Source organism: Desulfosoma sp., assembly GCA_037481875.1.
In the GTDB taxonomy this organism is placed as follows: Bacteria; Desulfobacterota; Syntrophobacteria; order Syntrophobacterales; family DSM-9756; genus Desulfosoma.
Genome location: JBBFKY010000003.1, coordinates 342,799 through 400,469, shown reverse-complemented (window position 1 = coordinate 400,469; position 57,671 = coordinate 342,799). Strand labels below are relative to the sequence as shown.

The following is a 57,671-nucleotide window of genomic DNA, read 5'->3' as shown; positions in this document are numbered from 1 at the left end:
GGCATTACGGTCGTGGGAAACGAAGAGCAGCGTGGTGCCTAATTTCCGGAACTCGCGGATCCGGTCGAAACTTTTGTGCCGAAAATAGGCATCCCCCACAGACAGGGCCTCGTCCACGATGAGGATATCGGGTCGGACGGCCGTGGCCACGCTAAAGGCCAGCCGAACCTGCATGCCGCTCGAGTACACCCGGAACGGCTGATCCATGTAGTCGCCAATCTCGGCAAAGGCCTCGATCCGGGGCATCAGTTCCCGAATCTCCTCCACACGCAACCCCAGCAGTTGCCCGGCCATATAGACATTTTGTCTTCCTGTGAAATCGGGATGAAAACCCATGCCCAGTTCCAGCAGGGCCGACACGCGTCCATGGATCTGAACGCTCCCGCTGGTAGGCTGCACTGTGCCGGCGATTATCTTGAGAAGGGTGCTTTTTCCAGCGCCGTTGACACCGATAATCCCCACCGCCTCGCCGGAATGGACAACAAAGTTTATGTCCCTTAGCACCCAGATCCGTTCGTGATGCGTGCCAAGACCTAACCACTCAAGGAGGCGGCCTGATTTCTTGTGATAGCGCTTATAGGCCTTGCTGATGTTATTGACGCGAAGAACAGCCATATATCAGTTCAAAACCGTGTGCTTAACATCATAGACTTTCTCATAAACATCTATAATTCATCCACCATCTCCCCTGCATGCCTGAGGAACAGCCGGATCCCCAAACTACACATGACAAAGGCCAGCAAGGTGATAGGGATGAGCTTGTTCCATAGCGGCCACCGGCCTTCCACAAAGATGGTCTGAAACCCGGCTATGAGACCGGCCATGGGGTTCAGGTCCAACAACCGCCGGGCCCATTCCGGTAGAGCCGAGACAGGGTAGACGATAGGGGTAAGCCAGAACCAGAATTGCAGGATCACCCCATAGAACTGGCCTACATCTCGAAAGAACACATTGAGTATTCCAAGGGTCACACCGAGACCAATGGCGAAAGCCGCCTCGACGGCAACAAGGGGAAAAACCGCAAGGTAGGGTAAACCGGGAAAGTTTTTCGTCACAAGAAGAAACACCGTAAAAAGCCCGAAGATGATGATGAAATTCAGGATGGCGTTACCGAGGACAATGACGGGGAGGCACAGCCGGGGAAAACTCAGCTTTTTGATGAGATTGGCATGTTCGATAAACACAGTGAGCGATCGACTGGTTATCTCCGAAAACAAACCCCAGGTGAGGACTCCCGAACAAAGATAAATGCTGTAAGAAAAGGCGTTTTCCGAACCCGGAAGCCGGGTTCGCATAAGCTGCGAAAAAACGACCGTGTAAATCAGGATCATGGCGAGCGGGTTGAGCACCGTCCAGGCGGCTCCCAGAAGGGAATTCTGGTATCGAGCCTGAAATTGGCGCCTTACGCTGCCAAGGATGAATCCGCGATAGGCCCAGACGGCCTTCAGGTGCGCAAAGGGATTTACGGGAACGGAAAGAGAGCTCATGCCTCCGTCCCCACCTCCTTGCAGTTCTTCGCGTCCTCTTTGACCATGTCTTTTATCCTCAACCTCTCGAGTACCCACAAAGCAGCCGCTTCTCGTCTGCGCTTTCAATGTCCTCTGTTCGATGATCCCGAAAGGCCCGCACCCTCTCCCCAGTTGTTGACGTCATGCATCGGCCACAGAATGTTGAACTCCCGAGAACCGCCGGCACATATCCAGGGCGCTATCTATGACTATCAAGGAACTGGTGTCAACTCGTTTATGGAAAATACTCTCCATCCCGCAAGCCGCCCTTAGGCCTGATTCCAAAAGGCTGTGTTTTTACGCAGCTCGATTTTCGATGAAATTGCATCGTGACCCCTAGGAAGGCAAAGAACGTGCAACAGGAACATTCTCCAGAGAGCATCTCCAGAGGCCGGTTCCTGCGCCTGAATTCCTTGTTGGGGTTTTCGATCCTGTTGGAGGTGCCAAAGGAAATCAGCCGCCGCCTTTTCATCAAGGGGGAAGTTGCGACACAAGATGGCCCCAGGCTAGCGCATAGCCCGACATCTAAGGACCCGGGCTGAGTCCTGCGGAACCGGGATGAGGTAGTGCCGAGGGTTGGCGGCGGGAAAGGGAGCAGGGTACAAGCCCTGGGCGCGCGAGGGCGCAGAAGAAGCACCCGAGGCCAGGTTCCTTGTGGAAGAGACGGAAAATCTTTATGGCGCCATGCCCTTAACGTTGGAAAAGGCGACGGAGAGCTTCACGCTCTTCGGGAGACAATTGGTTCCATCGTTGAAGGTCCGATTCGACGCGACGCTTTTCTTCCGGAGACATCTGCTGCCATTGCCGCCAGCGTTGTCGATACAGTTCCTGCTCCGCTGGAGGCAGGCTGCGGTATTCATGCATGCGACGGCGCAGAACGTCTTTATCCTGAGCCGGCAGGGACTGCCATTCTTGGTATTGAGGCGCGGGCTTGGATCGGCCCTTGAAATCGAAAAAGGGATTGACGGACTTTTCTCCGTCATCCGGGCGCTTGACATAAAGTTTATCAGGCTGGGCTCCGTGCGGGCCGAAAACCAAAGTTTGGTCGAAGCGTGTCATGACATGGGAAGCCGTCACCGATGCCGGCTGGAAAAGAATGAGGAGATAGATGCACAAGAAAACTAAAGAAAGTCCTCTCAGACGAGGGAGGGTCCATCGTGTGGGATGGCCGGCTGAATGGGTTTTGGTGGGCGAATGGACGTTTTTACACATAAAATTCTTTTTTCAAATGCGATGAAACTTTCAGACCGATTGAGGCGGCGTCCAAAGACGGATTTTTACACATAGGATTCTTTTTTCAAGTGCGATGAAACAGGGGGCGATGAAGCCTCCGTTTCGTCCTCCGAAGAGCTTTCCTGGGCTTCTTTATCGACCACGGAGACCAGTTTTCGAATGGTGTCGAGCTCTTTCAAGAAATCCAAGTTTTCCACGACTTCTCGGTCTTCTGTGGAAATCGCGCTCGTGGTCACGGGTGTGTTCGTGGAGTCTGGGGCGTAAGGGATCATCTTCCAATAGAGTCCCCCGGTGAGCAGCGCGGCGGTGAAAACAAGCCCGAAAGCCCATGCGGGTTTCCACCCAAAGCTTCTCCAAAGTGAAGGTCTCTTTTCGGGGAACCCCCCGCTGGCCTCATTGTTCAAGGCACGGCGCACGTGAGCACGGAGGCGGTCGGCTTCCGATTCAGAAATGGGTTCCGGTATTCCCGCCGCCTTTACGCTCTTCACCATCTCGATAAGCCGTCGACGTTCCGCCGCGCAAAGGTCGCATTCTGCGGCGTGAAGACTCCAGCGGGAAAATTCGTCCGGATTCAATTCGCCGAACACGTCCAGCATAAGAGTTTCTTCGAAGTCCTTGCAGCCTCTCATGAAGTCGTCCCCTGTGGATTGTCGCCGTAACCCATGGCCGTCAGGCGGTCTCTTACGGTGCGTGTGGCACGAAACAGGTGGGTTTTCACGGTTCCTAAGGCCATGCCTGTCACTTCGGCGATTTCCGCAATGGTTAATTCCTCAAACACCTTGAGGAGAAAAACGGTCCGTTGCTTCTCGGAAAGACCTTCCATCGCTTTGCGCACATCCCGTTGCAGTTCCTTGGTGGAAAGGGCTTCCAATGGATCTTTGGGTCCCGTGCCGTCATTGTCGTCCGGCAGATCAAAGAGCCGTTCCTCATTTTCATCCTTGGCGAAAAGGCGCCAGGGCAGAATGAATTGAAGGCGCCGTTTTTTTCTTTTCAGAGCCAGAAGGCTTGTGTTGACGGCGATACGCCGGATCCAGGCGCCTAGAGACGATCGCCCTTCAAATTGGTCGATTTTTCGAAAAACCTGGATCAGTGTTTCCTGAGTGACATCCATGGCCTCATCGCGATCAAACCCGCTCAGAGCATAAGCCACGGAAAACACCATCTGTTGGTAGGCGGCGATGATGGCGTCCATGGCGGCGGCATCCCCCGCCTGCGCTCGAAGCACCAGACTGAACTCATCACCGCCTTTCGGGTCCGAACCGTTGCCCTTTTCGTGGCGCTCCTTTAACGGTTCCGGAACCTCCAAAGGGGTGTCCTCAGGCACCTGAAAGGAGTAAGTCACCGAGTAGCCTTCCGTACGGGGTCCGTCGCACGGGCCCTGGTCGCTAAGCCATGCGTCTTACCAGCGGCCGCCCGTTTCAAAAATCAAGGACCATCCCCCGTCTCCCACATAGCCACCCACATAGGGGCCTCGTGGAGCAGGGTAAGAGCCGCACCAAGGATAACACGGTTCGTAGTAATGGTACACATGAACACGACGGGGCGGTGGCGGTGGCGCGTATCGGTACGTAGGATACGGGTAGTAGTGGTGCACGACGATTTTCTGTGACGGGCATGGAGCCGGAACATAGTGGTAGTGTTTATGGTGTTTCGACTTACGAGCTTCGGCGTCCGCGGCCATACCCAAAACCCCAAGAGCAAGAATAAGGATGAGGATCATCAACGCCTTGTGGTTTTTCCTCATGTCCTCTCTCCTATGAAAGAATCCTGTTCCTCTCCTGATTGACACCCTCTTAGACAAGGCCTTTCGTCAAAGGGTTTACGGCAGTCCGAGAGTGCAGGGAAAAAAAGTTCGAGGCGTCCTTGTCCTGAGGATCGATCTTTGCCAGTATGTCTGGCGATCCATATCGACCGAGAGAGATGGATTAGGCCGTTCAGGTCATAGAACCGCGGAGAAAGGAGAGAACAAGCCGATGATGCATGTGCTTGTGGTAGGAGCCGGAGCCATGGGTTGTCTTTTCGGAGCGCGATTTGCCATGGCTGGAGCTGAGGTTCTTTTGTTGGATGTGGATGTGACCCATGTGGAAGCCATTCAAACTCATGGGCTGCGTCTTCAGGAAATGGATGGGGAGGAAAAGCTTGTGCGCCTGAACGCGTCCTTTGAACCGGTGCCTTTGGAACCGGGCGCAGATCTGGTTCTGGTCATGGTGAAAAGCTACGCCACAAGGGAAGCCTTGCGCTTGGTGCCTCCTCAATCTGTGACGCCTGAAACACTTTTTCTCACCCTTCAAAACGGTATGGGAAACGGAGAAACATTGGCCCATTTGGTAGGTCCGGAACGCGTCCTTGTGGGGGTAACGGCCCAGGGAGCCACCAAGCTGGCTCCGGGAGTGGTCCGCCATGGAGGGGTCGGCCCCACCTCTTTTGGAAGTTTCACCGGATCGAAGCCACCTGGAATCCAGAACATTTTGAACCTTTTTGCCGAATCCGGCCTGGAAGCCCATTACCGTGAGGATATTCGCCGGATTCTTTGGCAAAAACTATGCGTGAACGTGGGGATCAATGCCATTACGGCGCTCTGCGGCCTTACAAACGGCCAAATTCCTGGCATCGTGCTGGCACGGGAACTGTGTGCGGCGGCGGTTCGAGAAGCCATGGCCGTGGCACGAACTGAAGGGATCCACCTTCCCGAAGACACCGTGGAACATGTTTTGGCGGTAGCGCAGGCGACGGCGACCAATCGTTCGTCCATGCGTCAGGATGTGGAAGCCCGGCGACCTACGGAAATCAACGCCATCAACGGAGCCGTCGTGCAGTATGCGGAAGAGCGCGGTCTTTCGGCCCCTGTCAACTGGACCTTGACCCAACTGGTCAGAATAAAGGAGAGCTCCTATGACCACGAACCAAAGACCTGAAGCACCATCCATGACATCGCCGTCTCGAATCACCGTCCCAAACGTTATGGCGGCCAAGGGGCGGCGCAAGCTCACCATGCTTACCGCCTATGACTACTGCATGGCTCGATGGGTGGATCGAGCCGGTGTGGACATGATCCTTGTGGGAGATTCCTTGGCGATGGTCATGCTGGGCCACGAAGACACCCTTTCGGTGACCATGGAAGAGATGTTGCACCACACGCGAGCTGTCGCTCGGGGCGCTCAGAGGGCTTTGGTCATCGGGGATATGCCTTTTTTGTCCTATCAAGCCAGTGTGTCCCAAGCCGTGGAAAACGCCGGCCGCTTTCTTAAGGAAGGGCGGGCTCAGGCGGTTAAGCTGGAAGGGGGCGCTTCCGTGATCAGGCAGGTGGAAGCGATCGTGGAAGCCGGCATTCCGGTGCAGGGCCATCTGGGTCTGACTCCGCAAAGTATTGCCAAGCTGGGAGGGTTCAAGGTCCAGGGAAAAGATGAGGCGGCAGCCAAAAAACTGATAGACGATGCCATAGCTTTGTCCCAAGCGGGATGTTTCAGCTTGGTCCTGGAAGCGATTCCGGCGCCTCTCGCCGAACGCGTTACGGAAGCCGTGCCTATTCCTACCATCGGGATCGGCGCCGGACCGGCGTGTGACGGTCAGGTTTTGGTGATTCACGATCTTGTGGGTTTATTTGACCGATTTGTTCCAAGGTTCGTCAAGCAATACGATATGCTGGGTCAAAGGCTTATGGAGGCGGTCAGCCGATACCGTCAAGAGGTGGAAGGCGGCATTTTTCCAGGACCTGAGCACAGCTTTGGAACCGACAAAGGGCCTTCTTGACCTCGACAGGGACCGCTTCGAACGGTCTGATGCATAAAAACCGCCTGCTTATGCTTAAGCCTAGTTTTTCTTAGTTTCCGGGGGCGGGAGAAAAAAGTCTTTCACGAAGCGGTCGTGGGGCGGACATCTCGGTCCCCCCTTCAAGGTTTCAACGCTTGGCCGGCCCCGTCGGTTCAGGGCAAGATCTTTCCCAAGGCGGAAGATATTGAGCGCCTTTGGAGTGCCGACATCGGCCGGTGCCGCTATTTCCTTGCCACCTACCACGAAAAACGTGTTCTGGAAGTGAATTCCGGCTGCATGGCGCTCTCTTCACACACATTTCCCGATGTCCCACAGGAGCACAATCCCACGGGGAATTTCTCCATGCTTGACAGACAACAAGGTGCTTGCTAGGAGATCGGTGTCCAGGTGCTTTCCAGCTTAATAGGGAATCCCGTGAAAATCGGGAACGGGCCCGCCGCTGTAATCGGGAACGAAGGCTGCCTAAAGCCACTGCCTTTCATCTGAGGGTGGGAAGGCGCAGCCGGTAGGATGATCCGAGAGTCAGAAGACCTGCCTGGATAGAAACTACGGCCGCACCTTCGGGTGGATGAGGATGACGGCCGAGGAAACCACCGGATGAAAAAGGGAGATCCCGGGTTCTTCAGGAACCCGGGTTTTTTATTTGATGCCTAGCGGCGTAGCCCTTTTAACAAGAAGCATTGTCAGAGCCTGGAAGTTGATTTTAGAGACGGAGCACCACCGCTCCCCTATGGGAACTTCCGAGACCAGAGCCGCGCCAATCCAGACACGGGTTGTGAGGGCGGGGTGCCGCCTCGCCCTTACGGGGATTGCCGGCAAGGTGTGCACGTTGGGTTGTTCCTGCATGGAGTTCCTGCATGGATGTGGTGAGGGGTTTGCCATGGAACGAGGCTTCACGGGGCGTGGTCGGGAACACTTCCGAATCAAAAGAGGAGGAAAAGCCATGGGGCAAAGGTGGAAACACCCGGGTTTGGCAGCCATTGTCATGGTCGTGATTTCGGTGTGGGCGATACCAAGCCTTGGAACGGATCAGCCTGTGTGGAAAGCGGAGGATGTGGTGGTGACGGCGACGCGAACGGCTGTTCCGATGCAGTATCTAGGGGTTTCATCCACAGTGATCACGGAAGAGGAAATCAAGGCACGGCGGGCTTCCGACGTGGCGGAACTGCTTCAGGATGTGGCCGGGTTTCATCCCATTCGTTTTGGATCCCGCGGATCCCAAACCGTGGTTTTTCCTCGTGGCGGAGAAGCCAACTACACAATGGTACTCATCGACGGTGTGCACGTGAACCTGAGCGGCGGCGATTTTTATTGGGAAAATCTTAGCACGGACAATATCGAGCGTATTGAAATCGTCCGAGGTCCCCAGAGCTCTCTGTATGGATCCGATGCCATCGGTGGGGTCATACACATTTTCACCAAATCCGGATCCGGCCCCGGCTCGGTGGAAGTTTCCACAGCCCATGGAATACGTTCGGATCGAAATCGCTACATGGGAGAGCAAAAGGTGCGTGTTTCAGGCGGTAACGATCGCTTCGGGTATTCCGCCGCCTACGGCCGAATCGACGACGGAGGTATTCTCAAGATCAACAACGATTATTGGAACAATACCATGAGCACCCGGTTCGATTTCTTTCCTAAGGACACCTGGGAGGTAAGCTTGACGGGGCGATGGACAGACAGCCGCTACGAATACCCTACGGAAAGCACCGGGGATAAGTACGCCCCTTTGGATCCGCACCAAACCCAGAGGCAACAGGACACCGTGTTGGGTGTTTCCACCAGGGTTCAGAGCACTCCATGGTGGGAAAACGTGGTCAGTTTCGGCTATCATCAGAACCGACGTCGGAACCTGGATCCTTACGACGAAGTGACCGATTTCGCTGATTCTTACGGCCGCTACAATGAGGCGCGCGCCACTTTGGATTATCATGCGAACCTTTCTTGGTCTCTTTGGGAGAATGTCACGAGCGTCTTGACGGTCGGTTACGAACGGGATCAGCAAAATTACAAGCAGGAAACGGTCTATTTCGAGACCACGAAACTCAGTGCGGACCGCTCCAACGATGCCGTCTATGTGCAGGAACAGGTAAGGCTGTTTCAGCGTCTTCATCTGGTGGGTGGTTTTCGTGTGGAAGACAATAGTGCTTATGGCACCGAAGTGACACCTCGAGGAATGGCGGCTCTGGACATTCAGGAAACGGGAACCACGCTGCGGGTGGCGGCTGCTGAAGGCATCAAGGAACCCACTTTCTATGAAAATTTCGCCAACGACTCCTGGACCCTGGGAAACCCCGATCTGGATCCGGAAAAAGCCACATCCTGGGAAGTGGGAGTGTCCCAGCGTCTTGGTCGGCGGCTTCAGGCTTCAGCGAGCTACTTTGAAAGCCGCTCCAAAGAGCTTATTGCCTACGTGCCGACCCCTTTCCCAGCCCCGCCCGAAAGGACGCCGAATTTTTTCAACATTCAAGCCGCCAAAAGCCGTGGTGTGGAACTGGGCCTGGAAGCTCACCTGATGGAAAACATGACGGCGGGAGCCAGCATGACCTTTTTGGATACGAAAGTGACCGATGATGGTGGGCTGGATTCCGTGGCTTTTCAGGAAGGAAAGAAACTTCTACGTCGGCCGAAGTATAGCGCTTCAGGCTGGCTGCATTCCCGCTGGAAAAACCTTCATTGCCGACTTGTCGGGCATTACGTGGGAAGCCGAGATGATGCGGACTATCGCGATTGGATGGCACCAGGACGAGTCCGCCTAGATGATTATTTCGTCCTGGATGCCGTGGTCTCTTATGACATGCCGGTTCCCATGCCCATGAAAAATTTGGAAATTTTCCTTAAAGGAACGAACATTCTGGATGCCGACTACGAACAGGTTTTCGGATATTCTGCGCCTGGTGCGGCTTTCATGCTGGGAGCATCGATGAAATTCTAAAAGGCTTATGGGGATGGCCTGTGAACCGTGGACTTGGTCTCGAATCATGGATCAGCTCGGCACGATGTGTTTGGGTCTGCGTTTTTGGACTCGTACTCCTGTCGGCCTCGTGGTCCTACGCTCGTGATGTGGTGGATCCGGTGGGAAGACAAGTCCGTGTTCCGGAAAGGCCCCAAAGGATCATCACCATGGCGCCAAGCCTCACGGAAATGGTTTTTGCTCTGGGGGCGGGGTATCGAGTGGTGGGAGTGAGTCGCTACAGCAATTATCCGGCGTTCCCGAAGGATCTTCCTCGAGTAGGCTCTTACGTGCACCCGGACGTGGAAAAAATCGTGGCCCTGAAGCCGGATTTGTGTCTCGCCATCAAGGACGGGAATCCTCGAGAAGCTGTGGAAAAACTGGAAAGTGTCGGTATTCCTGTGTACGCCGTGAACCCCAGGACTTTGGGCCAAGTCATGGAAACCCTTCTGGCTCTGGGGGATGTGCTTCAAGTGCAAAATGAGGCGCAGGCTCTGGTGGCCGACATGCGCCGACGTGTTCAAGACGTGGAAAAACGACTCGGCACCGTCCTTGACAGACCGAGAGTGTTTTTTCAAATCGGGGTTTCCCCCATCGTTTCCGTGGGAACGGAAACCTTTGCGCATGAGATCATTGTGCGGGCCGGAGGGAGAAACGTGGCGGAAGGCCCGGAACCCTACCCCAGGTTCACTCTGGAGCAGGTCATGAGATTACGGCCGGATTTCATTATTGTCTCGTCCATGGAACGGGAGCAGGTCTTCGAACAGGTGCGTGAACAGTGGCTGCAATGGCGAGGCATACCGGCGGCGGCCATGAACCGTGTGTCTCTGGTGCCGTCTGATCTTTTTGATCGGCCTGGTCCTAGGTTGGTAGAAGGGTTGGAACTGCTGGCGAAAATTCTTCATCCGGAACTTTTCCATGACCTCCCATCAGCAAGATAGGCCCACTCCTGTGGTCACACCGACCCGTATGCTGATTGTGACGGTCCTTTGCGCCTTGGTTTTGGCTGGAGCTATGATCTTTGGCTTAGCCGTTGGATCCTCAGGGATCGATTTTGCGGCCGTTTTTCGATCCTTTCAAGGCAAAGACGCTGTGGATGCCACCATGTGGACCATTCTCTGGCAACTGCGTTGGCCCAGGGTTTGGATGGCCTTGGAAACAGGAGCGGCTTTGGCCCTTGGTGGTCTCGTGTTTCAAGCCCTTCTGCGGAATCCTCTGGCGGAACCCTATATTCTTGGCACATCCGGAGGTGCGGCCGTTGGGGCCATTGCGGGGATCCTCATGGGGCTTTCCCTTTTCCCGGGTGTAAGTGCCATGGCTTTTGTTTCCAGTGCTTTGTCCCTGACCTTCGTGTTGCTTCTTGCTTCCGGGCGCGGCGGTTTACGCCGGGATACCTTGCTGCTCTCCGGTGTCATGATCAACGCCTTCTGTGGGGCGCTCATTTTGTTTTTCGTTTCCACCACGCAGGATGCTCGCTTGCACAGCATCCTTTTCTGGCTCATGGGAGATTTATCCCGCGCCGAAATGTCCGCCGTGTATGGCTTGGGTGTGGTGCTGGTGATCTGTTCCATGATCCTTTTTGCCATGGCTCGTCCCATGAACGTGATGCTCATGGGTCGAGAAACCGCGGAAGCCCTTGGGGTTCCCGTCAAAAGGACACGCCTGTTCCTGCTGGCGGTGTGCACGATCATGGTCAGCGCCGCGGTCTGTGCCACGGGACTCCTAGGATTTGTGGGCTTGGCGGTGCCGCACGCGCTGCGGCTGCTTTTCGGACCGGATCATCGAGTGCTGGTACCCGCCTGCTTTTTCGGGGGAGGGGCGTACTTGATCCTGTGCGATACCCTGGCCCGCTGGATTCCTAAACATGGAGAAATGCCCGCCGGGGTGATCACGGCCCTGATCGGAGCGCCCTTATTCATTCTGTTGTTACGCCGAGCCATGCGATGAAGACCATGGTGTCTCTTGAGAATGTGACTTTTTCCTACGGGGCTGTCAAAGCCCTGGATCATGTTTCGATGTCCGTGAGGGAGGGAGAGTTTTTTATTGTGGCCGGTCCCAACGGGTCGGGAAAAAGCACTCTTCTCAAGCTCCTGGCAGGATTGGAACAGCCTGATTCAGGGACCGTGAGGCTCTTGGACCGATCCATGGCATCTTATCGTCGAAGAGACCGAGCTCGCCTGATTGCTTATCTACCCCAGATTGTGTTTATGGATTTTGCTTTTACCGCCTTGGAAGTGGTGCTCATGGGGCGCCATCCGCACCTCAGCTTGTTGCACCTGGAAGATGCCGACGACACAGCCAAAGCGATGGAAGCTATGGCTCTGACGGATGTGGTCCACCTGTGGAACCGTCCTGTCACGAGCCTAAGCGGTGGGGAGAGGCAGCGCATCTTTCTGGCTCAAGCCCTGTGCCAGGAACCCCGACTGCTTCTGCTGGACGAACCGACCGCCGCCCTGGATCCCGCCCATCAGATCCGCCTTATGGATCTTCTGGAAGATCTGCGACGAGAACGTCAACTCACCGTCATTATGGTCTCCCACGATATCAACCTGGCGGCCATGTACGGAAATCGTGTTCTGCTGCTGAAAAACGGTCATGTCATACGCCAGGGGCCTCCGGAAGAGGTATTTACTTTTCAAACTCTCGAAGAAACTTACGGATGCGTGGTGCTCGTGGACAAAAGTCCACTGGGAAATTTTCCCAGAGTGACCTTGGTGCCCAAAAGATATTTGGAAAGTCGTCATGAACCTTCATCGAAAATCAGTAAAGGAAATGTATCAGCGTAATTGATAAATGACTTTTGGGGTTGCATGGCAACAAATCCGGCTCAAAGGAGTCGCCCCGATTGACAACAAGAAGGGTTTTGGGTAAGAAAGGCTCGACAATGGCGCCTCGAAGGCGTTCCGAAAAACCATGTCCCATGATGAACAAAAGGGCCACGAAGGTCTTCGCTTTTGAAGTTGACGCGAAGCATCGTGGCTTTTTCTTTTGCGCCGCTCGGCAACCCGTTTTGTTGAGCCTGGATAGAAATCCGGCGGTATGCAGCGGTAAGGGAGGTTCGTGGTTGTGATGGCGTTTCTTACCAAGGGTGGCATTCTCATGCTTCCCATTCTGCTGTGCTCCGTTTTGGGATTGGCGATTTTTTTGGAGCGCAGCGTCCGTTTTGCGGTCCTTCGACGCCGCGGCCGCTACGTAGCGGATCGAGTCTCGGCCCTGGTTCGTGAAGGAAAAATAAGCGAAGCCATGGAAACGGCCCTTAAAAGTCGATCCCCCATGGGGCGGGTTTTGGCTCAGGGGTTGGAAGTGGTGGAAGCGGATCGGGAGACTTTGGAAACCGTTTTGGTCCATAGCGTCGAAGAGGAGGTTCGGGAACTTTCCCGGTATCTGCAGGCTCTGGCGACGATCGGCAATATTGCTCCTCTGTTAGGCCTTTTGGGCACGGTCACCGGAATGATCAGGGCCTTTATGGCTATTCAGGAGCTGGGAGGAAAAGTGGATGCTTCCGTGTTGGCGGGCGGCATCTGGGAGGCCATGCTGACGACGGCGGCCGGCCTGTTTGTGGCCTTGCCCGTGATGGTTGCTCACAGTTATCTGACCAGCCAGGTGGACCGCTATGAAGCACGGCTCCAAGATGGTGTGGTTCGTCTTTTCAAAAGCAAGTCCATGGCCTGCGGGAGTTGATCGCTTATGCTGGTGCACCGACGTAAAAGACCGCGCTACACTGTGCAGGCACCACTTACTTCCTTGATCGACATTGTTTTCTTGCTCCTTGTCTACTTTCTGCTGACCACCAATTTCCTGACGGAGGAAGGGATTCGAGTGCAGTTACCTCAAGCCCTTTCTGTTGTCCCATCGGAAGATCGGGAAATCATTGTCACCCTAAGCTCCGAAGGGGATGTGTATCTTGGGGCGAAGGCTGTCACTTTAGAAGACCTGTCGACGGTGATCAAAGAGCGGCTGCAGTCGAATCCGGAAACCGCCGTGGTCCTCAAGGCGGACAGAAGCTTGGTTTTGGATCGCGTGGTGCAGGTGATGGACACTATCAAGGCGGCTGGAGCCGCCCGGCTTCGTCTTGCCACGGAGAGACCGTCACCATGAAACCGTCTTTAACGAAACGCTTAGATTCCTTGCCTGACGGCTCTGTTTCAGAAAAGAGGTCTGGGCACTCGGTGTTGAAAGGACCCCAAAGGTTCCAACGTCGAGAATTCGAGGCTTTCCATGGAGCACGTGAAAAAAACCTGGCGTCTCCAGAGCCTTTTCAGGCTCGATCCCATCGTTTTTTTGGCCTTTTCCTGCTGCTTTCCATGATTCTTCACGGTATGCTTCTTGCCGGTGATGCTCGCTGGTTTCACAAGCAGCCTCTTCAGGTGATCGATCTGGACCTGGTGTCCATTGTGGAGCCACGGAAGCCCCTGGAGCCGGCTTCGTCTTTGGCCATGCCGGATGTTAAGCCGCAGCCTCGTGAAAAACCTAAACCGCCTGAAACCAAACAGGAACCGGTGCCTGAACCGAAACCCCTTCAGCCCGTGGAAGTACCCGAAAAAGTAAAGAAACCTAAACCAAAACCAGTACAAGAAAAGAAGGTTTCGGTCCCTCAAGAAACTCCTTCGTCGAGTGTGCAAGAGGCGGCGCCTTCGGAGATGCCGTCAAGGACCGCGGCGGTCGGTCCGCCTCAGGGACAATCGGTCCCCAAGGCCGTTGGGACCGAAGATCCTGTCAAACTCTTTCTCGGTCAGGTGCGTCAGCGGATCGATCGCTACAAAAATTACCCTTACGCCGCGAGACGTCGGCACGTGGAAGGACGCGTGACCGTGCGGTTCGTCATTCGGCCGGACGGGACCATTGAGGGCTTGGAGCTGGTCAAGAGCTCATCTTCGAACCTTCTCGATGAAGCGGCCGTTAAAGCTGTTCGGGATGCCGCCCCTTTTCCGGGATTTCCTCGAGATGTTTTAAATCGGCCATTGGCCGTGGAGATTGGGCTGGTCTTTGAATTGACGTAGCGAGGCATGAGGAAAAAGTCTTGGGTCTGCCCCAAAAGCTTTTGTTTTTGTTTGTGATGTTGGAGAGGCACAAAGCCGAGCCATGGCAGGAAAACAAAAGGGAACCTGCACGCGGTTCTTCCTGATGAGTGAGGCTTCCTTGCCAACATTGGGCATCTCTTCATAAGACAACGGAAAGCGAGTTTATGGAATGTCCATAAAACGAATCTGTGTGATCGACGGTCAAGGCGGTGGCATTGGAGCCGCCGTCATCAAGGCTCTCAAAGCCGCTTTTGGAGAAAGTGTGGAAGTGATCGCCTTAGGGACAAACGCCATTGCCACATCCCAGATGCTCAAAGCCGGGGCGAACCGTGGTGCCACCGGGGAAAGTGCCATCTGCTGGACGGTCTCGACCGCGGATTGCGTCGTGGGCCCTATTTCGGTCACATGGGCTCACAGCATGCTCGGGGAAGTGACTCCCAAGATCGCTGAAGCTGTGGCATCCTGTCCGGCACAGAAGGTGCTTATTCCACTAAGTCAAGAAAAGGTGGAAATTGTTGGCGTCGTTAAAGAACCGCTTCCCCACTTAGTCCAGGCCGCTGTGGAAGGGAAAATCAAGGAGGTCATCAGCAATGTGTGAAGCCAACGCCTATGTGATCAAGGATGGCCGGGAAGAGCTCCTCATGGAATCGGTGGACATTGTGGAACCGGAGGGTGAGGATACTTGGCGTCTTGTGGGAATCTTTGGGGATCGCAAGACAATTCGGGGCCGTATCAAGATCATGAATCTGGTGGATCACAAGATTCTGTTTGAAGCCCAGTAGTCACATCGGGCTTCGTTGTCCCGGCAACTCGTTCAAAAGCGGGCTTTGTGCGCGGGCGAGCGCAGACGCCCGCCCTGACCTCAGAGTCTGTCGGGGCGGCTCGAGGCTTGATGTGTCCGGCCCTCACCACCAAAAGACGTGTTCCGGCGGATTCTGGGTCATGCCTCCAAACAACACCATCCAAAGGCATACCAAGTGTCCGCCGGGTTTTCTGAGTTTGTAGGGGCGAACCGACACCTTGTCCTCTGATTTTTGAGGGGCGGCCCGATGTGTCCGCTCCGCGTCCGCCCTGCACGTTCCGGGATGCGCATGAAGCGCTTCCCTTTTCGAGCCTGAAAAAGGGCCACGAAGGCCGTTTTTAACTCCTTGGAGAAAGGGAAACGGCGTTTGTGTGCCCTTTTCTTTTTGTTGGAAAACACCTTCTCGGGAAGTGAGCTGTATGAGCTACAGACTCGCAGAAACCTTTTGGCTCAAGGCCAGAAGAAAGCGAAAAATCCTTTTTACCCTGGCAGGCGCCACAGGCGTTTTGGCCGTGATCGCGGTGAGTTCTGGAACCTACCCCATGAACCTTGGGCAGCTCTTTCGTTCCTTTTTTCGGCTCGTGGACGACACAAACGTCTTGGTCGTGTGGAACATTCGACTACCTCGTATTGCCGCAAGCCTTTCCGTGGGGGCGGGTTTGGCCTTGGCCGGCCTTTTTATCCAAACACTGCTCAGAAACCCTCTGGGGTCCCCTTCCACGCTGGGAATCAGTCAGGGAGCGGCTTTCGGAGCCGCCTGTGTCATCATTCTTTTTCAAGCCGGCCCCTTTTGGACAGCCGTAGCCGCTTTTGTGGGTTCCTTGGCAGCCACGGGGCTCATCGTTGTCTTGGGACGGCTTCGAGGCCTCACGCCGGAGGCTGTCATTCTTTCGGGCGTGGCACTGTCTTCACTTTTTGGAGCGGCAACGGTGCTGCTGCAGGTTCTTAGCGATGAGACTCGGTTGGCTATGGCGGTGGCCTGGAGTTTCGGTGATGTGGGACGATCCAACTGGAGCCAGATCGGTTGGCTGAGTGTGGCTGTGTTGGTGCTGTGGTTCATAGGGTATGTGTGGCGCTGGCACCTCAACGCTCTGGATATGGGCGAAGAACCCGCTAAAACCCTTGGTATTTCCGTGGAAACACTTCGCTGGCAAGGACTCGTCGTCGCGGCTTTGGTCTCGGCTTTGGCCACGGCTTTTCATGGAGTCATTGCCTTTGTGGGACTCATTGCCCCTCATGCGGCCCGGCATATCGTGGGAGCAGATCACAGGTTCCTGGTCCCTGTTTCCGCTGTGTTAGGCGCCGCTTTGTTGCTCCTTGCCGATACCTTCTCCCGTGTGGTGTTTGGAACAGGCTCTTTTCCCGTGGGCGTGGTGACATCATTTCTCGGAGCCCCATTCTTTTTGACCTTGTTACTCAAAAGGCGACCATGATTCTTTCCGTGCTGGACATTGAATTTCAATACAACAGTCATGCGGTGCTTCAAGGGGTTCGCTTTGACGTGGGCCCTGGGGAAATCGTGGCGGTGTGCGGCACCAACGGTGCCGGTAAATCCACGCTGCTTAGATGTCTCAACGGCGTTCTTCAGCCTCGAATCGGCTCGGTCCTGTTGGAAGGCGAGGATCTGCGGCTTCTAGGACCCAAAGGGATTGCTCGTTCGATGGCCTCCGTGCCGCAAAAGAGTAAGGATTCCGAGTTAACGGTTTTTGAAGTAGTCCTCCTGGGGGCTCTCCCTCATCGGCGCTGGGGACCTACCCGTCAGGATGTGCACAATGTGGAACGGATCCTCACGACTATGGATTTGGGGCCGTTAGCCCATCGCCGTTTTTCGACCCTCAGCGGCGGCGAAGCTCAAAAAGTCCTTTTGGCGAAAGCCATTGCCCAAAAACCCAAGGTGCTGCTCCTGGATGAACCGACCAACCATTTGGACCTGAAAAACCAGATAGAAATGATGCGGCTTGTGCGCCACATCAGCCGTAAGGACTCTTTGGCCGTGATAGCGGCCATTCATGATCTCAATATGGCCCTGCGCTTTTGTGACCGTCTTCTTTTTCTCAAAGACGGCCGTATCGAAAAGGCCGTATCACCCGATGAAGTGTCCGCCGAGATCGTGCGCCGAATCTATGGGGTCGATGTGCTGGTGTGCCGTATCGAGGATGTTTTGGTGGTTGTGCCCAAATAAGTCAGGGAGGCCTGAGAGTTTTTCCGAGAGCACGAAAGACCGTGGCATCCAAGGCCATTTTGTCGGGATGAGGTGCTTTGTCGCCCCCACAAACCTGAAACAGGTGAAATTCTGAAATCATGGGTCTTCAGCCCACAGAGTGGATGAGCGGGACGCCCGTTCTCCCAGGAGCAATTCGCCGGTGGACAAGCTTGACGGTTTTTGGGCTCAAGGCTTCAGGTCATTCTTTTCGCAGGAGAAAGCGAGTCAACCAAAGGATGCTTTATGAGAAAATGCCTAAGTCTCGTTGTGTCGGCGTATTTTCTTTTCGGTTCGGGGTCCTGGGCGGCGCAGCCTTTTTCAGTAATCGACACGGCCGGGCGCACGGTACACTTTGCGCAAACGCCTCGCCGCATCATTTGCCTGGGACCTGGAGCCTTGCGTTTCATCGTCTACTTGCAAGCTGAAGACCTGGTGGTCGGTGTGGAAGGCATTGAAAAGACCAGTGCTTCCGGTCGTCCCTATCGGATGGCACATCCCCGACTGGCTCAGCTGCCTCTCATCGGTCCCGGAGGTCCCACCAGCATCAACACGAAACCCGATATCGAGCCCCTTCTGGCCGTCAAACCGGATGTGGTGTTCACGACCTATATGGATAGGGCTCTGGCGGACGAAGTGAGCCGCATGGCTGGAGTGCCCGTGGTGGTCTTGAGCTACGGGCGATTTGCTTCCTTCGACGAGGAAATCCTCAATTCCTTGCGCGTGGCCGGAAAGGTTCTGGGCCGTGAAGAACGTGCTCAAGAATTAGCTCGCTTTGTAGAAGAACTCCGTGAAGATCTTCAGCGTCGCACCGAGGGTGTGCCCGCATCGAAAAGGCCTCGAGCTTATGTGGGAGGCATCGGGTACAAGGGGGCTTACGGCATCTTGAGTACAGAACTGCATTATGTGCCTTTTCTATGGAACCACGTCACCCATGCAGCGGAATCCATTCAGAGTCGCCTTGGCGGTCACCTGTTTTTGGACCGGGAGCAGCTCCTGGTCCTAAACCCTGAAGTGGTGTTCATCGACGGCGGCGGTTTGCGGCTTGTGGAAGAAGATTTCAGAAAACATGGCGCCTTTTACCGTCGCTTGAAAGCGTTTCAAAACCGACGCGTTTACCTTTTATTCCCCTTCAACGCTTACGCCACCAATGTGGAATCAGCTCTCGTGGATGCCGTGGCCGTCGGCAAAGTGCTTTACCCGGAACACTTTACCGACGTGGACCTACGCCAAGCCGCGGATCGGATTTACGGCACCTTTGTAGGCCGGTCTGTGTACGCGGAAATGGAACAACTGTACGGGCCCCTTGGAGGGGTCGTGTCGCTGGAAGCGACCTCAGCCCCATGAAGGGCAAGAAACGCGATGCCCCACGAAGGGGTCGAGCCGTAGAACCGGTTGCTGTCTGGTTTCACGATAAAACGAGAAAAAATTCGGGCACAGGGAACCCGTGTATCCGCCGCTGAAGCGCATCGTTCTCAACGACAGATCCGATCAGAGGAGGAGGGCTCCATGGACACGACAATCAGAACAGGGGCAAAAAGCGGCACAAGAGAGGGAGAGACACAAAGGCGCCTCAAGCCGAAGCGTACCTGGGTTCTTTGCATGGCGACTCTAGCGGCGATGCTGTTACCGGCCTTGGTTGTTTCGGCCGAACAGAGCGGATCTTCAGAGAAAAAAATCGAGGACATCGTGGTTCAGGCCGAAAAGATTCTGACTCCGACCCGACAGGCCGACGAGACCGTTTACACGGGAACAGCGGTGACCAAAAAAGGCATGGAGGCTCAGGGGCCGCGCGCTTCGACCAGCGTCTATGAAACCTTACGCATTCTTCCAGGAGTGCAGGTGGAAAGCCCGGATCCCTTCGGGTTGGCGGCGGAACAGCAGGCCATGCGAGTTCGGGGTGTGCGCGGTTACCTGGCGGCGCTTACCGTGGAAGGAATTCCCAATTACGGCGGCAATCCCATTGGGCCTCGGGACTATATCTACGACATGATGAATGTGGAATCCATTTCTCTCTACAAGGGTGCGGTTCCAGGAGATATCGGCACCGGCATAGGATCCCGCGGCGGCGCCCTGTGGTTGCAGCCTCGTTGGCCTCAGGACGATTTCGGAGTGCATCTGGGCCAAAGTGTGGGATCGCACACCTATACGCGCTCCGAAGGCCGCGTGGATTCCGGACGTTTGGGCCCTTTGGCAACAAAGCTCAGCGCTTCCTATTCCTATACGGAAGCGGACAAGTGGAAAGGCCCGGGAAAGATCGGCCCTCGAAACAACGCCAACCTCATGCTGAGCCAGGATGTGGGCCAATGGTTGAACGCTAAGTTATGGGTGAACATCAACGACCTGGATCAAAACCTTTATAGACCTCTCACATATCAGCAGACGCGAAACCTCTCCAAAAACTATGCAAAGGATTACAACTCAGATCTGACAGGAACACCTTCAACGGATATAAATTACTACGACTACAACAAGGGAAGCTACAACAACAGCGACGTGTTCGGCATATTGACCGTAAAGCCCTGGGAACATCTTCAGTTCGTTCTCAAGCCTTATTATGCCGACGAGGACACCGAAATTTGTCAAGGCAGCACGGCTCAAGGAGGTATGGTTCAAAAAAGATATCGAGATATCGACCGAAAAGGCGTTATAGGCGAAGTGCGAGGAGTTCTGGCGCCTTTTTCGGCGACGTTGGGGTACATGTATGAAGCCGCGAACATGAACATCACTTCCGAAAACTATGGCATGGCGGGGATGGGCCTTGTTTACAGAGGGGTCGGTGTCGCCGCCACCTCGGGAACCACCTATGTGCACAGCCCTTATGTGAAAGTGTCCGGATCGCATGGACCCTTTGATTGGCAGGCTGGGATGAAATATTTTCGTTTTGAGGACAGTGACAGTCAAGGCTACACAACCCCACCCCCCAGTTACACCCCGGTGCCGGCCCCGGATCTGAACCGGGAAGCTCGAAACTATGACATTTGGCTGCCGACGGTTGGAGCCGGCTATCGTCTTAGTGAAGATTTTTCCGTTTATGCCAGTTACGGCAAAAGTTTCATTCGTCCTTATGCCTACATGCCCTTGATCAACCTCTACAATACCAACCGAAGCACCTTTCGGGCGGCAGGCCTTACCCTGAACGATCTTTTTGAAGGTTACGACATCGAAAGATCCGACAATGTGGACCTCGGATTCCGTTGGAACACCGCCTGGTTGGAGTTGGCCCCCACGGTGTTCTACGGCAAGCACAAGAATCTTCTCACCACGGTCTACGATCCAAGGGTCAACTTGAGCTACCAGCAAAACATCGGGAAAGCGCGAAGCTACGGCTTGGATGTGGAAACAAATGTTTTTCTCATGAAGAATCTCACCCTTTTTATCAACCCGACCGTGACGTTCATGGAATATGATGAAGACATCAATTATCAAGGACAGACCTATTCGGTCAAAGGGGATCAGGTGGTGGATACCCCTAAGGTCATGGTTCGAACAGGTTTGTTATACAGCTTCAAAGATCTGGAACTTATTCCTTCCCTAAGGTATTCTAGCGAACGATACGGGGATATTCAGCACAACGAGAAAATAGACGGCTATATGGTCGTAGATTTCGGCGCACGCTACAAAATCAAGAACCTATTTTTCGACAACACGCTTAACCTTTCTTTGGACATCTATAATATCTTCAATAAAAAATACATTTCGCTGATTAATGTTTCTGACGACAATCGCGGAGGTGCTGCCAGTTATTATACCGGAGCGCCTTTGACGTTCGTGGTTTCGGCGAGTCTGGAATTCTAAATCTTTGAACGAAAATTCATGGGCTTTGCTTTTTGGAAACCGGTTCCACACATGCGTCTAGGTTTCAAAGGGTTCCTCGCCTTCAATGAGAAAGAGGCGTCGCGAAATCAGGATGGATTGTTTTAAAGGTTCGGCTTTCCGTTGCATTTTCTTGGAGTATGGAGAAAGAACGATGATGGAAGGCAATATGGAAAAGAAAAACACGGAGATGTGGGAGCAGTGCGCGGCGTTTCACGGCCATGAGTGTCCGGGGTTGGCCTTGGGGTTTGTGGCCGCAAGGCTTGCCTTGAAAGAACTTCGGCAAGAGCGGGCTGAAGACGAGGAGTTGGTGGCCGTGGTGGAAAACGACGCCTGTTTTGTGGACGCCGTCCAGGTTCTCACCGGATGCACGTTTGGGAAAGGGAATTTTCATCACAAGGATTATGGAAAAATCGCCTTGACCCTTTACAGCCGGCCTTTGGGCCGGGGCGTTCGAGTGGCTCTCAGAGGGGATGGGCTTGGCGATAACCCAGAACATCTTGAGCTTCTCAAAAAGATCATGAGCGGCGAGGCCGATGCGGCCCAAAAGGCTCAGTTTCATGAACTGCACACCCGACGGACTCGCGAGATTTTGCAAGCCGATCCTGAATCCTTGTTCCAAGCCACGTGGGTCGAAGGGCCGGTACCCGAAAGGGCTCGCATGGAACCTTCGAGGCCGTGTTCCGGGTGCGGGGAGCCGACCATGCCGAGCAAAATGATCCGTACCCCATTGGGGAGCCGTTGCCGTTCATGTGCGGAAAAATTGTCAGGAGGTTAACGTCATGAAAAGGCGTTTCTGTGTGAAAAGTGTCGGGAGTATCGTTTGGCTCCTCGGTCTCTATGTTCTAGGGGCCGACATTTCTGGCGCGGCGGAGCCTGGAACGGCTGCGGTTTTGGAGCCGGTCCATGTGGTAGCGTCACCCATTATCGAAGGTAACCGAGGGGATGCCTTTGCTGCTCAGAAATCGGTTGTCACTTAGGATCAGATGGAAGACCTGAACGCGTAGGATCTTTAGACAGCGCTGCGCCGGACCCCTGGAGTGACCATATCTCGGTACAATCCTGTGGGATCTTTTGGAGGGGCGACAGGGGGAGCTGTGTTCATTCGCGGGTTGGGATCAAGCCGGCCCGGCGCTGAAATCAAAACCTTTGTGGATGGTGTGCCGGTTTACATGAGCATTTGGAATCACCCTCTGCTGGATCTTTTGCCCATCGATCCAGCGGAATCTGTGGAAGTTTACAAAAGCCCGCAGCCACACCTTTTCGGCAATGCTTTCGGGGTGGTGAACCTTGTGCCCAAAACCGCGCCTTCCGAAGGTTTCACCACCACGCTCGGGGGTGCCTACGGCAGCTATGAAACCGTGGTGGTTCGAGGAGAACATGGTGGCACTGTGGCTCCCTTCAATTATTACGTCGGTGGCGCTTACCGTCGTTCCGACGGACATCGCGACAACGCCGATGGAGCTTTGGGAAATCTTTACGGACGTGTGGGGTTGGATCTGAATCCCCATTGGAAAGCCTATGCCTTCACCCTGTGGAACGACAATTATGCCGACGATCCTGGTGTGCAAGGGGCTCCAAAGTCCCAACGCCTTGGACGCTATGAAACGCGCCTTTGGCTTCTTTCGGCGACTTTGACCAATGAATACGAAAAGGCATCGGGATTCTTGAAAGTGTACCGCAGCAGCGGGGAGGGTGATTGGTTGAATCAACCCACTTCTGCAAGTGGTGTGCGACAGGATCTGTTCAATGATTTTTTGTTTTACGGACTGAAGGTGCGGGAACGTTTCGCCCTTTGGCCGGGTGGTGAAATCGCAGCGGGTCTCGACTGGGAGCGAACCGAAGGCGACTATGACGCCTATTATACGGATGGCAGAAAGGACGTATGGAAGGGTCACGGCTTCACCATCCTCTCGCCGTTTGTGGCTTTTAGCCACATGTTCGGGGACCGGCAAGGTTTTCATGTCGTGCCTTCGGCCGGTATTCGCTATTACGATCACACAGACTTTGATTCACGATGGGCTCCTCAAACAGGACTTGTACTGGGGTATAAGGAGACGGAACTATACGCCAGGTATGCCCGAGGTGTGCTTTATCCCGGGTTGGACGTGGTGGTTTTTTCCGAGCGTGTCCTTCCGGCTCTGAAAGATTCCTGGAAAAGTCTGGATGCCGAGGTTCTGAACCATTATGAAATCGGGTTACGTCATCGGTGGAGTTCCTGGTTGACGACCGATATCACGCTGTTTCGAGATAAAGGTTCGGATCGTTATGTCGTGTTGCCTCCACCTCCTTTTCCGCCTATTTATACCAATTTGGAAGACTACACTCTGAAAGGCGTAGAAGCCACGGCGACGATTTATCCCATGGATCGGTTGGCCTTGTTCGTAGGAATAACTTACTTGGATGCGGACCCGGAAGATCTTCCCTATACCCCTGAATGGACGGTGAGTGCCGGGGTCAATTGGCGTTTTCTGGATCGTTGGACCCTCAGTCTCGACGGGGAACATGTGGGATCCATGCCCGTTCGCGAGCAGGCTCGGCGTGCCGGGGTTATCAACTCTCAAAGCGTCGATGGTTATTTCCTCATGAACGGCAAACTCAGTTACCGTTTTCCTCTACTTTTCAACAACGTAGAAGGCACAGTTTATGTGGCTGTGGAAAACATTTTGGATGAAAGTTACGAGTATCTCCCTGGATACCCCATGCCGGGTACCAATGTGATGGTGGGAGCCAAGCTCATGTTTTAGAAATGGTTCGGCCATGAGGCGCATTTATCGGTGCGTCCCCGCGGTGAGCGCAGGTAAACTTAGAGGGTAAGGGGGCACTGGCGTCAATGCCCAAAACCAAGCTCGATAATGAGAAAGAAGCGGTGGTTTTCCCGGCGGTTCAGGGGCTTCCCGCAAAAATGGCGGGGTAGCGACCCGGGCCCCCAGGACAAGACTCAGCTTCGGTTTTGGAGAAGCACGGCGCGCCGTGCCCCTCCCATGAAACGGCAATGAAGACCTTGGTCTTGCGAGTGGTCTGACACGCTCTGAAAATGCCTATGAAACCTAGGATCCAAAAAGAATCCTTCCTTGTATCGTAAACAACAGAAAACAAGATGAGGGCTAGGGAGCGCCCCATGACTGCCAAGGTGGAATTTTTTGAAGCGCGGGCCCGCACATGGGAGGAATCCTGTTATCCTCCAGAAGTTCGACGTCGTTTGGAAGGGCTTCTGCCTGAGTTCGGTTTACGACTCGGCGAAAAAGTCTTGGATGTAGGCACAGGCCCCGGGATTCTTATCCCATACATCCTTGAGCGTATCGGGCCGACGGGGTTCATCGTGGCTTTCGATTTGGCGCGAGCCATGACCCTCGAAGCCGCGAAGAAATGCCAAGCAGTGACCGCCCATGTCCTGCAGGCCGACGTCCATGCCATTCCCTGCCGAAGTGCTGTTTTCGACCGGGTCCTATGTTTTGCGGCTTTTCCTCATTTTGACGATCCCTCCCGAGCCTTGTCCGAGATGGCTCGAGTGCTTAAACCGGGCGGGGACTTGATCATCGCCCATTTGCTGAGTCGTCTGGAGCTTGCCCGCCATCATGCCTCTCACGACGACGTCCGTCGTGACGTGCTCCCCGATGCTCCCACCATGGCACGGCTTCTCATGGATGCAGGTTTTCGATGTCAGGAACTGGTTGATAAACCTGGTCTTTATCTCTTAAAGGCCACTCGTTGCTAGCCTCCGAAAAGCGCTGGTCTGGATTTTTCGCTCTTGGACAATTATAAGGAAGGACTCGGTAAAACCTCCAGGCGGACCATGAGGCGCTTTTCATGATCGAAATTGAAAACCTGGAAAAACGTTACAAGTCGGTGGAAGCTCTTAAAGGGGTCAGTTTGTCCGTGGCTGCGGGCGAGCTTTTCGCCTATCTTGGACCCAATGGAGCCGGCAAGACGACCACCATCCGCATCCTGACAGGCTTAACCCGGCCTAGTGGCGGTCGGGCTTTAATCGGCGGTCAAGATGTGGAAAAAGAAGCTTTGAAAGCGAAAAGACTCCATGGGCTGGTGACGCAGCATGTCAACCTGGATGCGGAACTGACGGTGGAAGAAAACCTGCTCATTCATGGAAAACTTTACGGCTTGAGCAACAAATCGATTCGGGATCGTATCAAAGAACTTCTCGATTATGTCGGACTGGAAGAGAAACGCTCGAGTTTGGTCAAGCACCTTTCCGGGGGCATGAAGCGGCGGCTCATGATCGCTCGAGCTTTGTTGCATCGGCCGAGAGTCTTGTTTTTGGATGAGCCTACGGTGGGACTGGATCCAGCCATTCGACGTCGTATCTGGACATTGGTCAAAAAGATTCAGCAAGACGGCGTGACGGTGTTTCTTACCACTCATTACATCGAAGAAGCCGAATTTTTGGCCGACCGCGTGGCTTTCATCGATGAAGGCAAGATCGTGGTCATTGACACCCCGAGGAGACTCATGGACGGCCTGGGGCAATGGGCCATCGATTCCTACCGGGAAAACGAGATGCAGACTCATTATTTTCCAGACAGAGAATCGGCTCGTCAGTATGCCGAAGCTCATCGAAACGGCTATACTCTGCGACGGGTGAATCTGGAAGATGCCTTTCTGTTCTATACGGGAAAGAGGGTGGCATGAGTGGCGCTTGGGCCGCCGTTTATCTAAGGGAAATTCTTATCCTACGTCGCCGTTTATTCCGACAGGTGCTTTCCTGGTCTGTCGCGCCCCTGCTTTATCTGGTGGCGTTCGGCTATGGCATGGGTCGGCACGTGCATGTGCAAGGGTCCGATTACTTGGAATTTCTCATTCCTGGGTTGGCGGCCATGACGAGCATGACGCAGGCCTTTGCCATAGGAAGCGAGATCAATATTGCACGGTTTTATTGGCACATTTTTGAGGAGTTTCAAGCGGCTCCCATAAGCCATGTAGATTACGTGCTGGGCGAAGTGCTGGCCGGCGTGACCCGTGCCATGCTGGCCGGTTTGGTGATCATCGGGCTCGGGGCCCTCTTTGGGGTTTTCCTCTCGTACAACATCTTGTTTTGGGCTGCTTTCATCTTAAACAGCTTGGTTTTTTCAGGGCTTGCCGTGGCTTTGGCGATGCTCGTAAAATCCCATGCGGATCAAGCTTTTATGAGCAACTTTATCATCACGCCCATGGCTTTTCTGGGCGGCACCTTTTTTCCTTTAGCCCATCTGCCCGTATGGGCTCAGAAAATGCTTCAGTTCTTACCGATTACTCATGCCACTTCAGCCATGCGCGAAGCAGCCTTTGGCCGAACCCCGGATGCCTTTCCTTATGTCCTGCTTGCTTTCTTGGGTGCAGCCTGTTTCATGATGGCGGTCTTTACCGTGGATCGAGCAAGGGATTAAAGCGTCAAAGACTCTTTCGGCTGTTTTTTCCGTTCCCGGCCAACGTCTTTTCCACAATGTCGGAACCTCACGATTTTTTGGCGGAACTTCCTCAAAAAATCCGAAAACCGTCTTTCAATTTAAGGCACAGCTCGCTGCTTCAGACACCACCTTGAAAACCGCGGCGGAAACTTTTGGAAACAAGGGTTTCTCTTCCGGCAGGGATTCTTTATCGGGCGCACGGATGATCGAAGCTTTTGAGTACGATTGTCGGGATTTCGATCCTTGCGCAGGGCCGCCCGGTGGCGTAATGTAACGTTTCGAATCATCGCCGATGACGTTTGAAAGCAACGCTGGAGTCTGTTCTGTGCCATGGGAATGCCCATGATCCTTTTTCGGGGTGTCAACAAATGGTTCGGCCCGTTGCATGTCCTCAGGGATATCGACTTTGATGTGGCCGCTGGGGAAGTGGTGGTGGTCTGTGGGCCGAGCGGGTCGGGAAAGAGCACCATGATTCGCTGCATCAACAAACTGGAACCCATTCAAAAGGGAACTATCGTGGTCGATGGCATGGATCTGAACGATCCTCGTACAGACATCACCAAGCTGCGGGCTGAAATCGGTTTTGTCTTTCAGCAGTTTAATCTCTACCCGCACATGACGGCTTTGGAAAATATCACCTTGGCTCCCATGAAGGTTCGTAAGATGTCGAGAAAGGAAGCCGAGGAGTTGGCGCTTGAGATTTTGGAGAAGGTCGGGATTCGAGAAAAAGCGAACCATTACCCGGCGCAACTTTCCGGAGGACAACAGCAGAGGGTGGCCATTGCTCGAGGGTTAGCCATGCGGCCCAAGATCATGCTGTTCGATGAACCGACATCGGCATTGGATCCGGAAATGATTAACGAAGTGCTCGATGTCATGAAGAATTTGGCCAAGGAAGGGATGACCATGGTGGTGGTCACCCACGAGATGGGGTTCGCTCGGGAAGTGGCGCACCGCGTGGTGTTCATGGACGAGGGGCGTTTACTGGAAAGCGCGCCTCCTCAAGAGTTTTTTACCAACCCGCAGAATGAGCGGACGCGGCTGTTCTTGAGCAAGATTTTGACCCACTGACGGGGTCGGCTTTGGATCGTGGGAAAGAGGGGGTTCTGTATCGAAAAAGGGTCAGTCTTCGTGGGGAGGTGACTATGGAAATCGCCATTCATGCTGTGGCACCGCAACAGAGAAAAACTCGACCGGCGGATGCGGGATTGGTTTTCGGTAAAGTCTTTACGGATCATATGTTCCTTATGGACTTTAAGACCGATGGCGGGTGGACAAACGCCCGTATTGTCCCTTATGGGCCGCTGCCTTTGGATCCGGCCGCCATGGTGCTTCATTACGGCCAAGGCATATTTGAAGGGCTCAAAGCCTACCGCTGCGCCGATGGACGCATTCTCTTCTTTCGTCCTTTGGAGAACATGAAGCGTTTCAACCGGTCCGCGCAGCGCCTATGTATGCCCGAAGTGGACATTCATTTTCACCTTCAGGCCATCGAAACCTTGGTGCGCCTGGATGCGGACTGGGTACCTCGAAGCAAAGGCGCTTCCCTTTACATCCGGCCTACCATGATCGCTTCGGAACCCCATCTGGGTGTGCGACCGGCGACGGAATACATTCACTATGTGATTACCGGGCCTGTGGGAGCTTATTATCCGGAAGGGTTCAATCCTGTAAAAATCTATGTCACGGACGAATATGTGCGGGCCGTGCGGGGTGGTGTCGGGGAAGCCAAGACCATGGCCAATTACGCGGCGAGCCTTCGTGCGCAGGAGGTGGCCAAGAAAAAAGGCTACACGCAGGTGCTGTGGTTGGACGCCGTGGAGCGCCGCTACGTGGAAGAAGTGGGCACCATGAACATCTTCTTCCTCTTCAAAGACGAACTGGTGACACCTCCCCTGAGCGGTTCCATTCTTCCCGGGGTCACCCGCGATTCCGTTATTCATTTGGCCAAACATTGGGGCCTCACCGTCCATGAGCGACCCATCGCCATTGATGAAGTCGTCGACGCCATCGAGTCCGGAACGATGAAGGAAGTTTTTGGAACAGGTACCGCGGCTGTCATTTCACCCGTAGGTCAGGTCTGTTACAAGGACAAGATTTACAAAGTGGCCGACGGAGGCGTGGGGGAATGGTCCCGACGTTTCTATGATGAAATCACAGCGATTCAATACGGTGAGAAGGAAGATCCCTTTGGATGGGTTTATCGTCTAGACATTTAGGGACCTTGGCGCCCATCCCTTGGCCGTCCTGACCTGCGGGGTGGGCTCGTTTGCCACGAAAATGTCATCAAGGATTCTGCGCAGAGGGGTTGAATTCCGTTCAGGATGTCATTAAAGTACGCACAGGTAGGCGAACGCGATGTCGCCTTCTCCTAACCCCTCCTTGGCCTGCCCGGCTCCCCCCTCCGGCCGGGCAGGTTCTTTTTTGAAGCCATTACAACCACACTTGTTCGACGGAAAGAATGCTTGGGTTCTCTCGAAGGGTTCGTAGGGCTTCTTCGGGAGCTTCGCTATCAAGGCGAATAATGGCTACAGCCCTGTCCCTGTCAGGCGTGCGGCTCAGGTGCATATTGGCAATGTTCACTTGATAGGCCCCCAAAGTGGTGCCGATAAAGCCGATAACGCCAGGAGTGTCCTTGTTTTGAACAATCAGATTGATGCCTTCCAGTTCAGCTTCCAACCTATAGGTGTTGAGGCGAATAAGGCGGATTTCGTTTTCGGGAAAAACGGCGCCGGTAGCTGATTTCTTTTGGCCCTTACTTTCCACGGTGACTCGAATGAGACCGGTGTAGCCTCGACTTTCTGAAGTCCGGGTGGCTGTGAGCTGGATTTTGCGTTCCTGCAAAAGCATGGGGGCGTTCACCAAATTGACCTTTTCGGCCAGGACGGGATCCAAAAGCCCCTTGGCGATGCTTTGGGTCAAGGGATCCAATGGTAATTCCTGAAGTTCCGGGCCGCTGTATTCGATTTCCACGCGTTCGATGGGCGTGCTCAACTGGCCGTGCAGGTGTCCGAGTCTTTCGGCGAGGACCATGTAGGGACGAATACGGTCGTATTCTCGAGCACTGATGGACGGAAAATTCACGGCGTTTCGAATAATACCCCGTTTCAGATAGTCTAAAATCTGGGTGGCGATGGCTCTGGAGACGTTTTCCTGGGCTTGGTAACTGGAAGCTCCCAAATGCGGCGTGAAAATGACATTGGGTAAAGTCAGGAGCGGGCTTCCTTCCGGAGGTTCCTTGGCGAAAACATCCAAGGCCGCTCCGGCCGCATGTCCGGCCACCAGCGCCTCATAGAGGGCCTCTTCGTCGATGAGGCCACCGCGGGCACAGTTGATGATTCGTACCCCCTTTTTCATTTTGGCGAGAGTGTCTCGATTGATGAGGTTTCGTGTTTCGGGGGTGAGGGGTGTGTGGAGGGTAATGAAGTCTGAGCGCTGCCACAACTCGTCAAGCTCTACCCATTCGGTTCCTAGAATGGCCGCTGTTTCCGGGGTGATGTGTGGGTCATGGGCCAGCACGTTCATTTTGAAACCAAGAGCCCGATCGGCGACAATGGTTCCAATTTTCCCCAGGCCGATGATCCCCAGGGTTTGTTGGTACAGTTCGGTGCCCATGAAACGCTTCTTGTCCCAGCGGCCTTCTCGCATGGACTGGGTCGCTTGAGGCACATGGCGAGCCAGAGCCAGCATCAGAGCCATCGTGTGTTCCGCGGCCGCCATGGCGTTGGCTCCAGGCGTGTTCATGACAAGAATTCCACGAGCACTGGCTGCAGGAACATTGATATTGTCCACACCTGTACCCGCTCGGCCGATCACCTTAAGGCGAGGAGCGTTGTCCAGGAGTTCTTCGGTAACTTTGGTGCGACTGCGCACCACCATGGCGTCGCATTCCGGCAGCATCTCTCGAATCTGGTCGGCGCTGGGCTGATCCGGCGCCAAAACTTCCACGTCCGAATCGGCACGTAAAATGTTCAAACCCTGAGCGTGCATCCCGTCACAGATAAGGACCTTCATGGGTTTGCTCCTGTGTGTCAGCCGAGATAGGCTTTTTTCACTTCCGGATCTTGAGCCAGCAGATGGGCCGGCCCTTCCATCACGATTCGCCCTGTCTCCAAAACATAGGCTCGGTGAGCATACCGCAAAGCAAGATGCGCATTTTGCTCCACCACCAAAATGGTGGTACCTGTTTCGTTAAGTTCCTTCAGAACACGAAACAGTTCCTGCATGAGCAGAGGAGAAAGGCCCATGGATGGTTCGTCCAAAAGAATCCATCGCACGCCGGACATGAAAGCTCGACCCATCGCCAGCATTTGTTGCTCACCACCACTCAGGGTGTCCGCTCTCTGGTTTTTTCGGTCGGCCAACCGGGGAAAAAGCGTAAAAACCCTGTCCATGTCCTTGGCAATGGCGGCGTGATCTTTTCGAGCATAGGTGGCGATGCGCAGGTTTTCCATGACGGTGAGATTCCCGAAAATGTGGCGTCCTTCCGGAACCAAACCGATACCGTGTTTAGCGACCACCTCGTGAGGCGGGACATTCAAAAGGTCTACACCTTTAAAGCGTAAACTTCCCTGGGTCACCACAGGCCCTTCAGGAGGTGGCAGCCGCATGATGCTGCATAAAGTGGTGGTCTTTCCGGCACCGTTGGCTCCAAGCAAAGCCACCATTTCTCCTTCCCGAACGGTGAAAGAAATGCCGTGCAGGGCTTCGATGTTGCCGTAGCGGACATGCAGGTTCGTGACTTCAAGCATGGCTCAGTTCTTCACTCCCAAGATAAGCCTGGATCACTCGAGGGTTGCGTCGAACCTCATCCGGAGGACCGTCGGCGATGGTTTCTCCAAAATCGAGGACCTGCACGCGTTCACAGACGTTCATGACCACCCGCATGTGGTGTTCGATGAGCCAGATGGTCAGTTGAAAGGATTCCCGGATCCATCGGATGGTTTCCACCAGCTGACCGATTTCGCCGGGGTTCATGCCCGCGGCCGGTTCATCCAGCAGCAGGAGTTTAGGGCGAGTGGCCAGAGCTCGTCCGATCTCCAGGCGGCGTTGCATACCGTAGGGAAGATTGTTCGGGTATTCATAGGCGTAATGGCGCAAACCCATGATTTCCAAAAGCTCTTCCGTGGTGCGACGCACGCTTCGTTCCCGGGTGATGTATCGTGCCGTGCGCAACACAGTGTCCAGCAAGCCGTACCCCAGTCGAAAATGCTGGGCGATACAGAGGTTATCGAAGACGGTGAGGGTGTTCCAGAGTCGAATGTTTTGAAAGGTTCGGGCGATGCCCATGGCGGTGACGGCGTGAGGCCGTAGCCCGGTAATCTCTTTGTCCTGGAAGAGAATTTGGCCTTCCGTCGGCTTATAGAACCCGCAGACAAGGTTAAAGACAGTGGTTTTTCCCGCCCCGTTGGGTCCGATCAGCCCCAAGAGCTCTCCGCCTTGCAGACGGAGGTTGAAATTGGCAACGGCGCGAAGGCCTCCGAAATAGTGTGTGAGTTTTCGAACTTCCAGGAGCGCCATCTAGGCCTCCTTTTCCGTGGCAAACCATCGGCGAAGCTTCGGAAAGACGTCCGTCAGTTCCCGATTGCCGAGAATGCCCTCGGGTCGAAGAAGCATGAGCAGAATGAGCAGGAGAGGAATCACGACCCATTTGATAACCTGAAGCGGTCGAAGCAGTTCCAGAATGACTGTAAAAACCACCGCGCTCAAAACCGACCCGCTCAAGGATCCCATTCCTCCTAAATAGACCATGACCATGACTTCCGTGGATTTCATGATCGTGAAGGTTCCCGGGTTAATGTAACCGAGAATGTGCGCAAAAAGGCCTCCGGCGATGCCGGCAAGGCCGGATGAGAGCATGAAAGCCACAAGCTTCATGCGCCGAGTGTCCACACCCATGATTTCAGCAGCGATCTCATCGTCCCGAATGGCGACGATCCCCTTGCCGTAAGAGGAAGACACAAACCGGTGCAGAATCCAAACGGTAAGCCCTGTAAAAACGAGAACCCACAGCAGCACCCAGGGAATACGCCAAACCGCTTCCATTTCTTCGATAACTTTGCGCATGCCCATGAATCCTCGGGCACCACCGATGGCTTGAATGTTTTCCACGGAGCTCTTGACAATGTAGTTCACCGCCAAGGTGATAATGGCCAGGTAGTCACCTCGCGTGCGAAAGGAAGGAAAAGCCACGAGAAGGCCCGCCAGAGCGGCCGCTAGGCCTCCTGCAACCAGTGTCACCGGAAAGAGGTAGACGGCTGCCGAGGGTGTCAAGATCGGAGGACCGAAAACCTTATGGGACGTAAACAGCCACACATTAAGAATGGAAGCCACATAGGCCCCAACGGCCATAAATCCCGCATGTCCGCAAGAAAATTCTCCCATATACCCGTTGATGAGGTTCAGAGAACTGGACAGGATAATGTTGATGCCGATGAACATGATCACCAGTTGCACGTAAGGAGTGAGCCATCGAGCTTGACAGATCCCCAGAAGCACCAAGGAAAAGGCAAGGTATAGCCAGAGTCCGAGATAACGTTGCATGCTCTTCTGTCCTGCACTCAGATTTTGGTGGCCCGTGCGACACCGAAAATGCCTGTAGGACGGAAACTCAAAAACACCAGCAAAATGCTGAAGGCGATAAGATCCCTCAGTGTGGACGGGAAGAAAGCGGCTACAAAAATCTCCACAAAGCCGAGAAGAAATCCGCCCACAAAGGCCCCTCGAATTTCACCGATGCCGCCGATGACCGCCGCAATAAAAGCTTTCCAGCCGATGAGAGCCCCCATGTAGGGTTCTAGAACCGGGTAAGCCGAAGCGAAAAGCACCCCTCCCAAAGCCGCCATGGAAGACCCCAGAACGAAAGTGAAAACAATGACACGATCCACAGGAATACCCATCAGGGGAACGGCCATGCGATCATAGGAAATAGCCCTCATGGCCATGCCGAGCTTTGTTTTGCGCACGACGGTCTCTAAAAAAATAAAGACAAGAATGGTCGCGATGATGACGAGGATTTTCACGTTGGTGACAAGCACGCCGGCTACGTCATAGACCGTTGTGGGAATCAGGGTGGGAAAACTGCGTCGGCTGGCTCCGAGAAGAGCCAAATTGCCATTTTCCAAAAGCAAGCCGCACATCAGAGCGGTGATGACCACATAAAGACGCGGGGCACCACGACGTCGCAACGGCCGATAGGCCACTCTTTCCAAAGTGACACCCACAAGAGCCGTCAAAACCATAGCGGCCAAAAGGGTAAGCACGAAAACCAAGGGTGGAGAAAGGCTTACGGGCAATTTAAAAGCATAGACGCCCAAGAGGAAATTAGCGACGAAAAAGCCGATGTAGGCCCCTACCATGAAGATGTCTCCGTGGGCGAAATTGATCAAGAGCAACACCCCATAGACCAGGGTGTAGCCCAGAGCGATCAGGGCGTAAAAACTTCCCCACTGAAGAGCGTTCAGGATGTTTTGCAGAAGCAAATCCACGAGCCGTTCCGTTTTTCTCTAAGGGTTGACGTTGAAACGCTTCGGGGATTCCCGGAAAAACCCCGTTGCAAGGCAAGGGCTCCCTCGCCGTACGAGGGAGGGCGAGGGAGCCCGTCCATGTGAGCAATCAAGCAAGACTTTCGTTCAAAACTGGACCCACCGAATGATGCTATAAGGGGAGCGTTCCCTGCCGGTTTCCTGTGCTTTCAGAAAAACCAAGGCTTGCCCCTTTTTGCCGGTCTTCGTGGATGCCATGAAGTGAGAGCCCATGCTGATTGCTATCTTTCGGCTTGCCATCGAGAGCGTGTCCAAGAGCACACAATGATTGGCGCCTCGAATACCTTTTCCGGTAGGAGCGAGGCGCCGCCTCGTCCCTACCAGCCGACACCTGTATCTTTTCGTCAGCGGGCTCTTGTCCCGCCATTTGAGCGGGCGGGGCGCCCGCGGTCCCACGGCAAAATTGGTTCTGGGAAAAACTCGAGAGGGTTGACCGAAAACGCCCAATGACCTCTGATACGAACGCTGTTTCAGGTAGGGGTGAGGCGCCGCCTCGCCCCTACAAACCTGAATCGGAGCTATTTTTCTCGGAGCGAAGGTTCTCCACCCGCACAGATGGCGGGCCGAAGGCCCCTGCTCCCAGAAAAACCATTGCCTTTTCTCTCTTTCGGACAAGCCCCCCTAGGTTACGCCGCACCATGGGTTATGGGCATACGGACTTGTAAAATTCAAATTCCCCCTTATCACTGATCTTCACCACCACGGCGCACTTGATGGGATCGCCTTCAGGGGTGAAAGTCATTTTCCCGGTGATACCTTCAAAGTCCTTGATTTGGGCCAAAGCATTCTTCACGTTATCACGGTCTTTTTCCAGATCCCCGGTTAGCCCTCCCGTGTTTTGAATGGCTTGAACCAGAAGCCGAATGGCATCCCAGGTGAGGGCCGCCACATCGTCCGGCACATACCCGTATTTGGCATTGTATTTGTCGATAAACTCTTTGGTGGCCCCTTTAGCTCCCGCAGCCGCATAGTGGGTGGTGAAAAAGAGCCCCTTGCAGTCATCCCCGCACAGTTTCATGAGTTCCGCCGAACCCCAACTATCACTGCCCATGATGGGTTTCTTCCATCCCAATTGATGGGCCTGTTTTACGATCAGGGGCACTTCGTCGTAGTATTGAGGGGTAAAGAGAACATCGGCGCCGGATTTGATGATGTTGGTCAGCTGCGCACTGAAATCGCGATCCTTGGTGGTAAAGGTTTCAAAAGCCACCACAGAACCGGGTCCGTGAATCTTTTCAAAAGCTTCCTTAAAATATTCAGCGAGTCCCTTGGGATAATCGCTGGCAATGTCATAAAGGACTGCGGCTTTTTTGGCTTGAAATTCTTCAGTAGCGAACTTGGCCGCTACCGGTCCCTGAAAAGGATCCAAGAAACAGGCTCGAAACACATAAGGGCGGTTCAATGTGGTCTGAGGATTGGTCGACCATGGGGAAATCATTGGAGTCTTGTAAGAATTACACACTTCCCCTGCGGGAATGGCTTGTTTGCTGGCCTGAGGTCCAACGATGGCCAGGACCTGGTCTTGCGTGATGAGCTTCAGGGCAGCAGCCGTAGCCGATTCCGCTTTGGATTCGTTGTCCTCATAAATAAACTGCAGTAAGTAGGTCTTGTCTCCGACCTTGATGCCACCGGCCCCATTCACCTCCGCCAGAAAAATTTCGGCCGCGTACTTGGATCCTTCTCCCACTTTGGGAATGTCGCCGGTGAGAGGAATGTTAAAACCGATCTTGATCGTGTTCGCAGCCGACGCCATGGACAGGTAGCCTACGACGGCTAAGAAAGCAAAAAAAACAATCAAGGGTTTTCGTCGCGACATGGTTTTTCCTCCTTGGCTTGAAAAGTGATGGGGTTTATGGGACATCACAGTCGATCCAAGACGAAAGCCTCTATAGCATAGGCGCGTACGTGCTTTCAATCACGAAGGTTTTCCAACAAAGGAGAAGAATTCATGCATATTGTGGGGATTTACGGATCACCGCGGGTAGGTGGAAACACGGATAAGATGCTGGATGCTTTTTTGGAAGGAGCCCAAGAGGAAGGGGCTTTAGTCAGCCCCATTTACGTGAGAAAACTCTCCATGCAGGGCTGTCTCGGGTGCGGCGGCTGCGATGAAACAGGTCAGTGTGTCGTTAAGGATGATATGCAAGAGGTTTATCCTCTGCTGGAAAAAGCCGAAGGCATCGTGCTAGCCACTCCCGTGTATTTCTACAATGTCACCGGACAAGTGAAGCTGCTTATCGATCGCTGTCAAGCCTTGTTCATGAAAAAAAGCTTGCAAGAACAAGCCCATCCCTCTTCAAAGCCCGAGGAAGAAGGGGTGAGCAAAAGAGGTTACCTGCTCAGTGCCGCGGCGACTCGCGGGAAACGTCTTTTTGACTGTGCGAGGCTCACCTTCACTTACTTTATGGACGCCGTAGGCGGCCGAGTGGTCGGGGAACTCTGTTTCAGGGAATTGGAAGGGAAAAAGGATATCGAAAAGGACCCGGCGTGGCTTCGCCAGTGTCGTTTGGAAGGAAAGCATTTCACCCGCAGATGATGTGACACAGGAGAATTTGGCGCTGAACGTTTTAGTCTGCGCCCGGGTTTCGGGGCGATCAGGGAAAGGGCCTCGGATGTGACAAGTCACAGGACATGTCGGCGAGGGGAAAGCGGCATGAAGTGTCCAAAGTGCCGATGTAATCGGTGATCGCGCCGAGACCTTGCTGACGGCAAAACCTTTCGATACCGTCAAGAATGTCCAAGCTGGCCCTGGGGTGAACAAAATTGGCGGTTCCCACCTGAACGGCCGAAGCCCCCACCAGAAGGAATTCCAAAGCATCCAGAGCCGTTTGAATCCCTCCGATGCCGATAACGGGACAGGAGACCGCTTGCACGGTTTCATACACACATCGCAAGGCGATGGGCTTAATGGCGGGCCCGGACAGCCCTCCAAGAATGTTGGCCAACTTGGGACGCCGGCTGAAGGGATCCACGGCCATGGCTGAAACGGTATTGATGCAGGAGAGGATATCCGAACCCGCATCCACGACGGCACGAGCAATGTCCGCTATGGAAGTGACATTCGGGCTTAGTTTTGTGATGAGAGGCAGGTGCGTACGCTTGCGCACGGCGGCGACGACCTGAGCCGCCATGTGAGGGTCGGTGCCGAAAACCATGCCACCCTTTTTCACGTTGGGACAACTGATATTGATTTCTAAAGCGGCGATTCCTGGGACACCTGAAAGAAGAGCCGCCAATTCGGCGTATTCTTCCACGGTGTTGCCCAGAATGTTGACGATAATCAGGGCACCCCTCTGGCGAAGCAGTGGTAGTTTGTCCTCGATGAACTTTTCGACGCCCACATTTTCCAAGCCGATGGCATTGAGCAGGCCGCAGGGGGTTTCGGCGAGACGAGGCGGCGGATTCCCCGGTCGAGGTTTCAAGGAAAGGCCTTTAACAACGATGCCGCCTAGCCGAGAAAGATCTACAAAATCGGAAAATTCCAGCCCGTAGCCGAAAGTTCCCGAGGCGGTGAGCACCGGATTGGCCAGTTGCAGCGGCCCTAAAGAGACACGTAGGTCTGGGGCCGAACCATGAGGGGTTGGACTTTGTCCCATCGTATCCTTCTCGGGTCTAAAACAGGACCGTCTTGACAAACATGAAGATAGTGTTCCACCTCGGGGCCGTCGGCATGCACGGCGGGCAAAGCACAACCTAAGCAAGCCCCAAGGCCGCAGGCCATCATGGATTCCAGGGACATTTCAACAAAAATGTTACGCCCTTGAACCCAACGAGCCAGACTCACCTGCATGGGCAAAGAGCCGCACGCATAGAGTCGTTCCGGCATCGACGAAAGATCTTTCACGGACTGCTGCACCGCTTCCACCACCGTGCCCGATTGTCCCGTCGATCCATCATCGGTGCTTAATACCAAGTGTATTCCGGTTCGCTTTAATGAATTCAAGGAGATGAATTCGCCGGCCGTACGAACTCCGTAAAAAAGATAAACACGTTCCGGATGATCTTTATGGGTGGTGGTCAGCACATGGTCAAGCAGGGCTTGAAGCGGCGCGATCCCGATGCCTCCGGCCACGAAAAACACGGTCTCTTGCGCGCTGGTCGGTAAGGTGAACCCACGTCCCAAAGGCCCCACCACCTGCAGGGGACTTCCTGGACGGCTTTGCGATAGAAGCTGTGTCCCCCTGCCGACAACTCTTACCAAAAGTTCAAAGAGGCCGTCTTCTTTATGAAGCCGATGAAAGGAAAAGGGTCGGGCCAACAAAGGGTCCGATCCTTCCGAAGCGACCCGCACCATGACAAACTGACCTGGGCGAGCGGTGGGGACGATTCTCGGTGCATAAAGCACAAGGCGGTAGATTCCTTCCGCTTCCTTGTGATTTTCGAGAATTTTGGCTTTTTCCTGAACCCTAGGCACTCGTTTGAACTTTCCCTAATCTGATGTCAATCCGATTACCGCCGCCATGCGGCCCTTGGTTTTTTCACCGCGGTAACTGAAATAGATGTCTCGACGGCACACGGTGCATTCACCTGCCGTGTAGATGTTTTCAGGCCGCAGCCCGCATGCTGTGAGCTGATATCGACTGACAGCCCAAAAATCGAAATAAGTGGGACGGATTTGAAATTCCCACAATTCTTGAGGAATTTCGGAGGCATAGCTGCGGAATTCCGCGCAACAAGGTCCCAAGGACGGGCTGATGGCCGCCAAAAGGTCTTCGGGACGGGTTCCAAACCGGGCCTGCATGACCTGGACGGTTTGAGCCAAAATATTTTGGACGCTTCCCCTCCAGCCGCAATGCACGTTAGCCACGACACGTCTCAGCGGGTCGACAAGGAAAACGGCTTGGCAGTCGGCAATCTTGATCAAGAGACCGACATGCACCATGGAGGTGACCATAGCGTCGGCCTGAGGACCGATGGCGAGGGAAAAGCCGTTTTCGGTCTTTAGTGGAAAGGTGTTCAACGAGGTTTGATCCACCACGAGCACCTGGGAGCCGTGCACTTGGGGTGCGGTGACCAACATTTTCAAGCCGATCCAGGAGGTGATCCTTCTCAGGTTTTCCGAGACGGCTTTCGGATTGTCCCCATTGTTCAGGGCCGCATTGAGTGTTGCGTAAGGCGGGTCACTGACTCCACCGTGGCGTGTAAAAACGGCGTGAACAAGTCCGGAGACGGCACTGAGTTGGGGCCACACAAAAGGGTTCAGGGGGTGCTCGCACGGGCTCATGGGACTCTATCCGCCGTTGGTTAGAAACCTGCTTGAAGACTTATTTCATTCATACCCGTTGCAGGCAAACCTTTTCACGATGCGCCGAGGGTGGGTCCTCGTGTTGTGCATTTTGTTTTCGGCGCATACTAGAATCTTGCTTGCAGCGCTTTGGCCTTAAGGAAAAACCCGAGGGCATCCCTATAGCACATGTGAAGTGAACTCAAGAGAAAAAACGGCTTTGTTTTGTGGGAAGTAGCCTTGTCCGTTCATGCCGTCGGACGAACTCGAGCCGTCTTCTGCAGGACAGACTGAAGAGTCGGCCTTCAAAATCCATGTGGCCCAGCGTGGACATAGGGCGCACACACCGATTCGCCCTTACGAAGGATCTCGGAAATTCTCCTGACTTGCGGAGGGGTTCCTGGACCGTTCCCGAACATCACGAGGCGTTTCACGATCCCTACGAAAGGTGAGTCGAACGCTACTCCTAGGCAGCCGAACAATGTTTTCGGAAAGCCTTCTAGACATCCATGACGAAGAGTCTTAGATAGTTTGGGTAATCATCAAGATTTTCGTTCGTTCACAAAGGAGAATGCCGCCCATGAAAGAAGCTCTGCAAGTCAAACCGTGCATGAAAGTCACCATTGATTTCACCCTGAAAACCATATCCCCCGACGGCACAGTGACCGAAGCACCTCCTGGAACGTGCACCTTCGTCTATGGTGTGGATGTGCAATATCCATCGGTGGAAGCGGCTATCATGAACAAAAAAATCGGGGACCGTGTCTCCGTCTATGTGCCTCCGGAAGAGATCTTCGGTCCCTATGACCCTGAACTGGTTCGAGAATTGCCGAGAAGCGACTACAAGCCCGAGCGGCTGAAGCCGGGCAGGGTTTATCGAGAGATGCGCAACCGATGTCTTGTGGAATTTTTGGTCCGAGAACTTCGAGATGATGTGGTTGTGGCCGATTTCAACAAACCTGGTGCGGGCACCTACGCCGAATTCGACATCGAGATCAAGGATATCTGCGAGGCATCCAAGAGGGAATTACGGCCGTCTTGCACCGGTGGAGGGCGCTTGGAATTTTTCCCTGATAAAGGTGCACAAGGATCAAGAGTTTCAGCTTGACACAGGAACGCGGGAGCAGGTAAACGAGAGGCGAAAAGGGTTCCGATGGACGGGCAGGGTTTCATGAGGCAGAGGAGCATCATGGTTTTTTCGGTTTCCCGGCGATATGACTATTACGGCTACGGCTACCTCAGGCGGTCTGCCCGTCGGTGACGTCGACACTCCGCCAAGTTAGCCGTGGGCAGACCGCAGATCCAGGTTTGCCCACGGCTTTTTTTGTTAGGGCCGTGGGATGTTCCCACGGCCCTTTTTTGTCACTCTGGGCACAGGGAGGATGAAGGGATGAAGGCAAAGCAGCGTTGGGTGTGGAGTGTCCTTGGTGTGGTGGTACTGTGCGGGTGGGCTGTCGGCCTCGTGCAGCCGAAGGGGGTTCATGCGGGAAAAGAACCTTACAAGGTCGGTGCCGTTTTTGCCATTACTGGAACGGCTTCTTTTCTCGGGGAACCGGAAAAGAAAACGGCGGAAATGATTCGGGACGAAATCAACAGCCAAGGAGGTATCAACGGCCATCCTTTGGAACTCATTATCTATGATGATGAGAGCGATGCCACCAAGAGCGCGCTGGCGGTCAAGAAGCTTATCAAAACGGATCAGGTCCCGGTGATTATCGGGCCTACCCAAAGTGACGCCAGTTTGGCCGTGGTTCCCATCGTGGAAGAGGCGCAAGTGCCTCTCATCTCCTGCGCGGCCAGCTACAAAATTGTGGAGCCGGTGGCCGAACGACGCTGGGTTTTTAAGGTTGCAGGATCCGACAAGCACGTGGTGGGAAAAATGTACGATTACATGAAAGCTAAAGGCATTTCCAAGATCGGTATCATGACCGCTTCCACGGGCTTTGGAGCCAGCGGCCGAGAGGAACTCTTGCGTCTTGCCCCCGAATATGGCATCACGGTGCTCGCCGACGAACGGTACGGCCCCAAAGATACGGATTTGACGGCCCAATTGACCAAAATGCGTGAAGCCAAGGTGGAAGCCATTGTGAACTGGTCTGTGGGACCGACCCAGGTGCTGGCCGTCAAAGGGTGGCGGGACTTGAGAATGGAAAACATTCCTTTGTATCAAAGCCACGGCTTCGGCAGCCGCAAGAATCTGGAATTGGCAGGAAATGCCGCGGAAGGTGTCCTGCTGCCGCTGGCTCGGGTGAATGTCGGCCCGCTGCTTCCGGACACGCACCCGCAAAAGAAGGTCATCATGGCCTACACGGAAGCGTACGAAAAGAAATATAACGAGCCGGTTTCTTCCTTCGGTGGTCATGCCTGGGATGCCCTGCACTTGGCCGTCGCCGCTTTGAAAGCCGTGGGGCCGGATCCGGCAAAGATTCGCGACTTTTTGGAAAACACTCAAGGTTTTGTGGGCCAGCACGGTATTTTTAATTTCTCGCCTCAGGATCACAATGGCTTAAGTAAAGATGACCTGGAAATGGTTGTAGTGAAAAACGGCGATTGGGCTTTGGCTCCCTGGTAAAAAGCAGGGGCAAGCTTTCAAGCCGGCGTGCCGACACATGCGGTGACGAGCACGCCGGCTTTTTTGAGGAAAAACCGAGCTAAGGGCGTCTTCATGGGCGACTTTTTTTACGGAGCGGCATGGCTTCAGTACGCACTGGGTGGCATAACCATTGGTGCCATCTATGCCCTGGTGGCCATCGGATACAACATCATTTACAACGTCACTGAAATCATCAATTTTGCCCAAGGTGAATTTGTGATGCTTGGGGGGTTGTTTGGGGTTTTTTATCATCAGACGTGCGGTTTGCCTTTGGCGCCCGCGGTGTTCAGCGCGGTACTCACGGTGGGAGTTGTGGGGTTGTTTTTGGAACGATACGTGATACGGCGAGCTCGCCACGCCACGGTTCTTTCCATGATCATTGTCACCATCGCCTTTTCCATTCTGCTGAAAGGTGGGGCCATGCTGGCCTGGGGCAAGGATCCTCACAGACTTCCGGCTTTCAGCGGCACCGGAGCTTTTCTCTGGCACGGTGTGGCCGTGCAACCTCAAGCTCTCTGGGTATTGGGAATCAGTGCTTTGGTTGTGGGTATCTTAACCGTCTTTTTTCGTAAATCTTTTTACGGCAAAGCCATGCTGGCTTGTGCCGACAATCCCAATGCCGCGAGACTTGTCGGAATTCCCGTGCGCACCATGGTGATGCTGTCCTTTGTTTTGAGCGCCACCGTAGGGGCTGTGGCCGGGGCTGCCATCTGTCCTATCACCCTTATGGAATATGATCGTGGCGCTTTGCTTGGGCTCAAGGGTTTTGGCGCCGCTGTCCTCGGAGGACTCGGGCAGTTCTCCGGGGCTTTGGTAGCCGGCCTGCTCTTAGGATTGTCGGAATCCTTTTGCGCCGGTTATCTCTCCTCCGGTTACAAGGACGCCGTGGCCCTTGTGTTGCTCATGTTGGCGCTGTTCTTTAAGCCGGAAGGCCTGTTTGGAAGCAAAGAGGCCGCCGGGCTGAAGAGGTTTTAGGCGCCATGTCTCTTCGGGAAAAGACCGCCTTTGGTGCCCTGACCATTCTTCTCGCCGTATTCCCGTGGCTCGCCGGGATTTCTCGCTCTTTTTCCCATTACACGGACGTCATGATTTTCGCCGGCATCTTTAGCCTTGTGACGCTTGGTTTGAGTCTTCTCATGGGATTTGCCGGACAAATCTCTTTGGCTCAAGCCGCCTTTTTCGGTATCGGCGCCTACGGTTCGGGAATTTTCACAGTGCATTTTCATTGGAATCCTTGGGCCGCCTTGGCAGCCGGAGCCTTAGTTGCCGTCGCTATCGCTTGGCTTGTGGGAAAGCCGGCTTTACGCCTTAAAGGGCATTACCTGGCCATGGCCACCTTGGGTTTTGGGGTCATTGTCCACATTATCATGAACGAAGAAGTGGATTGGACCGGAGGACCTTCGGGGTTGGGAGGTATTCCCGGACTTTCTGTCGCAGGTCGAAAACTTACGGGGGATATGGCCTGGTTTTACCTGGTTTGGGGCATGGTTCTCCTCGTTTTTCTGTTTTCACGCCATGTGCTTCATTCTCGTGTGGGCAGAGCTCTGCGCGCCATTCACGATGACGAAAAGGCAGCAGAAGCCATGGGGGTTCCCGTGGCGACCCTCAAGGTGCAAGTGTTTATGTACAGCGCCGTTACAGCGTCCATTGCCGGAAGTCTTTATGCCCACTACGTTTCCTTTCTTTCACCGGGATCTTTTGATTTGATGTGGTCCATTCGGTTTGTGCTCATGGTGGTGGTCGGTGGAATGCAGAGTCTGTGGGGCGCCTTGGTGGGGACCGTGCTGTTGACGTTCGTGGGGAACGAATGGCTTCAGGTTTTCGCCGACTTTGAAATCCTTGTCTACGGCGGCATTCTTTTGATTGTGGCCCTGTTCGTTCCGCAAGGGTTGGTGGTCTGGCTTCAAGGCATGGTTGGACGAAGACGTGGCCTGCGTGAAACTCACTCAGATGGCGGCTCATGACCCATGGGCGAAGGATCCTTATCATCATCGACCGCACCCATTTTAGAACTCCATGAGGTGCATATGCACTTCGGGGGCGTTGTGGCCCTTAAGGGCGTGACCACTCAAATCCCTCGAGGCATCATTCAATCGATTATCGGACCCAATGGAGCAGGCAAAACCACACTGCTCAATTGCATCAGCGGTCTGCTCAAACCGTCTTCCGGCACCGTGCTTTTTCAAGGGGAGCCTGTTGAAGGAAAGCGTCCCCACGAAATTGCACGACGAGGTTTGTCCCGCACCTTTCAGCATGTTGCTTTGTTTTCGCACATGAGCGTGTGGGAGAATGTAATGGTCGGGCGCCATGCCCGGACCCGTTCAGGGTTTTGGGCCGCAGGATTTCGGCTGCCGTCCATGCGCCGTGAAGAGGCCAGAATTCGTGAAGAGGCCGAAGCCTGGTTGGTTTTCGCAGGACTTCAGGAGGCTCGTGATTTGCCTGCGGGAGCCCTGCCTTTGGGGAAGCAAAAGATTTTGGAGATCGCTCGAGCCCTGGCGACGGATCCCATTCTGCTTCTACTGGACGAACCCGCGGGGGGATTGAATACGCGGGAGACGGAAGAACTTGGAGAATTGCTTCGAAGGATTCAGCAAAAAGGGATCACGGTGGTTCTCGTGGAACATGACATGAATCTGGTGATGGATATTTCAGACCGGGTTTTGGTGCTCCATTTCGGCCAAGTGCTGGCCTCCGGACCTCCACGGGAAATTAAGGACAACCCAAACGTCATTCAAGCGTACTTAGGAGAAGAGTGGGGAAACGGGAACAGTGGACTCCAAAAAAGATCGTCTGCGGACAACGATGAACCACGAAAAACAAGGGCTTGATTCCATCAGCCGTGCGGGCAGAAGAGCCGTGTTTCATAACATCCAAGTCATGAGTCGTTCCGTAAAGGGAGTAAAACTGTGCTGACGGTCAAAAGTCTGCACGCCTACTACGGGAATATTCATGCCCTTAAGGGGGTCTCCCTTCATGTGCGCTCCGGTGAAATTGTGGCCCTGATCGGCGCCAACGGTGCCGGAAAGACGACCTTGGTTCATTGCATCTGTGGGCTTCTTAAACCCACCAAAGGCGTCGTGCTTTTTGAAGACACGGACCTAACGCAATTGGCTCCTGAAGATGTGGTGCACAAGGGTGTTTCTCTTGTTCCTGAAGGGAGACAGATTTTTGCCACCCTATCCGTGGAAGCCAACCTGGAAATGGGCGCTTTTGTTCACCGAAGAGATCGCTATGGCATGCGCCGGGACATGGATCGGCTTCTGGACAGATTTCCTGTCTTAAGGCAAAGGCGGCATCAGTTGGCAGGAACCTTGAGCGGTGGAGAACAACAAATGCTTGCCATTTGCCGAGCTTTAATGGCACGGCCTCGGTTTCTTCTTTTGGATGAACCCTCCATGGGATTGGCCCCCTTGATTGTCCGGGAAATCTTCGACATTATTCTGGAACTGCGAAAAGAAGGACGGACCATTTTGCTCATTGAACAAAACGCTCGTGCTGCCCTTCAGATTGCAGATCGAGGCTATGTTCTGGAAACCGGAAAAATCGTCTTACAAGGCGACGGCCGGGACCTTTTGGCCCATCGTGAAGTCCAAAGGGCTTATTTGGGCAAAGGGGCCAAAGAGATTTGGGATGCCTAAAAAGGCTTTTCAAGGATTGATGGTTCAAGGGTGTGAAGGAATACTGCTATCGCACCGATTTTTTTGAAAAGAGTAGACCATAGCGTCCGCCTGGCTTTAAAAGGCCCGAGCTCTACGGGGATGCTTCACGAGCCTGTCACCTGGTCCTATAGTCTTTGAAGCGTGCGCAATGGAGTTTTCAGAATATAAAAAAATGCAATGGGTCCGTTTGAGGGGACAGCCATGACACCGGATACGGTTTCAATTTGGGAACCGGAAAAGGAGTGCCTAGACCTGGAGGAGCTGCGTCAGTTGCAACTGGAGCGGCTTCAGGCCACTTTGAACCGGGTCGATCGCAATGTGGCCTTTTATCGAAGAATGTTTCGGGACATCGGCTTTGTGCCTGAAAATGACTTAGGGGACTTGGAGGATCTCAGAAGGCTTCCCTTCACCACTCGAGACGACGTGAGCAACAGCTACCCTTACGAAATGTTTGCCGTTCCTCTTCGAGAAGTTGTTCGAGTGCATTCGTCTTCGGGAACATCCGTCAACCCTCGGGTCGTAGGCTACACCAAGCGGGACCTCAAGAATTGGGCGCAGCTGGTGGCCAGAATCCTGGCTTCGGCGGGACTGACGCATGATGATGTCATTCAGGTGACCTTTGCCTATGGATTGCTTACGGGAGGTTTAGGCATTCATTATGGGGCGGAGCGATTGGGAGCCTCGGTGCTTCCCACATCGGTAGGGCGAACCGAACGCCAGATCAAGATCATGCAGGATTTTCGCACCACAGCCTTGGTCTGCACGCCTTCCTACGCTTTGATCATTGCAGACACCATGGAAAAACTGGGAGTGGATCCCAAGAGGTTAAGCCTAAGGCGTGCCGTGTGTGCCGGAGAACCATGGACGGAGGAGATGCGCCGAGAGATTCAGGAAAGACTTTTTGTTACCGCCACGGACAATTACGGCATCAGTGAAGTCATGGGACCCGGGGTTGCCGGAGAATGCCTTGAACAAAACGGCATGCACGTCCAAGAGGACCACTTTCTCGTGGAAATTGTGGATCCTGTGACGGGAGAGCCCTGTGAGCCTGAGCAAATGGGGGAACTGGTCATCACGACACTGACCAAAGAGGCCTTTCCGGTGATACGTTACCGCACGGGGGACCTGTGCCGACTTCTTCCAGAGCCGTGCCCTTGTGGAAGGACGTTTCGAAGAATTTCCCGCATTGAAGGCCGCTGCGACGACGTGGTGGTCATCAAGGGCATCAACATCATTCCTGAGCGTATTGGGGATGTCTTGGAACAGGTCAAAGGGGCAAGGCCTCCTTATCAGGTGGTGGTGACACGCCAGGGCCATATGGATCAGCTGGAAATATGGATAGAGGTTACGGAACAACTGTTTTTTGACAAGATGAGGGAGCAACGAACTTTAGTGGACGAAATGCGCCAAAAGGTGGCCAACTTTATCGGCTTGGTTCCACGGATCAAATTGGTGGAGCGAGGTTCTCTGGTGCGGGAACATGGGAAAGTGAAACCCTTTGTGGATTATCGACGCACGACGACGTAAAGGAGGAGGCGGCCGACATGCATGACCTGCTGATCGGGACTCGAGGTGAAAAGAAATTCCTTTTAGGCAATGAAGCTATCATTCGCGGAGCCGTTGAAGCCGGAGTGGGCTTTGTCGCTGCTTATCCTGGAACGCCGTCTTCGGAAATCATCGACGGCTTCGCCGCCTTGGGTCCTGAAATCGAAACAGAAGTGGAATATTCGGTGAACGAAAAGGTGTCTGTGGAATCCGCTTGTGCTGCGGCTCAATGCGGCGTGCGCAGTCTGGTGTCCATGAAGCATGTAGGGCTCAACGTGGCTTCCGATGCTTTCATGACTTTGGCCTATGTGGGCGTTAAGGCAGGTATGGTCATTGTCTCGGCCGACGACCCTTCCCTTCATTCCAGCCAGAACGAACAGGATAACCGGTATTTTGCTAAGATGGCCGGGGTGCCCATGTTGGAACCGGCCACACCCCAGGAGGCCAAGGACATGGTGGTGACCGGTTACGCCTTGTCTGAAAAGTACGGACTTCCCGTCTTGCTGCGAACCACGACTCGAGTCAACCACTGCCGAGGCCCCGTCACCCTGGGAGACATTTTTCCTGGAAAATCGAAAGGCACCTTTACCAAGGATCCATTCAATCTGGTCGTGGTCCCCATGGTCGGGCGAAAGCTGCACCTTAAGCTTTTGGAAAAACATGCCCAGCTCAAAGAAACGTCGGAAACAAGCCCCTTTAACACCGTGGAAGGCACCGGGCCTTGGGGCATCATCTCCAGTGGTGTTTCGGCACTCTACGTTCAAGACGCCGTGCGGGAACTGGGGATCAAGGAGCGCGTCCGTTTTCTAAAGCTCGGCATGACGCACCCTTTTCCCGAAAGGCTTGTTGCAGAATTTTTGAGCGGCCTCGAAACCGTGCTGGTGGTGGAGGAACTGGAGCCGTTCCTAGAAGAATCCGTGCGGGGGATTGCTCAAAAATGTGGATTTCGCGGAAAGATTGCCGGAAAAGAGTTTGTGCCCAGGGCTTTTGAGTTGGACACGGTGCTGGTGAAGAAGGCTGTCAGTAGGTTTTTCGGGGTTGCGTTTCAGGATCCTGAGCCTTTGGCCGTGCCCCAGGATCTACCGGCTCGTCCTCCCAACCTATGTCCGGGATGTCCTCATCGGGCCACTTTCTTTAGTGTCAAAAAGGTCTTCGGCGATGAAGCCGTCTATCCGACGGATATCGGCTGCTACACCCTGGGGCTTTTACCTCCTTTGCAGATGGCCGATTTCTTGATCTGCATGGGATCCAGCATTTCCACGGCCGGAGGTTTCAGCCGCGTGTTGGATCGACCGGTCGTGGCTTTTATCGGGGATTCCACCTTCTTTCACAGCGGTATCACGGGGCTTATCAACGCCGTGAACCATGAAAGAAACCTCCTTTTGGTGATTCTCGATAACGGCACCACAGCCATGACGGGCCACCAGCCTCATCCCGGTGTGTGGCTCACCAAGGAAGGCAAAGGACAAGCCAAGGTGGATCTGGAAACCTTGGTGCGCGGATGCGGCGTGAAAAAATTGGCTGTGGTCAACCCCTTGCAAGTAAAAAAGACCCAGCAGGTTCTGCAGGAAATGAAAACCGGCATGAAAGAGGGTGGGGTTTCCGTCCTCATCAGCCGATCCCCCTGCCCGCTTTATGAGCGTCGAATCCTTGGCACGAAACAAAAAGTCGTGTTCCAGGTTACAGGCGATTGTCGTCCATGCCGAGAAGATCTGGCGCAGCTTGGCTGTACCGCCTTTGTGTGGACTCAAGATCGAGGCGGCGAAGCCTGTGTTCGCATCAATGAAGTTCTGTGTGGAGGCTGTTCCGTGTGCGCTCAATTGTGTGACGCCATCAAACCGAAGAAAATCGAGGCCTGACGGTCCGGTGTTTCTTTTTTTTAAGCAGCTTTCTTAAGAGATCCAACCAACCAAAAGGCTTGAAATGGATAAGGCTGCACAGGAGGATGAAACGGTGACGACAGAAAAAAATGGGCGCTTTCATGGTCTGCGCCTTTTCTTTACAGGGGTGGGAGGGCAAGGAACCCTTTTGGCCACGCGATTGGTGGGAGAGGTGGCTTTGGCCGCGGGACTTCATGCGAGCATGAGTGAAATCCACGGTATGGCCCAACGGGGCGGTGTGGTGGAATCTTCCGTCGTGGTCGGAGACATTCAAGCCCCCATTGTGGGAGAGGGCCAGGCCGACGTGCTGGTAGCCTTTGAACCCTTGGAAGCTCTGCGGGCTCTCAATCGGTGCCATCCCAAAACCTCTGCCGTGGTCAGCATATCACCCATCGTGCCTTTTACGGTGGCGGCCGGACAGGGGCGTTATCCCGATATCGGGGATGCCGTCAAGTACCTTAAGGAAAAATTGGCAAAGATTGTCACGCTGGATGCAGAAGCATTGGCCCGTGAAGCCGGTTCCGTCAAGGCGGCCAACATGGTGGTCATGGGAGCCGTAGCGGCCATGCAGGTGCTTCCTATTGCCAAGGAAGCGTGGGACGCTTGCCTTCATCGGCTCTTTTCGCCCAAACTGTACGATATCAACCAAAAGGCCTTTGACCTGGGCTTCGCTAGAGTCTGTAGCTAAAAAACTATGCAACGGATTGCCGAAAAGTGCAATCCGTTGCACACCTCCCTGTGCGGCCATGGTCACTTCAAGACCCTGAAGCTCGTTCCAAATCGTGCCAGGGTTCTCTTCCCAGGACATGGAGGTCCTTCATGAATCGTTTGTAAGTGTCTTACTTTTAAGGAATTTAGCCATTTGACAGTAAAATGGAAAAAGCCGGGTTGCAGCTGACAAGGTTGTGCGGTGTTTGGTATGGAATGTGCATCGAACCTTTATGGGCAAGAAGTGCTTATTGACCTTCTGAAAGTTTCCGATTAAACAGGTAGACTTTGGTGATGGAAGGTTGTTGAGATTATGAGACCGAGGGGTAACACGGCATGATTATTGGTCACGATATTCTCGAGAAAACCTGCAAGAACATGATCGAGACCATTCTGCTGTGTTTGGATCATGCGACCAAGGGAACCGTTTACCGTATCGGTCCCATGCCCGAATTGCGTTCCGTGAGGGTGACTTCCGGCATTCGAGAACACGGCAACGGAACCATTCACTGGGGGCTTCCAGCTGTCTCGGACTACAATCCACCGGGAAAAACCTGGGAACAGTATCGAGATCGTCCCGGCCGCGCCTTGGAAGCCATGGCATGGTGCGTGGAACGGCAAAAGAGCTGGACGGCGGACAATCCATATGAAGATCAGCGCAGTGTGCGCAAGCAGCTGAGTGGAGAGCCTGAAGACTGGCACCACATGGAGCCGGTTTTGGTGAAAAAGACGGATCTTTACGGAGACGATCTTACCGGCCTTGAATATCCGCTCAACTGGAAAGGCTCGCCTATTTGGCAAGACACGGACTACGTGGTGGTGGCGGTCATCAAGATACATTTTTTGCCGCACACCATTCAACGAGGGGATCGTGCCACCAAGGTGATCAAGAAGCTTTCTCGAATTTTGGGAACCGAAATGTTCTCGCTTCATATTCGGGAAACCCTGAACCAGGTGCAAAATGAAATGGCCCTTCAACGGTTCGCTTCTTGTAACGCTTTGGCGCATGAGCTTCGTAACACTTTGATGAAGTTAAGTTTTATCTTTTCCGCCATCAACGCCGAGGTGGGTTTTCTTCGAGAACAGTGGGAAGAAGAGATTCGAAAACACGTGGCAGGCCTTGAAGACAAGACCTCGCTTGTGCGCCGCCTGAATGAATACATTGAAGGGCGTCTGCACTCACTCAACGGACAGGGGGATCTCGCGACCTTGGGGCGCGATCTCTTGGCTGAGCAAAGAGAGTTTTTGGTGACACCTCTGTTGCCGGAACAAGCCGTCAATTGGATCGCCATGAAGATTCAGCCCAAATGGGAACGCCTTTTGAGGGAGACCTCGGTGTGGAATGATCTGAGCCGTGAAATTCAAGGGGTTTTGGAGCGGTTAAAGAGCGCCGTGTGGCTGGGAACCGACGAGGCACTGGCCGATCGTCTTGAGCATTTGCCGAAAGAGGTGCGCACCTTGTGGCCTCAGGTGGCTTACGTGGAATTTTCCGCGGAAAAGCTGCCCATGTTGGAGCAGGTTCTCGAGCTTTTGAACCACCCTGGGATGGATGTGCCTCATAAGAAACACACTCAAAAAGTGCTCTCCAGCTTAAAAGCCTTGGCGGAAATCATTCCTGACATGGAAACCCGCACGAACCGTATCTTGGAATTCATGAAAAACGGCTCGGCAAAGAACCTTCCCGATTACTGGCGTCCTCTGTTGCGATCCGAGGAAATGTCGGGACCTTCGGTGGAGCTTTCTCCTCAGCAGCCGTAAGAATCACTCTTTACGTCCTTTTTTTGTCCTCCACATGGCGTCGAAAAGATCTGCCAGTTCCCGCATCTTTGGAGCTTCCACGGCGTCAGAGTGCACGTAGACGAAATACCCGGATCCTTCTTCGATAATTCGATGGCTGTGATTATCGGCATGAAAGCCGAGGTATTCATAGACGTGCACGGGCTGATGCAGACCCTTCAAGGGCATAGGACCTAGGTCTCGAGCCTGAATCTTGTCCGCCACCAGCGTGTAGGTGGCTCGGCTGATCAGGATCTGGTCGGGTTCGGCGATTTGTTGCAGCCTGGCCGCCACGTTGACCTGGGAGCCGATAGCTGTGTAATGAATCCAGTGTTCCGACCCAAAGCTTCCAACCACGCTCAGCCCAGTGTGCACACCCATGCGCACTTGCAGGGCGTGAGGATAGCCTTTCTGGGTCCACTTGTGGTTGAGGACCCTGAGTTTATCTCGCATGGCTGCGGCCATTTGCAGGCACCGGTGCGCGCCTTCCGCCGGGTCCATATCATCGGGAGCTCCAAAGAGGACCATGATGCCGTCTCCCATGAGCTTGTCCAGAGTGCCCTTGTGCTCAATGACAAGTGGGATCATGGCGTGAAAGTACTCATTGAGCTGCTCGGCCGTTTCCTCAGGCTCCATGGTGTCTGTAATGGTGCTGAAACGACAGATGTCCGAAAAAAAGATGGTAATCTTCCTGCGCCTGTGTTCGAACAGAGAGCCACCTTCTTCCCTGGTCAGATGTTTCACCAAAGGATCGCTGACAAACCGGGCAAGCTTTTGATTAAGCCTTGTGATTTCCCGATCTTTTTCCCTGAGCTGCGCGATGGATTCCTTGAGATGGGCTTTTTGGGAAGCAAACCGATCCAGAAGCACAGCCAGAAACACGCACACCGCCAGGAAAGCCCCGATACGGACAACTTCTCGAAGATAGTCCGGCCTGTGTCCATCCATGCGGCTCATGAGGACAAGAAAAGCGAGATAGAGAGACATGTAATAGCAGGCCGTCAGAAGAACACATCGAAAACGCACGTGGCCGGCTAGAAAGAAAAAGCCCATAAGCCATCCTATAAGCATGAGGTCGCGGGCCGTGCCGACAGCATAAAAGCCGTAGGCGGCGACTGGAGCGAAAAAGAACCAATTGGGTATAAGCACAAAGTGAGGGTCAAAACGAAAGAGGGAATCCCATCCAAGAAGGACCATAGTCCAACCGATGAAGTGAGCCAAAGTTGCTGCTGCGATGAAGATGCCGATTTGATGGAAGGTAATGTCACTGTAACCGAGTTTTTTGAGAAGAACGATGGTGGCCGAAGCCACCACCCATCCCAGGTAGCCGATCCATAAGGCGCTAATCTTTCGTGATCGTGCCGAGTCGGAAGGTGTGATGGTCATGGCAGCACCTCCTTCTTAAGTCGCCAAGAACCATCCCTTGGGCAGCGTCTCACGCTCTCAACGTGGGCCGAAGGCTGAAAAAGCGTTAACCCTCCGGTGGTCCTTTCTTTTCCGAGCGTTTGGTCATGGTAAAACGAATTTCGACACGCTCTTGAGCCGGATCGGCCAGCTTCAGGGAAGCCGGTGTGATGATGAGGGGGACGACGAGGGAGCCGGATTGGGTGAGGCTGTCCACACGTACGGGCGCCGTGTAAAAGGTATGAATGCCTGCTAGGAGCGTTTTGCCGCCCAGCACTTGAACTTCGGATGGGACGACTTGCACGTCGGTAATCAGGATGTTGTCCGGAAGCTTTCCTGTCCAGTCTACCTGCACGGGAACAATTTTAGTCCCTGGAACGTCCAGAGTCACTTCCAAAGTGGCCGGGTTGACGCTGTTGAGGAAAAGTCCTGGAGGCATCTGAATATTTTCCTTGGTGATGGGAAAGACATTCAGACCTTCCACAGCCTTGGCAAGATTGATTCGAACAGTGATCTGTTCGGGTCGCAAGGATTTCACAATGGCGCTGGATCCATGAAACTGCAAATGGACCTTGTTGGCGGAAGTGTCCAGGATTTGAAATTGGGCCGGACGATTGACGAATTCTACGGGCACGTCCAGTTCCATAAGGGTATCTCGGCCTCGAGTGAACCCAAGCCAAATGGCGCTTATGATAAAGAGGGAGAGCACCCCGGCGATGGCCAGTTTGGTCATTTCTCTCTTGCGGTATCGGGGATCGCGCTGTTGCTCGATGCCCAGATGGTTTTCCAAAATGTGAATCAATTCTTCGGGTTGGCCTACCGGCTTGATCCAGGAGTCTTTGGCGGCGGTGACCCGTCCACGTTCTTCGGAGACGGCCACAACAAGAGCGTCGGAGCGTTCCGCAAGACCGGCGGCGGCGCGGTGCCGTGTGCCGTAAAAGGTGGGCAGGTCCGTTCTTTGGGACAAAGGCAAAAGGACTCCCACTTCCGTCACCTTGTCCCCTTCTACAATGGCCGCTCCATCGTGGACGGGATTCTTGGGCCAAAAGATACTCATGAGCATTTCCTGAGACACACGTCCATCCCACGGAATGCCGCCGTGAATCAGTTCTCGAAGGTCTTCCTTGCCCGGAAAAACTATCAGGGCGCCCATACGTTTCTTGCCCATGTGGAACAGGGTATCCACCAGCACGGTGACCGGGGAGGACTTTTCTTCCAAAGGGGATCCCCAAAGAAAGTTCTTGAGGTTACGAGCCTGCAGGGCAGTACGGATTTCGTTGCGAAACACCACGATGATGATAATGGCGGCGGCAGCCGTAATGGCTTGAAGGGCCCAGCTGGTCAGGATCAGACCCAAGGAGGCGGCTAATTCCTGAATGACCCAGAGGGAAGCGATGCCTGCCAGAATACGGAAAGCGTTGGTGTGCCGAAAGAGAACGTAGACTCGAAACAAGATGTAGCTGTTGATTAAAATGTCAACCACATCCTGCCATCGAATAGACGAAAGAACCAGAAGAATGGATCGCATGGAATTTAATCCACAATGCTGAATCGAAGAACGTTTAAAACACGCCCTTCGGCGTCGGTGATTTCCACTTTCCAGGGCCCCTTGTCCGCCTCACGCAGCCTTAACACGCTGTGGGTTGACCATCGTGGAGGATAAAGTTTCAGCCTAATTTGTGTGGTTAAAGAATCCCGATGGTACCAACGATGAAAGATCACTGTTTGGGCCCGTACCGTCAGGAATTCCGTGAAGCAGTAAATTTGACCTTGCGAGACCGAAAAAACCCACGCGGGGTTGACCGGATTGAGGTTTTCCACAGCCTCGCAAAGCACGGCTCGACCCAATGTCAGGCCTGCATTGACATTGGTAGACGGTTCGGCCTTTTCCTCTGCGTGTCCTGCAAGGGGTTCGTAGAAAAGGAGAACGGCGGTAAGACCCACGATCCCCAAAGCGAAAAACACTAGCTTCCGTAGGGTTTGAAAGTAAGAGTGGCGTTTCCGTGATCGTACGATGACAGCACAACGTTCGATGCCAACGGCCATGGGCATGGATCGATTCCTTTCGCTTGAACGGACGAGCACACCACGCCTTCAGAAGATGAACCCTAGGTGGCACTGGTTGACATGAAAAAACCCAGCCGCTTCGAAGGCCTCATGCCATGAGCCCGAATCTGTGAGGTTGCGGAAAACCTGCATCCTGATTTCTTACGTCATTGCCGCGGAAGCGGGCCTTTGAATTCTTCAGCAAAAAAGACGGACTTACGACTCGTCTTCCGGATGGATACACATCTGCGCGGCGCCCACCTATTCCAGAACTTCTTTGACAGCCTGTTAGGAGCTTGTCCGAGATCTTGCAATACCGAAGTCTTCAATGGCATGTCAGGATAGGGGCGAAACGCCGCTTCGCCCTCACAAACCTGAAACCGTGTCTTTTCCTTGGGCACGGGCCTTTATTCCACCGTTTGTGCGGGCAGGACGCCCGTGCTCCCAGGAAAACAAAGGTTTTGAGGCGCCAAGGCACGACGCGCCGTGCCCCTACGTTCCGGCCTGAAAGGGGTCATTCTCATTTTCGAACAAGCTCCTAGACCGCAAAACATACCATGAAAATGGCGGGGGTCAACAGAGGCTGTTCAAAAATTTCTTCAAATCATGCTCCTTTTGAAACAAAACCCATGGAAACGGACTTTGGTGATGTCCGCTTCCTAGAGCGACATCAAAATGTCGGCATAGATGCGCGCGGCTGTGGCCACCTGATCAAAGGATACGGATTCTTCCGGAGAGTGAGCCTTTTCCAGCTGCCCAGGCCCCAACAAAATGGGTTTGACGCCGGCACTCCACAAAGTGTTGGCGTCACTGTGGCTTCGAAAGGGCACGGGATCCCAGGGTAAGGCATGGGTTTCCAGAATTTGGCGAATCTTTTGCACAAAAGGGCCGCGATCGGGAATGTCGTAGCCGGAATGAATTTCCGTAAAACGTAAGCTCGGGATCACGTGAGGGTTATGTTCACGAACGGATTCCGTGAGCTGTTCCAGTTCCATGATGATTTCACCTAAAGGAAGGGTCGGTGGAAGATGCACGTCCAGCCACGCTTCGCAATAATCCGGAACGACGAAACCAGCGGAAGAACTGCTTAAATCGCGTATGTTAGGGATCACTTCCGGCCAACGTTCTTCCCAGTAATGGAGAAGACGCAAAAGAAAATGCAAAAGACTTTCGGCTGGATGAGTGGATCGGTTGGCCATGGAAGCGTGCCTTCGCTGGCCTCGAATAACCACTTGCATTTCCAGATAACCATAGTGCACCAGCGAAACCTTCAGATCGGTGGGTTCCCCGATGATGGCCCACGGAAAATGATAATCCCGAACCAGTCTTCGAGCCCCGTCCCCTTCTTCTTCTTCACCGACCACCAAGGCCAAGGCCGCAGGAATGGGGGAGGAGGACGCAGCGGAGGCGCTCAGGTACGCCTCGATCATGGCTGCACAGCCACCCTTCATGTCGGCGGTGCCGAGACCGAAAAGCTCCCCGTTTTCTTCTTCACACCCGAAATCCTCCAGATCATAAGCCGAAATGGTATCCACATGCCCAATGAGAGCCAGCTGTATGTCTTCATCCGGGGGCACCACCAGAAGGTTGGATCGTCGGTCGTCCACAGGCTGACGAATGACGGTCACATCGTAGCGCTTGAGAAAGGAGTAAAGAAAATCGATGGCGTCTTCTTCTTTTCCTGACGGGCTGTAAATGTTGACCAAACGTTCCAGAAGGCGACGCAGTCGCGCCGTCTGAATCGCCGGACGAGCGGAAGGGGTCACAAGAACCTCCAGGTTGGTTGTCTAAAGGTTTTTTGAAGGATGTCGTATCAGGGCGACGGCGATGAGGCCGGGGATGTGGATTGCCTCTTTTTGGAAGCTCTAAGATCGGATCCGGCCTTCTTGAGCCTTTCTGTCAAATTGAGACTCAGGTAGATATGTTCCCTGGGATTGCCGAACCCCATTTTCTTAAAAAAGGCCAAGGCCGTCTCGTTGTCCGCCTCGGAATCCACGAAAAGGATGCGCGCCCCCTCTTCCATGACAGTTTCCTTGAAGTATTCCAAAAGTCTTTCGGCCACATGGGAACGCCTCAAGTCTCCTCGAACACCAAGCCATACCAAGTGCGCGTACTTCCATGCCGACCGAGGCTTGGAAATGGTCGTTCCCAAAGCAAAGCCCACGATACTGTCGTCCATCTCCGCCACGAAACAGTATTCCCAATCGCTGAGGTAAAAGGACACCACCTCAAAGGGATCCCATGTGCGATACAAGTTGGGAACCTTATCCGCCGTAAAGAGCTCCTCCCCCAAATGAAACACCTCGGCCAGATCGTCGATTTCCATGTGGCGAATGGTCACCGGAACCCGCTTTTTCTTTGTGCCGGAAACAGATGAAACCTGTTCACGTGTGTCTTCTTTCATGCCTTATCCTTTGCGCCTTGTTTAACTCTTCCATTTTCTGGATAATCGATTCCACGAAAGTCGGTCAAGTGTTTGAATCAGAATAAAGTTCTCCATGGGTTTGAGCGAGAGGGATTGAGGCAGGCTTCGCCGACGAAAGGAAAATCATGCGACATATTCCACTTGCCGCTGCCGCTCGTTCC

55 protein-coding genes and 1 riboswitch (2 of these 56 only partly in view) are annotated in these 57,671 nt (G+C 54.0%); of the genes, 35 read left to right on the top strand and 20 right to left on the bottom strand.

The genetic code is table 11. The features are described 5' to 3' along the window. The 6 genes from WHS46_06795 to WHS46_06770 form a co-directional block, all read right to left on the bottom strand. Positions 1-615 carry the 5' portion of an ABC transporter ATP-binding protein gene (locus WHS46_06795; protein MEJ5348380.1) on the bottom strand. Its footprint begins 603 nt before the window's first position, so 615 of the gene's 1,218 nt are visible here — the first part of the coding sequence; its start codon is at positions 613-615; its stop codon lies off the left edge, out of view. A 50-nt stretch (positions 616-665) separates the two neighbouring features. Next, positions 666-1,487 (bottom strand): ABC transporter permease, encoded by an 822-nt coding sequence (locus WHS46_06790; GenBank protein MEJ5348379.1) that lies wholly within the window; start codon positions 1,485-1,487, stop codon positions 666-668. A 711-nt stretch (positions 1,488-2,198) separates the two neighbouring features. Next, a complete protein-coding gene (locus tag WHS46_06785; GenBank protein ID MEJ5348378.1) occupies positions 2,199-2,624 on the bottom strand; it encodes a DUF3106 domain-containing protein in 426 nt (141 codons plus the stop codon). A 161-nt stretch (positions 2,625-2,785) separates the two neighbouring features. Continuing rightward, on the bottom strand, positions 2,786-3,370 hold the full coding sequence (locus tag WHS46_06780; GenBank protein ID MEJ5348377.1) for a hypothetical protein: 585 nt from the start codon (positions 3,368-3,370) through the stop codon (positions 2,786-2,788). Beyond that, on the bottom strand, positions 3,367-4,083 hold the full coding sequence (locus tag WHS46_06775) for an RNA polymerase sigma factor (GenBank protein MEJ5348376.1): 717 nt from the start codon (positions 4,081-4,083) through the stop codon (positions 3,367-3,369). The genes WHS46_06780 and WHS46_06775 overlap by 4 nt, the downstream gene beginning before the upstream one ends. Positions 4,084-4,140: 57 nt before the next feature. Beyond that, positions 4,141-4,485, bottom strand: a complete 345-nt coding sequence (locus WHS46_06770) for a hypothetical protein (protein MEJ5348375.1) — start codon at positions 4,483-4,485, stop codon at positions 4,141-4,143. A gap of 229 nt (positions 4,486-4,714) precedes the next feature. On the opposite strand from WHS46_06770, the gene WHS46_06765 reads away from it, so the two are divergent. The 23 genes from WHS46_06765 to WHS46_06655 all read left to right on the top strand — a co-directional run bounded on the left by WHS46_06765 (position 4,715) and on the right by WHS46_06655 (position 28,925). After that, entirely contained in the window at positions 4,715-5,656 is a 942-nt protein-coding gene (locus WHS46_06765) for a 2-dehydropantoate 2-reductase (GenBank protein ID MEJ5348374.1), read from the top strand. Continuing rightward, complete coding sequence (gene panB / locus WHS46_06760; GenBank protein MEJ5348373.1) at positions 5,634-6,491, top strand: 3-methyl-2-oxobutanoate hydroxymethyltransferase; 858 nt, start codon at positions 5,634-5,636, stop codon at positions 6,489-6,491. The genes WHS46_06765 and panB overlap by 23 nt, the downstream gene beginning before the upstream one ends. A gap of 389 nt (positions 6,492-6,880) precedes the next feature. Next, positions 6,881-7,066, top strand: a riboswitch (cobalamin riboswitch). A gap of 389 nt (positions 7,067-7,455) precedes the next feature. Then, on the top strand, positions 7,456-9,447 hold the full coding sequence (locus WHS46_06755; protein ID MEJ5348372.1) for a TonB-dependent receptor: 1,992 nt from the start codon (positions 7,456-7,458) through the stop codon (positions 9,445-9,447). Between the two features lie 20 nt (positions 9,448-9,467). Next, complete coding sequence (locus tag WHS46_06750; protein MEJ5348371.1) at positions 9,468-10,406, top strand: cobalamin-binding protein; 939 nt, start codon at positions 9,468-9,470, stop codon at positions 10,404-10,406. Next, the gene (locus WHS46_06745; protein ID MEJ5348370.1) at positions 10,384-11,412 is read left to right on the top strand and encodes an iron ABC transporter permease; all 1,029 of its coding nucleotides are present in this window, start codon (positions 10,384-10,386) and stop codon (positions 11,410-11,412) included. Before WHS46_06750 ends, WHS46_06745 begins: the two co-directional genes overlap by 23 nt. Next, positions 11,409-12,251 (top strand): ABC transporter ATP-binding protein, encoded by an 843-nt coding sequence (locus WHS46_06740; protein ID MEJ5348369.1) that lies wholly within the window; start codon positions 11,409-11,411, stop codon positions 12,249-12,251. Before WHS46_06745 ends, WHS46_06740 begins: the two co-directional genes overlap by 4 nt. A 283-nt stretch (positions 12,252-12,534) precedes the next feature. After that, positions 12,535-13,146 (top strand): MotA/TolQ/ExbB proton channel family protein, encoded by a 612-nt coding sequence (locus tag WHS46_06735; GenBank protein MEJ5348368.1) that lies wholly within the window; start codon positions 12,535-12,537, stop codon positions 13,144-13,146. 6 nt (positions 13,147-13,152) lie between these two features. Further along, positions 13,153-13,563 (top strand): biopolymer transporter ExbD, encoded by a 411-nt coding sequence (locus WHS46_06730; protein ID MEJ5348367.1) that lies wholly within the window; start codon positions 13,153-13,155, stop codon positions 13,561-13,563. A gap of 71 nt (positions 13,564-13,634) precedes the next feature. Continuing rightward, complete coding sequence (locus WHS46_06725) at positions 13,635-14,465, top strand: energy transducer TonB (GenBank protein MEJ5348366.1); 831 nt, start codon at positions 13,635-13,637, stop codon at positions 14,463-14,465. 190 nt (positions 14,466-14,655) lie between these two features. Next, positions 14,656-15,084 (top strand): DUF3842 family protein, encoded by a 429-nt coding sequence (locus WHS46_06720; protein ID MEJ5348365.1) that lies wholly within the window; start codon positions 14,656-14,658, stop codon positions 15,082-15,084. Further along, complete coding sequence (locus tag WHS46_06715) at positions 15,077-15,268, top strand: CooT family nickel-binding protein (GenBank protein MEJ5348364.1); 192 nt, start codon at positions 15,077-15,079, stop codon at positions 15,266-15,268. The genes WHS46_06720 and WHS46_06715 overlap by 8 nt, the downstream gene beginning before the upstream one ends. 439 nt (positions 15,269-15,707) lie before the next feature. Then, positions 15,708-16,721 (top strand): iron ABC transporter permease, encoded by a 1,014-nt coding sequence (locus WHS46_06710; protein ID MEJ5348363.1) that lies wholly within the window; start codon positions 15,708-15,710, stop codon positions 16,719-16,721. Continuing rightward, positions 16,718-17,470: an ABC transporter ATP-binding protein gene (locus WHS46_06705; protein ID MEJ5348362.1), complete on the top strand. Its 753-nt coding sequence runs from the start codon at positions 16,718-16,720 to the stop codon at positions 17,468-17,470. Before WHS46_06710 ends, WHS46_06705 begins: the two co-directional genes overlap by 4 nt. A 264-nt stretch (positions 17,471-17,734) precedes the next feature. Next, complete coding sequence (locus WHS46_06700; GenBank protein MEJ5348361.1) at positions 17,735-18,835, top strand: iron ABC transporter substrate-binding protein; 1,101 nt, start codon at positions 17,735-17,737, stop codon at positions 18,833-18,835. Positions 18,836-18,997: 162 nt separating this feature from the next. Beyond that, positions 18,998-21,286 (top strand): TonB-dependent receptor, encoded by a 2,289-nt coding sequence (locus tag WHS46_06695; GenBank protein MEJ5348360.1) that lies wholly within the window; start codon positions 18,998-19,000, stop codon positions 21,284-21,286. A gap of 172 nt (positions 21,287-21,458) precedes the next feature. Further along, on the top strand, positions 21,459-22,082 hold the full coding sequence (locus tag WHS46_06690) for an FmdE family protein (GenBank protein ID MEJ5348359.1): 624 nt from the start codon (positions 21,459-21,461) through the stop codon (positions 22,080-22,082). A gap of 4 nt (positions 22,083-22,086) precedes the next feature. Next, entirely contained in the window at positions 22,087-22,284 is a 198-nt protein-coding gene (locus WHS46_06685) for a hypothetical protein (protein ID MEJ5348358.1), read from the top strand. A 42-nt stretch (positions 22,285-22,326) separates the two neighbouring features. Beyond that, positions 22,327-24,051 carry a TonB-dependent receptor plug domain-containing protein gene (locus WHS46_06680; protein ID MEJ5348357.1) on the top strand — a complete coding sequence of 575 codons (1,725 nt, stop codon included), beginning with the start codon at positions 22,327-22,329 and terminating at the stop codon, positions 24,049-24,051. Between the two features lie 374 nt (positions 24,052-24,425). After that, the gene (locus WHS46_06675; protein MEJ5348356.1) at positions 24,426-25,022 is read left to right on the top strand and encodes a class I SAM-dependent methyltransferase; all 597 of its coding nucleotides are present in this window, start codon (positions 24,426-24,428) and stop codon (positions 25,020-25,022) included. Between the two features lie 92 nt (positions 25,023-25,114). After that, positions 25,115-25,951 (top strand): ATP-binding cassette domain-containing protein, encoded by an 837-nt coding sequence (locus WHS46_06670; protein MEJ5348355.1) that lies wholly within the window; start codon positions 25,115-25,117, stop codon positions 25,949-25,951. Then, positions 25,948-26,685, top strand: a complete 738-nt coding sequence (locus WHS46_06665; protein MEJ5348354.1) for an ABC transporter permease — start codon at positions 25,948-25,950, stop codon at positions 26,683-26,685. The genes WHS46_06670 and WHS46_06665 overlap by 4 nt, the downstream gene beginning before the upstream one ends. Before the next feature lie 363 nt (positions 26,686-27,048). Then, positions 27,049-27,777 carry an amino acid ABC transporter ATP-binding protein gene (locus WHS46_06660; GenBank protein ID MEJ5348353.1) on the top strand — a complete coding sequence of 243 codons (729 nt, stop codon included), beginning with the start codon at positions 27,049-27,051 and terminating at the stop codon, positions 27,775-27,777. Between the two features lie 11 nt (positions 27,778-27,788). Then, positions 27,789-28,925, top strand: coding sequence for a branched-chain amino acid aminotransferase (locus tag WHS46_06655; protein MEJ5348352.1), 1,137 nt, complete (start codon positions 27,789-27,791; stop codon positions 28,923-28,925). 214 nt (positions 28,926-29,139) lie between these two features. Here the strand turns inward: WHS46_06655 and serA are convergent, their stop codons facing one another. The 6 genes from serA to WHS46_06625 all read right to left on the bottom strand — a co-directional run bounded on the left by serA (position 29,140) and on the right by WHS46_06625 (position 36,066). Further along, complete coding sequence (serA, locus tag WHS46_06650) at positions 29,140-30,720, bottom strand: phosphoglycerate dehydrogenase (protein MEJ5348351.1); 1,581 nt, start codon at positions 30,718-30,720, stop codon at positions 29,140-29,142. Between the two features lie 17 nt (positions 30,721-30,737). Continuing rightward, complete coding sequence (locus tag WHS46_06645; protein ID MEJ5348350.1) at positions 30,738-31,457, bottom strand: ABC transporter ATP-binding protein; 720 nt, start codon at positions 31,455-31,457, stop codon at positions 30,738-30,740. After that, positions 31,450-32,226, bottom strand: coding sequence for an ABC transporter ATP-binding protein (locus WHS46_06640; GenBank protein MEJ5348349.1), 777 nt, complete (start codon positions 32,224-32,226; stop codon positions 31,450-31,452). The genes WHS46_06645 and WHS46_06640 overlap by 8 nt, the downstream gene beginning before the upstream one ends. Next, positions 32,227-33,249 carry a branched-chain amino acid ABC transporter permease gene (locus WHS46_06635; GenBank protein ID MEJ5348348.1) on the bottom strand — a complete coding sequence of 341 codons (1,023 nt, stop codon included), beginning with the start codon at positions 33,247-33,249 and terminating at the stop codon, positions 32,227-32,229. Positions 33,250-33,266: 17 nt separating this feature from the next. Further along, positions 33,267-34,193: a branched-chain amino acid ABC transporter permease gene (locus WHS46_06630; protein ID MEJ5348347.1), complete on the bottom strand. Its 927-nt coding sequence runs from the start codon at positions 34,191-34,193 to the stop codon at positions 33,267-33,269. Positions 34,194-34,893: 700 nt separating this feature from the next. Continuing rightward, positions 34,894-36,066 carry an ABC transporter substrate-binding protein gene (locus WHS46_06625; GenBank protein ID MEJ5348346.1) on the bottom strand — a complete coding sequence of 391 codons (1,173 nt, stop codon included), beginning with the start codon at positions 36,064-36,066 and terminating at the stop codon, positions 34,894-34,896. A 132-nt stretch (positions 36,067-36,198) separates the two neighbouring features. On the opposite strand from WHS46_06625, the gene WHS46_06620 reads away from it, so the two are divergent. Further along, the gene (locus tag WHS46_06620; protein ID MEJ5348345.1) at positions 36,199-36,786 is read left to right on the top strand and encodes a flavodoxin family protein; all 588 of its coding nucleotides are present in this window, start codon (positions 36,199-36,201) and stop codon (positions 36,784-36,786) included. A gap of 58 nt (positions 36,787-36,844) precedes the next feature. On the opposite strand, the gene WHS46_06615 is transcribed toward WHS46_06620, so the two are convergent. The 3 genes from WHS46_06615 to pgeF are packed head-to-tail and all read right to left on the bottom strand — an operon-like array spanning position 36,845 to position 39,474. Continuing rightward, positions 36,845-37,846: a dihydroorotate dehydrogenase gene (locus WHS46_06615; GenBank protein ID MEJ5348344.1), complete on the bottom strand. Its 1,002-nt coding sequence runs from the start codon at positions 37,844-37,846 to the stop codon at positions 36,845-36,847. Continuing rightward, the gene (locus WHS46_06610; protein ID MEJ5348343.1) at positions 37,792-38,664 is read right to left on the bottom strand and encodes a dihydroorotate dehydrogenase electron transfer subunit; all 873 of its coding nucleotides are present in this window, start codon (positions 38,662-38,664) and stop codon (positions 37,792-37,794) included. Before WHS46_06610 ends, WHS46_06615 begins: the two co-directional genes overlap by 55 nt. A gap of 15 nt (positions 38,665-38,679) precedes the next feature. Then, positions 38,680-39,474: a peptidoglycan editing factor PgeF gene (gene pgeF / locus WHS46_06605; protein ID MEJ5348342.1), complete on the bottom strand. Its 795-nt coding sequence runs from the start codon at positions 39,472-39,474 to the stop codon at positions 38,680-38,682. Positions 39,475-40,054: 580 nt separating this feature from the next. On the opposite strand from pgeF, the gene WHS46_06600 reads away from it, so the two are divergent. The 10 genes from WHS46_06600 (at position 40,055) to WHS46_06555 (ending at position 51,617) form a co-directional block, all read left to right on the top strand. Beyond that, positions 40,055-40,582 carry a hypothetical protein gene (locus WHS46_06600; protein MEJ5348341.1) on the top strand — a complete coding sequence of 176 codons (528 nt, stop codon included), beginning with the start codon at positions 40,055-40,057 and terminating at the stop codon, positions 40,580-40,582. A 282-nt stretch (positions 40,583-40,864) separates the two neighbouring features. After that, complete coding sequence (locus WHS46_06595; GenBank protein ID MEJ5348340.1) at positions 40,865-42,046, top strand: ABC transporter substrate-binding protein; 1,182 nt, start codon at positions 40,865-40,867, stop codon at positions 42,044-42,046. Between the two features lie 93 nt (positions 42,047-42,139). Next, complete coding sequence (locus WHS46_06590) at positions 42,140-43,042, top strand: branched-chain amino acid ABC transporter permease (protein MEJ5348339.1); 903 nt, start codon at positions 42,140-42,142, stop codon at positions 43,040-43,042. A gap of 5 nt (positions 43,043-43,047) precedes the next feature. Beyond that, complete coding sequence (locus WHS46_06585; GenBank protein ID MEJ5348338.1) at positions 43,048-44,031, top strand: branched-chain amino acid ABC transporter permease; 984 nt, start codon at positions 43,048-43,050, stop codon at positions 44,029-44,031. Between the two features lie 3 nt (positions 44,032-44,034). Beyond that, positions 44,035-44,895, top strand: a complete 861-nt coding sequence (locus WHS46_06580; protein MEJ5348337.1) for an ABC transporter ATP-binding protein — start codon at positions 44,035-44,037, stop codon at positions 44,893-44,895. Positions 44,896-44,973: 78 nt separating this feature from the next. Next, positions 44,974-45,705, top strand: coding sequence for an ABC transporter ATP-binding protein (locus tag WHS46_06575; GenBank protein ID MEJ5348336.1), 732 nt, complete (start codon positions 44,974-44,976; stop codon positions 45,703-45,705). Between the two features lie 222 nt (positions 45,706-45,927). Beyond that, positions 45,928-47,253, top strand: coding sequence for a phenylacetate--CoA ligase (locus WHS46_06570; protein ID MEJ5348335.1), 1,326 nt, complete (start codon positions 45,928-45,930; stop codon positions 47,251-47,253). A gap of 17 nt (positions 47,254-47,270) precedes the next feature. Further along, positions 47,271-49,130 (top strand): indolepyruvate ferredoxin oxidoreductase subunit alpha, encoded by a 1,860-nt coding sequence (gene iorA / locus WHS46_06565; protein ID MEJ5348334.1) that lies wholly within the window; start codon positions 47,271-47,273, stop codon positions 49,128-49,130. Positions 49,131-49,224: 94 nt separating this feature from the next. Further along, positions 49,225-49,839, top strand: coding sequence for an indolepyruvate oxidoreductase subunit beta (locus WHS46_06560; GenBank protein ID MEJ5348333.1), 615 nt, complete (start codon positions 49,225-49,227; stop codon positions 49,837-49,839). 356 nt (positions 49,840-50,195) lie between these two features. Beyond that, positions 50,196-51,617, top strand: a complete 1,422-nt coding sequence (locus tag WHS46_06555; protein MEJ5348332.1) for a hypothetical protein — start codon at positions 50,196-50,198, stop codon at positions 51,615-51,617. A 3-nt stretch (positions 51,618-51,620) separates the two neighbouring features. Here the strand turns inward: WHS46_06555 and WHS46_06550 are convergent, their stop codons facing one another. The 5 genes from WHS46_06550 to WHS46_06530 all read right to left on the bottom strand — a co-directional run bounded on the left by WHS46_06550 (position 51,621) and on the right by WHS46_06530 (position 57,489). Further along, entirely contained in the window at positions 51,621-53,021 is a 1,401-nt protein-coding gene (locus WHS46_06550) for an adenylate/guanylate cyclase domain-containing protein (protein ID MEJ5348331.1), read from the bottom strand. An 85-nt stretch (positions 53,022-53,106) separates the two neighbouring features. Then, positions 53,107-54,567, bottom strand: a complete 1,461-nt coding sequence (locus WHS46_06545; GenBank protein ID MEJ5348330.1) for a diadenylate cyclase — start codon at positions 54,565-54,567, stop codon at positions 53,107-53,109. A 5-nt stretch (positions 54,568-54,572) separates the two neighbouring features. After that, positions 54,573-55,091, bottom strand: a complete 519-nt coding sequence (locus tag WHS46_06540) for a DUF2914 domain-containing protein (protein MEJ5348329.1) — start codon at positions 55,089-55,091, stop codon at positions 54,573-54,575. A 653-nt stretch (positions 55,092-55,744) separates the two neighbouring features. Beyond that, positions 55,745-56,851 (bottom strand): M20/M25/M40 family metallo-hydrolase, encoded by a 1,107-nt coding sequence (locus WHS46_06535; GenBank protein MEJ5348328.1) that lies wholly within the window; start codon positions 56,849-56,851, stop codon positions 55,745-55,747. Between the two features lie 47 nt (positions 56,852-56,898). Beyond that, on the bottom strand, positions 56,899-57,489 hold the full coding sequence (locus tag WHS46_06530; protein ID MEJ5348327.1) for a GNAT family N-acetyltransferase: 591 nt from the start codon (positions 57,487-57,489) through the stop codon (positions 56,899-56,901). A gap of 146 nt (positions 57,490-57,635) precedes the next feature. Between WHS46_06530 and WHS46_06525 the strand changes: the two genes are divergently transcribed. Beyond that, positions 57,636-57,671: the 5' portion of a thermonuclease family protein gene (locus tag WHS46_06525; protein MEJ5348326.1), read on the top strand. It continues 687 nt past the right edge of the window; only the first 36 of its 723 coding nucleotides appear in the window; the start codon lies at positions 57,636-57,638; its stop codon lies off the right edge, out of view.

Excerpts from the sequence above, each read along its gene's own strand:
- WHS46_06555 (MEJ5348332.1), top strand. The coding sequence starts at position 50,196 with ATGATTATTGGTCACGATATTCTCGAGAAAACCTGCAAGAACATGATC.
- panB (MEJ5348373.1), top strand. The coding sequence starts at position 5,634 with ATGACCACGAACCAAAGACCTGAAGCACCATCCATGACATCGCCGTCT.
- serA (MEJ5348351.1), bottom strand. The coding sequence starts at position 30,720 with ATGAAGGTCCTTATCTGTGACGGGATGCACGCTCAGGGTTTGAACATT.
- WHS46_06770 (MEJ5348375.1), bottom strand. The coding sequence starts at position 4,485 with ATGAGGAAAAACCACAAGGCGTTGATGATCCTCATCCTTATTCTTGCT.
- WHS46_06570 (MEJ5348335.1), top strand. The coding sequence starts at position 45,928 with ATGACACCGGATACGGTTTCAATTTGGGAACCGGAAAAGGAGTGCCTA.
- WHS46_06790 (MEJ5348379.1), bottom strand. The coding sequence starts at position 1,487 with ATGAGCTCTCTTTCCGTTCCCGTAAATCCCTTTGCGCACCTGAAGGCC.
- WHS46_06690 (MEJ5348359.1), top strand. The coding sequence starts at position 21,459 with ATGATGGAAGGCAATATGGAAAAGAAAAACACGGAGATGTGGGAGCAG.
- WHS46_06670 (MEJ5348355.1), top strand. The coding sequence starts at position 25,115 with ATGATCGAAATTGAAAACCTGGAAAAACGTTACAAGTCGGTGGAAGCT.
- WHS46_06705 (MEJ5348362.1), top strand. The coding sequence starts at position 16,718 with ATGATTCTTTCCGTGCTGGACATTGAATTTCAATACAACAGTCATGCG.
- WHS46_06530 (MEJ5348327.1), bottom strand. The coding sequence starts at position 57,489 with ATGAAAGAAGACACACGTGAACAGGTTTCATCTGTTTCCGGCACAAAG.
- WHS46_06540 (MEJ5348329.1), bottom strand. The coding sequence starts at position 55,091 with ATGCCCATGGCCGTTGGCATCGAACGTTGTGCTGTCATCGTACGATCA.
- WHS46_06780 (MEJ5348377.1), bottom strand. The coding sequence starts at position 3,370 with ATGAGAGGCTGCAAGGACTTCGAAGAAACTCTTATGCTGGACGTGTTC.
- WHS46_06620 (MEJ5348345.1), top strand. The coding sequence starts at position 36,199 with ATGCATATTGTGGGGATTTACGGATCACCGCGGGTAGGTGGAAACACG.
- WHS46_06735 (MEJ5348368.1), top strand. The coding sequence starts at position 12,535 with ATGGCGTTTCTTACCAAGGGTGGCATTCTCATGCTTCCCATTCTGCTG.
- WHS46_06740 (MEJ5348369.1), top strand. The coding sequence starts at position 11,409 with ATGAAGACCATGGTGTCTCTTGAGAATGTGACTTTTTCCTACGGGGCT.
- WHS46_06625 (MEJ5348346.1), bottom strand. The coding sequence starts at position 36,066 with ATGTCGCGACGAAAACCCTTGATTGTTTTTTTTGCTTTCTTAGCCGTC.
- WHS46_06660 (MEJ5348353.1), top strand. The coding sequence starts at position 27,049 with ATGATCCTTTTTCGGGGTGTCAACAAATGGTTCGGCCCGTTGCATGTC.
- WHS46_06600 (MEJ5348341.1), top strand. The coding sequence starts at position 40,055 with ATGAAAGAAGCTCTGCAAGTCAAACCGTGCATGAAAGTCACCATTGAT.
- WHS46_06590 (MEJ5348339.1), top strand. The coding sequence starts at position 42,140 with ATGGGCGACTTTTTTTACGGAGCGGCATGGCTTCAGTACGCACTGGGT.
- WHS46_06755 (MEJ5348372.1), top strand. The coding sequence starts at position 7,456 with ATGGGGCAAAGGTGGAAACACCCGGGTTTGGCAGCCATTGTCATGGTC.
- WHS46_06720 (MEJ5348365.1), top strand. The coding sequence starts at position 14,656 with ATGTCCATAAAACGAATCTGTGTGATCGACGGTCAAGGCGGTGGCATT.
- WHS46_06580 (MEJ5348337.1), top strand. The coding sequence starts at position 44,035 with ATGGGCGAAGGATCCTTATCATCATCGACCGCACCCATTTTAGAACTC.
- WHS46_06695 (MEJ5348360.1), top strand. The coding sequence starts at position 18,998 with ATGGACACGACAATCAGAACAGGGGCAAAAAGCGGCACAAGAGAGGGA.
- WHS46_06640 (MEJ5348349.1), bottom strand. The coding sequence starts at position 32,226 with ATGGCGCTCCTGGAAGTTCGAAAACTCACACACTATTTCGGAGGCCTT.
- WHS46_06550 (MEJ5348331.1), bottom strand. The coding sequence starts at position 53,021 with ATGACCATCACACCTTCCGACTCGGCACGATCACGAAAGATTAGCGCC.
- WHS46_06715 (MEJ5348364.1), top strand. The coding sequence starts at position 15,077 with ATGTGTGAAGCCAACGCCTATGTGATCAAGGATGGCCGGGAAGAGCTC.
- WHS46_06700 (MEJ5348361.1), top strand. The coding sequence starts at position 17,735 with ATGAGAAAATGCCTAAGTCTCGTTGTGTCGGCGTATTTTCTTTTCGGT.
- WHS46_06585 (MEJ5348338.1), top strand. The coding sequence starts at position 43,048 with ATGTCTCTTCGGGAAAAGACCGCCTTTGGTGCCCTGACCATTCTTCTC.
- WHS46_06595 (MEJ5348340.1), top strand. The coding sequence starts at position 40,865 with ATGAAGGCAAAGCAGCGTTGGGTGTGGAGTGTCCTTGGTGTGGTGGTA.
- pgeF (MEJ5348342.1), bottom strand. The coding sequence starts at position 39,474 with ATGAGCCCGTGCGAGCACCCCCTGAACCCTTTTGTGTGGCCCCAACTC.
- WHS46_06635 (MEJ5348348.1), bottom strand. The coding sequence starts at position 33,249 with ATGCAACGTTATCTCGGACTCTGGCTATACCTTGCCTTTTCCTTGGTG.
- WHS46_06745 (MEJ5348370.1), top strand. The coding sequence starts at position 10,384 with ATGACCTCCCATCAGCAAGATAGGCCCACTCCTGTGGTCACACCGACC.
- WHS46_06665 (MEJ5348354.1), top strand. The coding sequence starts at position 25,948 with ATGAGTGGCGCTTGGGCCGCCGTTTATCTAAGGGAAATTCTTATCCTA.
- WHS46_06710 (MEJ5348363.1), top strand. The coding sequence starts at position 15,708 with ATGAGCTACAGACTCGCAGAAACCTTTTGGCTCAAGGCCAGAAGAAAG.
- WHS46_06675 (MEJ5348356.1), top strand. The coding sequence starts at position 24,426 with ATGACTGCCAAGGTGGAATTTTTTGAAGCGCGGGCCCGCACATGGGAG.
- WHS46_06615 (MEJ5348344.1), bottom strand. The coding sequence starts at position 37,846 with ATGGGACAAAGTCCAACCCCTCATGGTTCGGCCCCAGACCTACGTGTC.
- WHS46_06545 (MEJ5348330.1), bottom strand. The coding sequence starts at position 54,567 with ATGCGATCCATTCTTCTGGTTCTTTCGTCTATTCGATGGCAGGATGTG.
- WHS46_06765 (MEJ5348374.1), top strand. The coding sequence starts at position 4,715 with ATGATGCATGTGCTTGTGGTAGGAGCCGGAGCCATGGGTTGTCTTTTC.
- WHS46_06645 (MEJ5348350.1), bottom strand. The coding sequence starts at position 31,457 with ATGCTTGAAGTCACGAACCTGCATGTCCGCTACGGCAACATCGAAGCC.
- WHS46_06730 (MEJ5348367.1), top strand. The coding sequence starts at position 13,153 with ATGCTGGTGCACCGACGTAAAAGACCGCGCTACACTGTGCAGGCACCA.
- iorA (MEJ5348334.1), top strand. The coding sequence starts at position 47,271 with ATGCATGACCTGCTGATCGGGACTCGAGGTGAAAAGAAATTCCTTTTA.
- WHS46_06685 (MEJ5348358.1), top strand. The coding sequence starts at position 22,087 with ATGAAAAGGCGTTTCTGTGTGAAAAGTGTCGGGAGTATCGTTTGGCTC.